This is a genomic window from Rhizobium esperanzae (assembly GCF_002204185.1).
Lineage (GTDB): Bacteria > Pseudomonadota > Alphaproteobacteria > Rhizobiales > Rhizobiaceae > Rhizobium > Rhizobium esperanzae.
In genome coordinates this window covers 1-46,184 of the sequence record NZ_MXPU01000028.1, presented here as the reverse complement: position 1 = coordinate 46,184, position 46,184 = coordinate 1, and the positions used below count along the sequence as shown (strand labels likewise).

Below are 46,184 nucleotides of genomic sequence, written 5' to 3'. Positions count from 1 at the left end.
GCGTATACCGGCGAAAGGCAACGATAACAGCCTCCTCCTCGACGGAGAGCACCGTCGATCTAGGCTCTTTCGGGCCGGTCGGAAGGTCCGCAACAGAGGACCGCTTCCGCCACTTGGCGACGGTCTTCTGATTGATCCCATAACGCTTCGAAAGCGTCCTCAGGCTCTCTTGACTATGTTGTATCGCTCGACGGACTGCCTCTGTCGTCGTGGCGCTCCCATGAAGAACCTGGCCCATAACGCATCCTTTGATTCGGAAGACAAGGATGCCCCATCAAAGCCTGGGATCAAACATCTAGCCTGGCGGCAAGGCTGCGATCGCCGCCTTGGTGAAGGCTGACAGCGGCTCAGGCAAATCGGTCAAGGGAAACCAGCTAAAATCCGAAAGCTTGTCCGGCTCGGTCAATTGCGGCTCGCCATCGACGTCGCGCGCGAGATAAAGGATGGAGATCCAGTGCTGGCGGTCGGCATCGATGATCTGTTCGGTCATGCCGATGCGCTCGATCCGGCCGATCGTGAGGCCGGTTTCTTCTTCGGCCTCGCGGCGCGCAGCTTCTTCAGCCGGCTCCATGTGATCGACCTTGCCGCCGACGATGTTCCAGTAGCCGGCTTCAGGCGGGCGCATGCGCTTGTAGAGAAGGATCCTGCCTTGGCGCAGGATCACCAAACCGACGCCAAGGCCCGGGAAGTCGACGCCAGGCCGGCCCATTGGATGCTCAGACCTTGGCGCTGCCGGCGATCAGCATGAAGGCGGGGATATCGTCGCCGAATCCGACCGGGGTCGGGCCGTCGTCGTGATCGCGATGACGGCGGCGGTCGCGGCTGTCGTCGTTCGCCGGATAAGGCCGATTGTTGCGCGCATTGTTTTGCGGCTTCTGCTCTGCTTTGCGCTCGTTCTTCACGACTTCGGCCTTTGCTGGTGCTGCTGCGATCACTTGGACGTCATTTTCCTGTATGTCGTTATCAGATTTATGACCTGCGGTGCTGCGATTGCCGCGCCCGCGACCTCGCTCGCCCCTTTCACCCTTCGCGCCACGCTCGCGGCTGTTGCGCCGCGGGCGATCGCTGTCGGCACTTTCTTCGGCCGGTGGGAGAGAATTCAGATCGCCGTTCAGCCATTCGACCTTTTCGCCGATCAGCTTCTCGATCGCATCGACAAATTTGGTGTCGCGCTTGGTGACGAGCGTGAAGGCGGCGCCCGAGCGGCCGGCGCGACCCGTGCGACCGATGCGGTGGACGTAGTCTTCCGAATGGATCGGCACGTCGAAATTGAAGACGTGGCTGACATCGGGAATGTCGAGACCGCGAGCGGCAACATCGGAGGCCACCAGCAGCTGGAGGTTACCGTCACGGAAGCTCTGCAACATCATCGTGCGGGAGCGCTGATCCATGTCGCCATGGAGCGCACCGACGTTGAAGCCGTGGCGTTCGAGCGAACGGAAGAGATCGGCGACATCCTTCTTGCGGTTGCAGAAGATGATGGCGTTCTTGAGTTCGGTCTGGGCGCGGACGAGTTCACGCAGAACCGCGCGCTTCTCGTAATCCTTGCTGTGCGAGGCGACGAAGCGCTGCGTCACGGTCTTTGCGGCCGAAGCGGGCTTTGCCACTTCGATGCGCTCCGGGTTCTGCAGGAACCGGTCGGCCAGCTTCTGAATTTCCGGCGGCATGGTGGCCGAGAAGAACAGCGTCTGGCGGGTGAAGGGAATGAGCTTGGCGATGCGCTCGATGTCGGGAATGAAGCCCATGTCGAGCATGCGGTCGGCTTCGTCGATGACGAGGATTTCGACGCCGCTCATCAAGAGCTTGCCTCGCTCGAAATGGTCGAGCAGGCGACCGGGCGTGCAGATCAGCACGTCGGCGCCACGCTCGAGCTTGCGATCCTGGTCCTCGAAGGAAACGCCGCCGATCAGGAGCGCGACGTTGAGGCGGTGGTTCTTACCGTATTTCTCGAAATTCTCGGCGACTTGGGCGGCGAGTTCGCGCGTCGGCTCCAGGATCAGCGTGCGGGGCATGCGGGCGCGGGCGCGGCCCTTTTCCAGAAGCGACAGCATCGGCAGGACAAAAGATGCCGTTTTGCCGGTGCCCGTCTGCGCGATGCCGCAAATGTCGCGACGCTCGAGCGCAAAGGGAATGGCCCCCGCCTGGATAGGTGTGGGGATCGTATAGCCCGCGTCTGTGACAGCGGATAGCACTTTTTGGCTCAAGCCAAGGTCAGCGAATGTCGTCAAAGGGAAAACAGTTTCCGTTCCGGTTCGGCCGAGCTCTGAACGAGTCGGCGGGATTGCATGCCGCAATGCAGCGCGACATAGCTCCGAATGGCCGGCAAGTCAAGAAATAGAGAGGCCGCACCCTGTGCAGAGTGAAGCTTTGGTTACCGGGTGGGTATTACTTAATATAGGTGGCGAGTTTAAGGCCGGCATTCATGAAATATACTGGGTCGACCGCACGGCCGTTCTGGCGCACTTCATAGTGCAGATGCGTGCCCGTCGAGCGACCGGTGCTGCCGGCAAGGCCGATGACGTCGTTGCGGTCCACAGTATCGCCGGCCGTGACCAGGACCTGGGACATGTGGCCGTAACGCGTCGAGATGCCGTTGCCGTGATCGATCTCGACCATATTTCCGTAGCCGCCTGTCCAGCCGGCTGATATCACCTTGCCGGGCGCCGTCGGCCGGATCTTTTCACCCGGCGAAAAGCGGAAGTCTATGCCTGAATGCAGCGCCAGGCGGCCGAGGAAAGGATCCCGGCGGTTGCCGAAGGGGCTGGTCATTTCCTTGCCGAGGGCGGGGTTGCGGAAGGGCAGGGATTCGGCGGTGCTGCGTACCGCTTCGAGCCGTGTCAGCGCGCCGTCGAGAGCGATCAGCGAATTGTTGAAGTCGTCATTGCTCTCCGGCTCGACATAGGGACCGCCGACGGCGCTGTCATCCCAGTCCTGCTTGGCAGCGGTCTCGGGCATGGGGATCTTGAACCGGGTCAGCACGCTCTCGATGGCGTTGGCGGCGTTGCCGGCGTCGCTCGTCAGCTGCTCGACGCGGTTGCGCTGGTCCTGTTCGACATCCTTCAGCGACAGCGTCACCTTGGAGAAGATGCGGTCGGCGCGATCGCCGACCGTCTCGGTGGCCGGCACGTAGGCGAGGGTCGTATTGTCGGGAGTGGCGTCGGCCGGTGCGCCGCCTGCCAGCTGTTTCTCGATCGCCTCAATGCCGCTTTCGCCGAGCGAAGCGCGCTTGTCCTTGATGGCGGGGGCATAGGATTGCGCAGGCGAAGACGGCGCGCTGTCCTTATCCGTGAGCCCGGAGCTTTCGGCGCGGTCGAGCAGGTTGTCGAGCTTGCCGTGGCGTGAGGTGAGCGCCATCTGCTGTTCCATCAGCTTGTCGACCTTGTCTTCCACCACCTGCTGGTCGAGAAGCTGACGGGAGGTGATGCGGTCGACCTGGGCGCGAAGGGCGGCGATACGGTCCTCATAGTCGTGCTGCATGCGGGCCTGGCGCGCCATGGTGGCGCCGATCAGGTCGTCGCGCAGCACGAGATAGGAGGTCGCCAGGAGATAGCCGATCGAAAAGACGCCGAGGAAGCAGAAGGCGAGGGCGGCCATCCAAGGCCGAACCGTCATATGGCGGACCTTGTCACCGCTTGCCAGGATCAGAATATGTTCCTGCGCCCGCCTGCCGAATACCCGGTGCTGATGTCCGCCGTTCACGCAGGCTCTCCCGATTGATGCTCTACGCCTCTTTCGGAAAATTAGACACGTTTATGGTTAATGAATGCTTTCGTCGGCGCCGTTTACGTCAGAAAATCAATCAGCTCAGGCATGGCTGATCGATGCCAATGAGCGGTAGAAGGATGGCGTCAACCCGGCTTCGGCGCGGGCGAGGTCGTTGAAAGGCGGCTTCAGCGGCCCGCGGAAATTGGCGCGCACCAGCTCCTGAAAGGCCTTTGCCGGATCGCGTTTCTCCCGCGCGCAGAGGAAACGGAACCATTTGGCGCCGACGGCGACGTGGCCTTTCTCGTCGTTGTAAATGACATCGAGCACCGCCGCGCTTTCGAGATCGCCGGTCTCACGCATCTTCGCCTGCAGCGACGGCGTGACGTCGAGACCACGGGCTTCGAGAATCAGCGGGACGACCGCCAGCCTTGCCGTCAGGTCGTTGCGCGTCGAATGGGCCGCCTGCCACAGGCCGTCATGGGCGGGAAGATCGCCGTAATCGGCGCCGAGATCGTTCAGGCGGGCGCGCACCATGCGAAAATGCTTCGCCTCCTCGAAGGCGACCTGCATCCAGCCGTCGAAGAAGGAATTCGGCACCGGCTCGGACGCGAATCGCGCGACGATGTCGAGTGCGAGATCGACGGCGTTGAGTTCGATATGGGCAATGGCATGGAGAAGGGCGATCCGGCCTTTCAGCGTGTGCAGCGAGCGCTTTTCCACCTGGGTCGGCGGCGTCAGCACCGGTTTCTCGGGACGGCCGGGCCTCTCGGGCAGAGCTGCGTCGAGCGGTGAGCGCAGCGACACCCGGCGGGCGAACCAGCGGGTGGCGCTTTCCTGCGCAAGGGCGGTCTTGCGGTCGAGGTCGGCCGAGCGGATGGCGTCGATAGCGCCGCCGCGCAGCGAGCTTATCGCGAGATCACCGGTCACGCGGCCAGATTCCTGACCGCCTCGAGCACGGTCTCGGCATGGCCCTGCACCTTCACCTTCTGCCAGATCGTCGCGATCGTGCCGTCCTGGCGGATGAGGAAAGTCGTGCGCTCCACGCCCATGAAGTTGCGGCCGTACATGCTCTTTTCCTTCCAGACGCCATAGGCCTGCAGCGTCGTCTTATCCTCATCCGAGGCGAGCGCGACCAAAAGACGGTGCTTTCTGATGAACTTGTCGTGGCAGGCGGCCGAATCGGGTGACATGCCGATTACGGCAGCACCTGCTGCTTCAAACTCCGGCGCCAGCGCAGTGAAAGCCAGCGATTCGGCGGTGCAGCCCGTCGTATCATCCTTGGGATAGAAGAAGATAACGAGCGGCCGGCCATGAAAATCGGATAGCGAGACACGGCCGCCGCCATCGCGGGGGAGGTTGAAGTCGGGGGCCAGGGCACCGATGCCGGGAACCGCCATTGGGAAAACCTTTCTTTTGCCGGGTTTGTGGATGACACTCTCTCTCCCCGAATTATATAGTGGACGGAAACCCGTCCAGCATGGCCGGGTTCAATTCTTCGATTTAAGGGAGAGCCCGAGGGCGCATGTCAGCCATCCGCGGCGAAAAGGTCACGTTTCGCAAGAAGGAAATCGTTGCGCTGGACCGCTTGCCGTCCGCTCAGGCCGAGGATCCGATCATCGTTCATTGCCCGCCGCCGCGTTCGCCGATGCGACGGACGGCGAAGCTGACGTCGGTTTTTCTCGGACTGATTCTCCTTATCCTTGCTGTCATCGTCTTCACCGTCGAAAGCGGCATGTTCGACAAGCCGCTGTCGCAACAGGCGCAGGCGGCGCTCGATGGCGTGGCCGGGCCGCGCTACCGTGCCGAAGTCGGCTCCACCGTCATCCGTTTCACCTCCGACTTCCGGCTGGCGCTGGAAGCGCGCAACGTCAACATGATCGACCAGAAGAGCGGCCAGCACCTGTCGACGACGGGTTCGGTGCGCCTGGGTCTCGATCCGCTGCAGCTTTTCCGCGGCCGTATCGCCGTTGCGGACATCGAAGCGGAGGATATCGCACTCGACACCGCGCTTCTGCCCTCCGGCAACCCGGTCAAGCTCGACGATCTGCGCATCGACGCCATGCCGGCGGCGATGGAGACGATCTTCGAGCAACTCGACATGTTCGACAGCATCGTGACGCGCGGCTCGACGAATTCCGTGCGCATCTCCGGCATCGACATCAAGCTTGCCGATACGGCGAACGGTCCGCTGTCGCTTGTCGTCGACAATCTGGTGTTCGCTCATGGCGGGCCATCCTCGCTGCAATTGAGAGGCGAGGTTGCGCTTAACGGCGAGGTGGCGGAACTCGACGTGCTCGCCGAGAAGGAAGACGGCCAGGTCTCGAAGGTGGTGGCGACGCTCAAGCACGCGAACCTCACGCCGTTTACGCTGAAACGCAACGATCAGGGCGTGATACGGCAGGGGCTTAACACTTTTGCCGACCTGACGGTGTCGGCCACGAGGACGCGCGATGGCGTCGAGCCGGCCCTCGCGGCGACGATCGACATCGATCCCGGTCTGATCTATGCCGATGGCGATCCGCAGGAGCTGTCGGGCGGGCAAATCAATCTGGCCTATGATTTCGTCAAGCAGACAGTCGAAATTGCTAAATCGAATCTCCGGTTCGGCGCGACCACGCTGCCCCTCAACGGCGCGCTGATCGATCTCGACAAACTCGACCCCAAAGCCGGCAAGGGCTTCGGCATCGATCTGCTCGTCAGCGGCGGCACCGCCGCCCCGAGCGGCTCCGGCGAACAGCCTGTTGCCTTCGACATCCAGGCGACCGGACGCTATATGGTCGCCGGCCGGGAATTCCTGTTCCCCAACATGACCGTCTCCAGCCCGCTCGGCGCGCTTTACGGGGCATTGCACATCAGGCTCGGTGACAAATCACCGGAAATCAGCTTCGCCGGCCAGTCCAGAGAGCTGCAGACGACGGCGATCAAGCAGCTCTGGCCGTTCTGGATGGCGCCCAAGGTGCGCACCTGGGTGCATGGCAATCTCTTCGGCGGCACCGTCACCGATGCTTCGATTTCAGTCTTCATTCCCTTCGGCCGGCTTGACGAGGCAGCCGGTGGTAAAGGATTGAAGCTCGACGCCAATCAGATCCGCATCGGCTTCGATATTGCCGGCGCGCGGATGAACGTCGCCGGCGACATTCCGCCGGTCCGTGATACGGCGGCGCATTTCGATCTGACCGGTCCCGTTGCGACAATTTCGATCAAGAGCGGCATGTCCTATTTCCCCTCCGGTCGGTCCGTCGGCCTCGGGCAGGGGACGTTCGTCATACCGTCCGCCTACGACAAACCGCTGATGGCCGATATCGATCTTGCGGTATCGGGTGCTGCGGACGCTATAGGCGAACTCCTCACCTATAAGCCGCTCCGGGTGCTGCAGCGCGCCGGCTTTATGCCCGACGATTTCAAGGGACATATCGACGCGAATGTGAAGGCGCATTTCGGACTGCTCTCTTCGCAAAACCCGCCGCCGGCCGAGTGGAAGGCCGCCCTGAAGCTCGCTGACGTCGATCTTGCCAAGCCGTTTTCCGGCCGCACGATCAGCAATGTCAGCGGCATGCTGAACGGCGATCCGAAGCAGATCACGCTCGATGCCAAAGGCGAGATCGACGGCATTCCCGCCAATATCGATCTGACCGAGCCGGTCGAGGCGTCGTCTGGCGTGCAGCGGCAGCGCGTAATCACGGCGACGCTCTCCGATGAGCAGCGCAGCAAGGTAATGCCCGGGCTTTCCGATATCGTCAGGGGCAACCTGAAGATGGTGCTGACGCGGATCGACGACGACCGGCAAAACGTTCAGCTCGACCTCACCAAAACGATGCTCGACCTGCCCTGGATCGGCTGGTCGAAAGGCAGCGGCATTGCCGCCTCCGCCGAATTCGAGATGTCCGGCCCGCCCGAGAATACCGAGATCAAGAATTTCCGGCTGAAGGGTGACGGCTTCGGCGCCAGCGGATCGCTTGTTGTCGGCAAGGCCGGCCTTATTTCGGCGGATTTCGACAGTGTCAGGCTCTCCTCGCTCGACGATTTCGCTCTGTCGGTCAAGCGCAGCAAGGGCAATTTCGACGTCTCCGTTTCCGGCGACAGCGCCGATGCGCGGCCGGTCATCGCCCGATTAAAATCGGGCTCGGAGGGCGGCGAGGACGGCGACGGCGATAACACCGGCGTATCGGTGCGCGCCAAGCTGAAAAACGTCGTGGGCTTCAACGACGAGAAGGTCGGCAATTTCCAGGCGCAGGTGTCGCTGCGCGGCGACAAGCTGCAGACGCTGAATTTTTCCGGCGTCACCGGCAGCGGCGAGGCCGTTGTCAGCCAGATGAAGGACGGAGGTGTCATCAATATCACCAGCGGCGATGCCGGTGCGGTATCGCGTTTTGCCGATCTCTATCAGCATATACAGGGCGGCCTGCTCAACTTGGCGATCCGGCTTTCGCCGCAGGGCGGATGGGACGGCTCGCTCGATGTGCGCCGCTTCTCGATCGTCAACGAACAGCGCCTGCATTCGATCGTCTCGACACCTGTCGGCAACGAGCAGCGCAGCCTCAACGAGGCGGTCAAACGCGACATTGACACCTCGTCGCAACGCTTCCAGCGCGGCTTTGCCCGCGTCATCTCGCGCAACGGCATGGTCGGTATCGAGAACGGCGTGCTGCGCGGCGACCAGATCGGCGCGACTTTCCAGGGCGTGGTGCGCGACCGCAAGGGCAATATGGATATGACGGGCACCTTCATGCCGGCCTACGGCCTTAATCGCCTCTTTGCCGAATTGCCGCTGATCGGCGTGATCCTCGGCAATGGCAGCGACCGCGGCCTGATCGGCATCACTTTCAAGCTCACCGGCAAGTTCGACCAGCCGAACCTGCAGATCAATCCGCTGTCGATCATCGCGCCTGGTGTTTTCCGGCAGATTTTCGAATTCCAGTGAGGGAAGCGAGACTTAGATTTCTTTCCGCCTGAGGAGATAGTCGAGGCCGCCGACCCGATACCAGCGGTAGCCATAGGCATCGAGCATGACCGTATGGCGCCCTTTGTCGTCGGCTTCACTACTTGCCCCATCGGCAATATCGATCAGCAATCGCCCGAGTTCACCAACATCAGGATCGAAGGTCACTTCCGTCGGGTGCGGATGCAGGTTGTGCAGGATCAGCACCGAATTGCCGCGCCAGTCATAACGCAGCGCCAATACGCCGTCGTCACCTGTGTCGACCGCTGAGAAATCGCCCCAGCCGATCTCGGGAGCCTCCTTGCGCATCCGGATCATCCGCTCGGTCCAGTTCAAGAGCGAATTCGGATCGCGCCGCTGGACGGCGACATTGATATGCTCGAAGCCGTAGGGGCCGTCCTTGATAACAGGCGAAACGGGCTTTGCGCTTTTGGTGAAACCGCCTTCCGGTTCCGTCGACCATTGCATCGGGGTGCGCGCGCAGTTGCGCTCTGGCAGGCACAAATCATCGCCCATGCCGATTTCATCGCCGTAGCGGATGACCGGCGTTCCGGGCAGCGAGAACAACAGGCTGTAGGCCAGCTCGATCCTGCGACGGTCGCCGCCGAGCATGGGCGCCAGGCGCCGGCGAATGCCCCTGTCATAAAGCTGCATGCTCTTCTCGGGTCCAAACGCGGCGAATACCGCGTCGCGCTGCTTATCCGTCAGGCGACCGAGATCCAGTTCATCGTGGTTGCGAAGAAACAGCCCCCATTGCGCGGTCGCCGGGCGCGGCTTCGTGGCCTCCATCGCCTTCTTCAGAGGTCGCGTGTCGGCCGTGGCGAGAGCATAAAACAGCGTCTGATTGACCTGGAAATTGAACATCATCTGCATGCGGTCGCCATCGTCGCCGAAATATTCGAAATTGTCCTTCGGCAGGATATTGGCCTCCGCCAGCACGATGGAATCTCCCAGGCGCCATTGCAGGAATTCGCGAAATTTCCTCAGCATGTCGAACTGCTCGACCGGCTTGGTGACCTCGGCGCCCTTGGTGGCGATGATGAAGGGGGCGGCGTCCATCCGGAAGCCCGAGACGCCGAGCTGGATCCAGAAGCCCATGATCTTAAGTATCTCCGCCTGCACCTCGGGATTGGACGTGTTGAGATCGGGCTGGTGATCGTAGAAGCGGTGGAAATAATAGGCCTTGGTTTTTTCGTCATAGGTCCAGGTCGTCTTCTGGACGCCCGGGAAGACCATGCCATGATCTGCATTTGCAGGCTTTTTGTCTGACCAGACGTACCAATCGCGATAGCGTGAATGCGGATCGCTCCTGGCATCTTCGAACCAGGGATGATTCTTCGAGGTGTGATTGATCACCAGATCGATCAACACCCGGATGCCCCGCTGTTTGGCACCATGGGTGAACTCGACGAAATCGCCGAGCGAGCCATAGCGCGGGTCGACATTATAGTAATCGGAGACGTCGTAGCCATCGTCGCGACCGGGCGAAGTCTGGAACGGCATGAGCCAGATTGCCGTCACGCCGAGGCCGGAGAGATAGTCGAGACGGCGCATCAGCCCCTGAAAATCACCAACACCATCGCCGTTCGCATCCATGAAGGTCTCGACGGACAGGCAGTAGATGACGGCGTTCTTATACCAGAGGTCGTTGATCATGCCGGCGCTCCCAATGCATCTGGTCGCAAATCCCGTCGGGCGGAAAAGGTTCCCGGAAGGCGATATCGTAGCGCGGCCAGTTGGATAATTCCGACCTATGGCGACAGGCTGGTCATTGATGCTTTGCTTGTTTTAGAGAATTCTGATGTAGTGTTGGGGCCAGCTGCGGCAGCGGCCGGCGCAATGTCGGAGGATGCCATGCAGTGCGCCCGGACAGTCTCTTTCCTATCGGCCACCGTGATGGCCGTGACAGTTGGCGAGGCCTCGAATTCTGCAGAAAAAGGCGGACGGCTGAAGCCGGTGAAGAGCCCCCCCTCCGAGCATGTCCTCCTGGTTCCGCTCGACGCAAAGATGTCGCCGCCGATCTTCTCGATCGGCTGGTGGTCGCGCGTACGACCTGCTTCGGAGGTCAATCCGCCCGGACCTCTCCTTCGAGAGACGAAACAAGACGAAGCGGAATACCGATCGCGGGCCGACTGATCCGCGCCAAAAGAAAAGCCGGCGCGGTGGGCGCCGGCTTCAAGATACGTTCAGTTGAAGCCACCTAGAGCTTTTCCGGGTTAGATTGAAGCATTCTGTTGGCTCAAACGGAGTCGGATGGTCGACCGGCCGGCGCGCGTCGTAGCCCAGCTCTACGGCCAAGCCGGCCGGTCGATCAGCCGGCCCGTTTCAGCCAACCCGGAGGGCCGGGCATCTTTCCGCCAGGATCAGAGGCGATCGGCTCGGACGTACCGAGGGGTATGTCCGTCGCCAATCGCCTCTGCCCTGACGAAAACCTGCTCCGGCAGAATGCTTCAATCTAACCCGGAAAAGCTCTAGGCCGCGCGGCGGATCAGGATGTGCTTCTTCTTGCCGAGCGAGAGCTTGATGACGCCGTCGGCGGTGATTTCGCCGCTGCCGATCAGGCGGCGTTCGTCGCTGACAGCCTTGTCATTGATGCGCACTGCGCCGCCCTGGATGTGGCGACGGGCTTCGCCGTTGGAGCCGGCCAGGCCGGCGCGGACCATCAGCGACAGCAGGCCGATGCCGCCGTCGAGTTCGGTGGCCGGGATCTCGACCGAAGGCAGGTTTTCGGCGACGCGGCCTTCCTCGAAGGTTGTGCGGGCCGTTTCGGCGGATGCTTCGGCCGCCACGCGACCGTGGACGATCGCGGTGGCTTCCGTGGCGAGGATCTTCTTCGCCTCGTTGATCTCAGCGCCGCCGAGGGCCTCGAGCCTGGCGATCTCGGAAAGCGGCAGGCGGGTGAAGATCTTCAGGAAGCGGCCGACATCGGCATCCTCGGTGTTGCGCCAGTACTGCCAGAAATCATAAGGGCTGAAGACGTCCTCGTTGAGCCAGACGGCGCCGGAGGCGCTCTTGCCCATCTTGGCACCCGAGCTCGTCGTCAGGAGCGGCGTCGTCAACGCATAGAGCTGCGGGGTTCCCATGCGGTGGCCGAGATCGACACCGTTGATGATGTTGCCCCACTGATCCGAGCCGCCCATCTGCAGGCGGCAGCCGTAGCGGCGGCTGAGTTCGACGAAGTCGTAGCCCTGCATGATCATGTAGTTGAATTCGAGGAAGGAGAGCGACTGCTCGCGATCGAGGCGCAGCTTGACGCTGTCGAAGGAAAGCATGCGGTTGACCGAGAAATGCCGGCCGACGTCGCGCAGGAATTCGACATAGTTGAGCTTCATCAGCCAATCGGCATTGTTGACCATGAAGGCATCGGTCGGACCATCGCCGAAGCGCAGGATGCGCGAGAAGATCTTCTTGATGCCCTCGATATTGGTAGAGATCGCCTCTGGCGTCAGAAGCTTGCGCTGCTCATCGCGGAAAGAGGGGTCGCCGACCATCGAGGTGCCGCCGCCCATCAGTGCGATCGGCCGGTGGCCGGTCTCCTGCAGCCAGTAGAGCATGGTGGCCGAGATCAAATTGCCGATATGCAGGCTGGTCGCGGTTGCGTCGTAGCCGACATAGGCGGTCACGACCTCCTTCGCGAACAGATCGTCGAGGCCGCTTTCATCGGAAACCTGGTGGATGAAGCCGCGCTCTTTCAGCGTGCGGAGGAAATCGGACTTGAACTCGGACATGGCTTTCGTCTCTTGGTGTCTGCGCTCGGTCCCGTGTGGCCTTACGCAACTTCGTTGTTGTTGATCTGTCGCGGCGCGTTTAGCACTGTTTTTATAAAAGTGCATCCGGGAATCGCATGGGAGGCAAGCCTCATGGACGTGATCAGAACCGCGATCGGGCTGATGAGCGGCACGTCGATGGATGGAATCGATGTCGCGCTGATCAGGACGGATGGCCGCGGCTTCATCGAGCGCGGGCCATTCCTCGGTGTGCCCTATGATGCCGATTTTCGCGGACGGCTCAAACGGGCGCTGGAACTGGCGCGGCCGCTCCGCGACAGGAACGAACGGCCGGGGGAACTTCGCGAGATCGAACTCGAATTGACCCTGCGGCATGCAACTGCCGTTACGGCATTCCTCGAGCGTTTCGGGTTGGCTGCCAATGGCGTCGACGTTCTCGGTTTCCATGGCCAGACGGTGCTCCACCGGCCGGACGAAGGGCTGACGATACAGATCGGCGACGGCTGGGAATTGGCGCGCCGGTCGGGCTTATCAGTGGTCTACGACATGCGTGCCAACGACATGGTGCATGGCGGGCAGGGTGCACCGCTGGTGCCGGCCTATCACGCAGCACTGGCGGGAAAATTCCAGCAGGCGGGAGAGGCGGTATGCTTCGTCAATGTCGGCGGCATCTCCAACCTCACCTATATCGGCGCTGACGGCCGGATCGCCGCCTTCGACAGCGGCCCTGGCAATACGTTGATCGACCAATGGATAGAGATGCAGACCGGCAGAACCTACGATGCCGGCGGCGAGATCGGCGGACGCGGCAAGGTGATCCCCGCTTTGGCGGAGCGGTATCTCGACAGCCCGTTCTTCCGCGGCAATGTTCGGCGCTCGCTCGATCGCGGCGATTTCGCGCCGCTTCGGCCTGATGAGGCGAGCCTCGAAGACGGTGCCCGGACGCTTGCGCATGTCGCCGCCGCATCGATCGTCAAATCCGCCGGATTTCTGCCCGAATGTCCCTCGGCCTATATCGTCTGCGGCGGCGGGCGTCTGAACGGCACCTTGATGGCCGAACTCTCGGCGATGGCCGAGGGATCGAGAGTGTTGAGCGCTGAGGCCGCGGGCTTCGACGGCGATGCGATGGAGGCCGAGGCCTGGGCCTATCTCGCCGTACGCTCGCTGGACGGGCTGCCGCTGACCTTTCCCGGCACGACGGGAGTTGCGGCTGCCGTCAGCGGCGGCGTGCTGGCAATGCCATGACAAGCGAAAGCCCGATATTGAAGACGCCGCGGCTGCGCTTTGTCATGTGGGACGAAGGCGACGCTGCCCTGTTGCAGCAACTGCATTCAACGCCGGCGACGACGCGCTACCTTCCGGGCAACGCTCCCTGGAGTCTCGATAAGGCCGAGGACCGGTTGCGCGGCTGGTTGGAGGAGCAGGCGCGCGACGGCACGACCAAATATAAGCTTCTCGCCGAGGACGGCGGCTTCGTTGGCCGCGCCGGCATTTCTCGGTTCGGGAGCGAAGAATTCGAACTCGGTTATTCTCTGCGCGAAGAGACGTGGGGAAAAGGCCTGGCGACGGAGGCGGCGAGCGCGCTGGCCGACTGGTTCTTCGCAAGGGAGTTCGCGTCGGGCTTCATTGCCTTCACGCATCCCGAAAACATTGCTTCGCAGCAGGTCCTCAGGAAGATCGGCATGCGCGAACGCGCGCCGATCTTGATCGATGGAGTGCTCGACACGGCTTACGAACTGACTGCCGGCATGCGGTCGGGGAAGCCCAGCGCGTTGTGACGATGGCGGTGGACAGACGCCGGGGTTATGCGGTCAGCGGATCCGCTTGGCCGCCGGTTCTGGCACCAACTCGCCGTTGAGGCGACGGTCGAGATAATCCTCGCATTCGCTCATCAGCGTCTCCACCTGACCATTGAAGAAGTGATTGGCGTTGGCGACGGTGCGATGGGTGATGAGGATGCCTTTCTGGGTCTTCAGTTTTTCTACAAGGCCGTTGACATCCTTTTCCGGCGCCACCTTGTCGGCCTCGCCGTTGATGATCAGGCCAGACGAGGGGCAGGGCGCCAGGAAGGAGAAGTCGTAGGTATTCGGCTGCGGGGCGATCGACATGAAGCCCTCGATCTCCGGCCGGCGCATTAGAAGCTGCATACCGATCCAGGCGCCGAAGGAATAGCCGGCGACCCAGCAGGTTTTGGAATCGGGATGCAGGCTCTGCACCCAGTCGAGCGCGGAGGCGGCGTCGGACAGTTCGCCGGCGCCGTGGTCGAATTCGCCCTGGCTGCGGCCGATGCCCCGGAAGTTGAAGCGCAGGGTCGTGAATCCGCGCTTCTGAAACATGTAGAAGAGCTGGTAGACGATCTGGTTGTTCATCGTGCCGCCGAACTGCGGATGCGGATGCAGGATGAGCGCGATGGGCGCGCTTTTTTCCTTGGAGGGCTGGTAGCGGCCTTCAAGACGGCCGGCTGGGCCGTTGAAAATAACTTCGGGCATTGGTACTCCGGGTTTTATTTCGCGTTCGCGCTGCGTTGGACGACAACATGACTTGACTAATGTTGTCAGCTTTTCTAAAACGCAGTTTAGAACAATTCGAAACTTGCATGGCGATCCACGCGTCGTGGAACGTGTCATAAGGCAAGCCCGGCGGAAATTTCAAGAAAAATGCACCGCGGCCGCTGAAGCAAGCTCGTCAAGCGCAGGACTGAAGATCATGGCGCCGCCACGCCTTTATCTCGACTGGAATGCCACAGCGCCGCTGCACCCCGCAGCACGCGAGGCGATCATGCGCGCCATCGACATATTCGGCAACCCGAACAGCGTGCATGGGGAGGGGCGTGCCGCCCGCGCCGCCATCGAAGGCGCACGGCGCAAGGTGGCCGCTCTTGCCGGCACCGATCCGGGCAACGTGATCTTCACCAGCGGCGCGACGGAAGCCGCCAATCTGGTGCTGACGCCGGATTTTCGTATGGGCCGCACGCCGCTTCAACTCGGGCACCTCTATTTTTCCGCCGTCGAGCACCTGGCTGTACGAGAGGGAGGTCGATTCCCGAAGGACCGCACGACCGAGATCCCGGTGACGGACGCCGGTATCGTCGATCTGCAAGCGCTGGCCGCATTGCTCGATGCCCATGACAAATCGACAGGTCTTCCGATGGTGGCGATTATGTTCGTCAACAACGAGACGGGCATCGTCCAGCCGGTCGAAGAAGCGGCCAAGATTGTGCGGGCGCACGGCGGTCTCTTTGTCGTCGACGCCGTGCAGGCGGCCGGTCGTCTGCCGATCGAGATCGAACGCGTCAGCGCGGATTTCATCATCGTCTCCTCTCACAAGATCGGTGGACCGAAGGGGGCGGGTGCACTGATCGCGCGCGGCGAGGCACTGATGCCGAAGGCGCTGATCCGGGGCGGCGGGCAGGAGAAAGGTCACCGCTCGGGAACGCAGAATTCGCTGGCGCTGATTGGCTTCGGAGCTGCAGCGGAAGCGGTGCTTCAGGATCTTGAGGAACGGAACGCTGCGATTGCTGCGCTGCGCGACAGGCTGGAAGCCGGCATGCACGCTGCCGCGCCCGATGTCATCATCCACGGCGCCGGTGGTCCGAGGGTCGCCAACACGATTTTTTTCACGCTCCCTGGCCTGAAGGCGGAGACTGGGCAGATCGCTTTCGATCTTGAAGGCGTCGCCCTTTCGGCGGGCTCCGCCTGCTCATCCGGCAAGGTCGGCGAAAGCCATGTGCTGACGGCGATGGGGCGTGACGCCAAGCTGGGGGCATTGCGTATCTCGCTCGGCTTTTCCACAGCGGAAGAGGATATCGATAGGGCGATTGCCGCCTTCGCGAAGATCGCCTGCCGGCGCAGGTCGGCGGGCGAGGCGGCCTGACCGCATCATAAACTTGCGGAAACGCAAATTTCTGCTTGCCAATCGGGCTGAAAAGTCCCTTTTGGCCTCTTACATCAGGGCAAAGAGATTTGCCCTTGCGCTACAAGCTGCCGGACCTTGTATCCGGCGAGATTGGAGAATGAAATGGCTGCCGTGCAGGAAACGATCGACCAGGTCCGCCTGATCGATGTGGACCAGTACAAATACGGTTTCGAGACCGTCATCGAAATGGACAAGGCGCCGAAGGGCCTGTCCGAGGATATCATCCGCTTCATTTCGGCCAAGAAGCAGGAGCCGGAGTGGATGCTGGAATGGCGTCTCGAGGCTTATCGGCGCTGGCTGACGCTGGAAGAGCCGACCTGGGCGCGCGTCAATTATCCGAAGATCGATTTCAACGACATCCACTATTACGCCGCGCCGAAGAGCGCGCCGGGTCCGAAGTCGCTCGACGAGGTCGATCCGGAGCTCTTGAAGGTCTATGAGAAGCTTGGCATCCCGCTGCGCGAGCAGGAAATCCTGGCCGGCGTCGAGAAGCCGAAGATCGCCGTCGACGCCGTTTTCGACAGCGTCTCGGTCGTCACCACCTTCAAGGCGGAGCTGAAGAAGGCAGGCGTGATCTTCATGTCGATCTCCGAAGCCATTCGCGAACATCCCGATCTGGTTCGCAAATATCTCGGCTCGGTCGTGCCGACGTCGGACAATTATTACGCGACGCTGAATTCGGCTGTTTTCACCGACGGCTCCTTCGTTTTCGTGCCGAAGGGCGTTCGCTGCCCGATGGAGCTTTCCACCTATTTCCGCATCAACGAGAAGGGCACCGGCCAGTTTGAACGCACGCTGATCATCGCCGAAGAGGGCGCCTACGTCTCTTACCTCGAAGGCTGTACGGCGCCGCAGCGCGATGAAAACCAGCTGCATGCGGCCGTGGTCGAGCTCGTGGCGCTCGACGATGCCGAGATCAAGTATTCCACCGTCCAGAACTGGTATCCGGGCGACAAGGAAGGCAAGGGCGGCATCTACAATTTCGTCACCAAGCGCGGCGATTGCCGCGGTCACCGCTCGAAAATCTCCTGGACGCAGGTCGAAACCGGCTCGGCGATCACCTGGAAATATCCGTCCTGCATTCTGCGCGGCGATGACTCCAGAGGCGAATTCTATTCGATCGCCGTCTCCAACGGCCATCAGCAGATCGACAGCGGCACCAAGATGATCCATCTCGGCAAGAACACCTCGAGCCGCATCGTCTCCAAGGGTATCGCCGCCGGTGTTTCCAACAATACCTACCGCGGTCAGGTCTCGGCCCACCGTAAGGCGTCGAACGCACGCAACTTCACCCAGTGCGATTCGCTCCTGATCGGCGACAAATGCGGCGCTCACACCGTGCCCTACATCGAGGCGAAGAACTCGACCGCGCAGTTCGAGCACGAAGCGACGACCTCGAAGATCTCCGAGGATCAGCTGTTCTACTGCCTGCAGCGCGGCATCCCGACCGAAGCGGCGATCGCCCTGATCGTCAACGGCTTCGTCAAGGAAGTCCTGCAGGAACTGCCGATGGAATTCGCCGTCGAGGCGCAGAAGCTGATCAGCATCTCGCTTGAAGGGAGTGTCGGCTAAGCGGTTTTCCGTCATCCTCGGGCTTGTCCCGAGGATCTAAGCACGTCTGCGGAGGATGGGATGAGCGGGTTTGTCTACATGATGGCCGACAAACCAAGAGGTGTAATCTACACCGGCGTCACCAGCGATCTGCAGGGACGCATTTGGGAACACCGCAGCGAAATCCATAAGGGTTTTACGGAGAAATACAGAGCGAAAAACCTCGTCTGGTTTGAGTATCATCCCAACATTGTGTTGGCGATCCAGCGGGAGAAGTCGCTGAAGCGCTATTTGCGCGAATGGAAAATTAAGCTCGTCGAGGAGCTCAATCCGACCTGGATGGACCTCTACGAGCGCATCGATGAAATTGAGAATGTCTATCGACCGCATCCGAATACGCGGGAGTGGAGTGATTACAATTGAGGGCTTAGATCCTCGGGACAAGCCCGAGGATGACGGATCGAGACCGGTGCGAACGGTCAATCAGGCGGCACTTGAACCCGCTTTATGAACAGGAAGAACGAAATGCTTGAAATCAGAAACCTTCATGCCCGCATTGCCGAAGACGGCACCGAGATTATCCGTGGTTTGAACCTGACGGTGAAGGCCGGGGAAGTGGCTGCGATCATGGGGCCGAACGGCTCCGGCAAGTCGACGCTTTCCTATGTGCTATCGGGCCGTGAAGACTATGAAGTGACCGAGGGCGATATTCTTTATAACGGCGAGAGCATTCTCGAACTCGATCCCTCCGAGCGCGCCGCCAAGGGCATTTTCCTCGCCTTCCAGTATCCGGTCGAAATCCCGGGTGTCGCCACCATGCAGTTCCTGAAGGTGGCGATGAACGAGCAGCGCAAGGCGCGCGGCGAAGACGAGCTGAGGACGCCGGATTTCATGCGCCGCGTCAAGGATGCCGCGGCCAAGCTGCAGATCAACACCGAGATGCTGAAGCGTCCGCTCAATGTCGGCTTCTCCGGCGGCGAGAAGAAGCGCGCCGAGATCCTGCAGATGGCGTTGCTTGAGCCGAAACTCTGCGTGCTCGACGAAACCGATTCCGGCCTCGACATCGACGCGCTGAAGATCGTCGCCGACGGCGTCAACGCGCTGCGTTCGCCCGATCGCGCCGTCGTCGTCATCACCCACTATCAGCGCCTGCTCGACTATATCGTGCCTGATACCGTTCACGTGCTCTACAAGGGCCAGGTGATCAAGTCGGGCGACAAGACGCTGGCGCATGAGCTCGAAGCCAACGGCTATGCCGATATCATCGGCGCGGCGGCCTGAGTTCGGGTGGAAAGGACGACCTCCATGAACATGCAGACGACGAGTCGCCTGACCGCGGCCGAAACGGCGCTGATCGAGGCCTTCAACCAGCAGATCGGTGACCTGCCGGGCAATGGCGCGGTGACGGCGCTGCGCGACCGGCTTCTCGATGACCTGAAGAAGGCCGGCCTGCCGACGCGCCGCATCGAAGCCTGGCATTACACTGACTTCAAAAACCTGCTGCGCGGCTTGCCGTCGCAGGCCGGCGACGCCGGTTCCGACCCGCTTGAGCCGCTCGTCGCGGGTTCCAGTGTGCTGGCGGTGATCCAGGGCCATGCCAATCAGAAGGCGGCCGCAGAGGGTCTCGGCGTGTCAGCCTATAGCGAAAGTCTGCGCGACGGCTCGGCCGCAGGCGGGCTCGATGCGCTCGGCGGCGACGATGCGGTCGGCCGCATCAATGGCAGTTTCGTGCGCGACGGTTATGTGGTCGACGTGCCTGATAATACCGATCTTGAAGATCCGCTCGAGATCCAGTTCATCCATGCCGGCGGGCAGACGCATACGCGCCTTCCCGTTTCATTCGGCGCCGGCGTCCAGGCAACCGTTATCGAACGTCACCGTTCGGTGACGGGTGACGCTGCCTTCGTGTCTCATATCAGTGACATTACCGTCGGCAAAGGCACGGAGCTGACCTGGATCATCCTGCAGCAGCAGGGCGCCGACGATACGCATCTCGGCCAGATCCGCGTCGATCTCGGCGCCGACGCCAAGCTCCGGCTGTTCGTCATTAATGCGGGCGGCAAGCTGGTACGCCAGGAACTGCACATCAAGGTGACGGGCGAGGGCGCCGATTTGACGCTGCGCGGCATCAACCTGCTCGGGGCCGAGAGCCATACGGACGTGACGATGGTGCTCGGCCACGACGTCCCGCATACCGGTTCGACCGAAGTGATTCGCAACGTCGTCTTCGACCGCGCCAAGGGTGTCTTCCAGGGCATGATCCGGGTGGCGCCCGATGCGCAGAAGACCGACGCCAAGATGGCTTGCAATACGCTGCTGATGTCCGACGATGCCGAGTTCTCGGTCAAGCCCGAGCTCGAGATCTTCGCCGACGACGTCCAGTGCGGCCATGGCGCGACCGTGACCGATATCGACGCCAACCATCTCTATTACATGATGGCGCGCGGCATTCCGGAGAACAAGGCGCGGGCGATGCTCGTCAACGCCTTCGTCGCCGAGATCGTCGAGGAACTGGAAGACGAAGCCCTGGTCGAGGCGCTGGAAGGCGTGATCTCGGCCTGGCTCGAGAAGCACGCCTGATCGGATATAACAATGGACAAGATCGTGCCGGCCACGCCATACGACGTCGAAGCCATCCGCCGGGATTTTCCGATCCTGGCGGAGAAGGTGCATGGCAAGCCGCTGGTCTATCTCGACAACGGCGCCTCGGCCCAGAAGCCACAGGTGGTGATCGACGCCATCTCGCATGCCTACGCCCATGAATATGCCAATGTGCATCGCGGCCTGCATTATCTCTCCAATGTCGCGACGGATGCCTACGAGGCTGCGCGCGAGAAGGTGCGCCGCTTCCTCAACGCCCCTTCGGTCAACGACATCGTCTTCACCAAGAATTCGACCGAAGCGATCAATACGGTCGCCTACGGCTGGGGCATGCCTCAGATCGGCGAAGGTGACGAGATCGTCCTGACGATCATGGAGCACCACTCCAACATCGTGCCCTGGCACTTCATCCGCGAGCGGCAGGGCGCGAAACTGGTCTGGGTGCCTGTTGACGACGAGGGCGCCTTCCATATCGAGGATTTCGAAAAGAGCCTGACGGAGCGCACCAAGCTCGTCGCCATCACCCATATGTCGAATGCGCTCGGCACGATCGTTCCGGTCAAGGAGGTCTGCCGCATCGCCCATGAGCGCGGCATTCCGGTCTTGATCGACGGCAGCCAGGGCGCCGTGCATCTGCCGGTCGACGTGCAGGATATCGATTGCGACTGGTATGTCATGACCGGCCACAAGCTCTACGGCCCATCCGGCATCGGTGTACTCTACGGCAAGAAGGAGCGGCTCTCGCAGATGCGCCCCTTCCAGGGCGGCGGCGAGATGATCTTCGAAGTCGCCGAGGACGCGGTCACCTACAACGATCCGCCGCATCGCTTCGAGGCAGGCACGCCGCCGATCGTGCAGGCGATCGGGCTCGGTTATGCGCTCGACTTTATGGAGAAGATCGGCCGCGAGGCGATCGCCCGGCATGAGGCCGATCTTGCAGCTTACGCAGCCGAGCGCCTCCGGTCGGTCAATTCGCTGCGGATGTTCGGGACGGCGGCCGGCAAGGGGAGCATTTTTTCCTTCGAGCTTGCCGGCCTCCACGCCCATGACGTCTCGATGGTGATCGACCGGCAGGGAATTGCCGTGCGGGCCGGCACGCATTGCGCCATGCCGCTCTTGAAACGCTTCGGCGTCACCTCCACATGCCGTGCATCGTTCGGCATGTACAATACCCGCGCCGAGGTCGATGCGCTGGCTGATGCGCTTGATTATGCGCGCAAGTTCTTTGCCTGAGGAGTGTCCGTGATGAGCCTGGACGAAAGCGAACAGAAGATCGACGTGCGCGAAGGCATCGTGCATTCCAGCATCCCGGCCGATGAACTGGCGCGGCTGAGCGATGACGTCATCGCCGCGCTGAAGACCGTCTACGACCCGGAAATCCCTGCCGACATCTTCGAACTCGGCCTGGTCTACAAGATCGACATCGAGGACAACAGGATGGTGAAGATCATGATGACGCTGACCGCGCCCGGCTGCCCGGTTGCCGGCGAGATGCCGGGCTGGGTGGAGAATGCCGTTGGCGCCGTCGAAGGTGTGTCGGGCGTCGAGGTCGAAATGACCTTCGATCCGCCATGGACGCCGGACCGCATGTCCGAGGAGGCGCAGGTCGCCGTCGGCTGGTACTGAACCGGTACTGAGCTGCGCTAGTACGCAGTACCGCGCGCGGTATTGATCCGTTTACCTCGGGCGACTACATTTGATTCACGAAGCACCGGATCTTGACCCCGGTTGTGGAAGGAGATGAAGCCGATGGGCTTTGCAGTGATGAGCATGACGGACGGGGCTGCCGCTCGCGTCAAGGCGATCGTCGAAAATTCCGGACCGGAAGCGAAAGGGGTTCGTGTCGGCATCAAGAAGGGCGGCTGCGCCGGGATGGAATATACCATCGACCTGGTGACCGAGCCGAATGCCAAGGACGATCTGATCGAGCGCGACGGCGCCAAGGTCTGGGTCGAACCCTCAGCCGTACTTTACCTGCTCGGCACCGAAATGGGTTTCGAGCAGACGACGCTCCGCTCCGGCTTCACCTTCACCAACCCCAACCAGACATCGGCCTGCGGCTGCGGTGAATCCGTAGAACTGAAACCCGCCGATCTCGCTGCCCTTGCTGCACAGCGCCAAAACGAGCCGGCGCATTCCTGACATCGCTCTCACACGCTGAAATTAGCCGCTATCCGTTCCTGATGAAGCCGGTTTGGCTCCGTTAAGATCGCGGCTTTCTATTTTATGGATGAGCAAAACGAGGCGCTGCACCACAGGCTGCGTCTTGTTCGGCGGTGCCTGTCGCGAAAAACGATGGCGATTGGGATCGGGTCTCGATTTGCATGAGAGAAACGACGCGGCAGTCCGAAGGATTTTTCTCGGCTAACCGAACACCCAGGTTGGTGGAAAATATGGGGTCCGGGTTCCACCGCTCGTAGCGCCCAGTGCCGAGGAGTACATCTCGCTCGGCAAGAAATGCCGTCCTCAGTTGGTTTTCTTCGCCTGCCGAGATCGGCTTTGCTCCCTGAGCGAGTTCGAGTTTGCACGCACGTCGCGATTTGCCATGATCGGGTGGATACTCGATTTCCACGACAACGAATCGAGCTCCGGGAACCTCCCAGCGCTGTTCAGCCATTTTGTACCCATGCAGAAGCGGAAAGGGTACCCCATGTGCGGTCACCGGGGCCGCCGTTCTAACGTCACGCCCAAGGTCGCGTAGTCCTGTTGCATCAAAGTCTTTGCCCGTCTCCATGGCAATTCGACAGCGTGTGAACAGGTCACGCCAAACACCGAAAAGGTCTTCGTTAGCGCCAGCACTGGTTATCAGGGCCAAATTCAGAAGAATTGATAAGGTGGTGCGGCGCAAACGGAATTCTTTCCTGAGATGATGTGTAAGCGCGTAACGGGCAATTCCGCTAACAGAGCGGCTGATTTCGCGACGGCCGGCGCAATCGGCAGATCGACATAGGTCCGATGCAAAGCAGATTTATAACAGCACGACGAGTTTGAGAGTCGCATTCAGTCGCGCTTAATGCTCATCAGCATTTCCCACATGTCCGCGCCGGTCTCGAAGACCACTGCGTTCGCCTTGTTGGCCTGTTCGGCTTCGATGAGATCGGTTAGTTCGGTGGCCGGGTCGACATCCGACCCCGTCGGGCTGACTGTCGCCTGGACGCCGCCTGATGCAGCGGCGGTGAGGCTGGTGTTCAGCCTTGCGTAGTCAGGCGTGCTGCTATTTGCGACGTTGTTGGCGATCGCGCCGATCCGCATCGTCTGCGCCCGCATTCCCGAAAGAGCAGTGTTGGTAATCCCGGATATGCTCATCAGCCGTTTCCCCAGAACTGGATGATCGTCTTTTACCTGCAAGCATTTAGGGAATGCTGAAGGCATTGCGTTAGCAAAGACCTAGCGGATACGCGTTCGGTCGTTTCGCCTGTTCCGGAGTGGCACGGCGGGCCATCGCTATCGCGACGCCACCCAATCGTGCCAGTCGCTTTCGCTGCCGTTGAAGACGTTGAGGTCGATCTTGCCGTCGACGCCGTCGGATAGGCCGGAGCCGGAATATTGCCAGAACAGCCACTTGCGGCCGGGATAGACCTTGGAGGGGTGAGCGGCGACCGAGCGCAGCCAGAAGGGATAGTCGAGCATCTGGCCCTTCAAATTGTCGCGGTAGAAGTCCGGTGCCGTGTAGATGATCGGGCGCTGGCCATAATGACGCTCCAGCTTGTCCATGAAGACCTGCATCTTTTCCCGGACGCGGGCGGGGGAAATGCGCCGCTTGCAGCTCGATTCGCCGTTCCATTCGACGTCGATGACCGGCGGAAGCGCGTTGGCTTCCTTCGGAACGTTGCGGATGAACCAGTCGGCCTGTTCGCCGGCCGTCCGGCACCAGTAGAAGAAGTGATAGGCGCCGTGTTTCAGGCCGGCTTCCTTGGCGCGGCGCCAGTTCTTCCTGAACATCGGATCGAGGTGATCGCCGCCATCCGTCGCCTTGATGTAGACGAAGTTGGCCCCCTGCTGCCTGAGAGTTTCCCAATCGATCTCGCCCTGCCAGCGCGAGACGTCGACGCCATGCACGGCAAGTTTTCTCGGTGACGTCCTGCCGAAGTTGATCGGCTTGGCGTCGCGGAAGCGGTGGCTATAAATCCGCGAGCGCGTCGGTGATTTCGAGCCTGGATCCGGGTCGATCCCCGGATTGGCTGGCATCAACATCGCAACCGGCCTTTCCGTCGGCATCGGCATGCCAACCGGTCTTTCCGCCGGCACCAGCGCCTGCGGTTCCGGAACCGGTCCCGTCCAGCTCAATGCTTCCTGCGGCGGGCTTGCCTGTGGGGCGGCTTCGCCAACGGCGGCGGCCGGTATCGGACCGCTCGGCTTCGCGATGGCGTTTGTGGTTTCCTTGGACGGTACAGGGGTGAGCACGTCTTCGGCGCCAGAGCTCGTGGAGCATCCCGACAGGATCACGGCGGCGAGGAGAATTGCTGATACAGCCGATGAACGCATAAGAACCTGCACGCAAACCAAGATCGACGGTGACGTTTTCGGCAAGGAAAATTGCCCATTTTGAATTGCTAACAGAGACTTGCTAAGAAAGGTTAAATTTGAATCCAATGCCGCGAAAGGTACATTTGGTTCATTGCGCCGGTTGCAACCTGCGCAAGGCGGCGTGTTAGCCCTCCCGAACGGCGCGGGAGGGCCTGTGCAATTGCTGTTATTCCGCAGCCTCTGCGTAGCTTTCCACCGGCGGGCAGGTGCAGATCAGGTTGCGGTCACCGTAGACATTGTCGACGCGGTTGACCGGGGACCAGTATTTGTCGACGCGGAAGGCGCCGGGCGGGAAGCAGGCCTGTTCCCGGCTGTAAGGCCGATCCCATTCGCCGACGAGGTCTTCCACCGTGTGCGGGGCGTTCTTCAGCGGGTTGTTGGCCTTGTCCATGCGGCCGTCCTCGATGGCACGGGCTTCCTCGCGGATCGCCAGCATCGCCTCGCAGAAGCGGTCGAGCTCGGCCTTGGTCTCGCTTTCCGTCGGCTCGATCATCAGCGTGCCGGCGACCGGCCAACTCATGGTCGGCGCATGGAAGCCGCAGTCGATCAGGCGCTTGGCGACGTCGTCGACGGTCACGCCTGAACTGTCGACCAGCGGGCGGGTGTCGATGATGCATTCATGCGCGACACGGCCGGTTTTCGACTTGTAGAGCACATCGTAAGCGCCCTTCAGCCGGGCGGCGATATAGTTGGCGTTGAGGATCGCCACCTTGGTCGCCTGCGTCAGACCTTCGCCACCCATCATCAGGCAATAGCTCCAGGAGATCGGCAGGATCGACGCCGAGCCGAAGGCTGCGGCCGAAACGGCACCCGGCCGGCCGTCGGTCTCCGGGTGGCCCGGCAGGTGCGGCGCCAGATGCGCCTTGACGCCGATCGGGCCCATGCCGGGGCCGCCGCCGCCGTGCGGGATGCAGAAGGTCTTGTGCAGGTTGAGGTGGGAAACGTCGGAGCCGATGTCACCGGGGCGTGACAGGCCGACCATGGCGTTCATGTTGGCGCCGTCGAGATAGACCTGGCCGCCGTGCTGATGCACCAGTTCGCAGATTTGCTTGACCGTCTCTTCGAACACGCCGTGCGTCGAGGGATAGGTGATCATGCAGCAGGAGAGATTGGCCGCGTGCTCCTCGGCCTTGGCGCGGAAATCCTCCATGTCGATGTCGCCGTTTTCGCGCACCTTGATGACGACGACCTTCATGCCGGCCATCTGCGCTGAGGCAGGGTTGGTGCCGTGTGCCGAAGTCGGGATCAGGCAGACGTCGCGATGGCCTTCGCCATTGGCGATGTGATAGTTGCGGATCGTCAATAGGCCCGCATATTCGCCTTGCGCGCCGGAATTAGGCTGCATCGAGAAGGCGTCGTAGCCGGTGACCGCGCAGAGTTTTTCGGTGAGATCATCAAGCATCTCGCGGTAGCCGAGCGCCTGGTCTGCCGGCACGAAGGGATGGATATCGGAAAATTCCGGCCAGGTGATCGGCAGCATTTCCGCCGTGGCATTGAGCTTCATCGTGCAGGAGCCGAGCGGGATCATCGCACGATCGAGCGCGAGGTCGCGATCGGACAGCCGGCGGATGTAGCGCGTCATTTCGCTTTCGGCCCGGTTCATGTGGAAGATCGGATGAGTGAGATACTCGCTGGTCCTGAGCAGGCCCTTCGGCAGGCGGTAGGACGGCTCGAAATCGGCGATCTTGAAATTGCCGCCGAAGGCGCGCCAGACGGCTTCGAGCGTCGCGGGGCGCGTGCGCTCGTCGAGGCTGATGCCGATTCCGGTTTCGCCGACCTTGCGCAGATTGACGCCCTCGGCGACGGCGGCGCGCAGGATCAGGCCCTGCATGTGGCCGACATCGACGGTGATCGTGTCGAAGAAGCTTTCGGGCTCCACCTTGTAGCCGAGCTTTTCCAGGCCCTTGGCCATCAGCACGGCTTTCTGGTGCACCTGCTGGGCGATCGCCTTGATGCCCTTCGGACCGTGGAAGACGGCGTACATCGAGGCCATGACGGCGAGCAGTACCTGGGCAGTGCAGATGTTCGATGTCGCCTTTTCGCGGCGGATATGCTGCTCGCGGGTCTGCAGCGATAAGCGGTAGGCGCGGTTGCCGCGGGCATCGACGGACACACCCACGAGGCGGCCGGGCATGGAACGCTTAATGGCGTCCTTGACCGCCATATAGGCGGCATGCGGACCGCCGTAGCCGACGGGAACGCCGAAGCGCTGCGAGGAGCCGATGGCGATATCGGCGCCCATTTCGCCGGGCGATTTCAAGAGCGTCAGCGCCAGGATATCGGCCGCGACCACAGCGATGGCGCCGGCCTGGTGCAGGCGTGCGATCAGGCCAGTGAAATCATGCACGTGACCATGGGTGCCGGGATACTGGAAGATCGCCCCGAAGACGTCGACGGGATCGAGATCGGTGAAGGGATTGCCGACGATGACCTGCCAGCCGAGCGGCTCGGCGCGGGTGCGGATGAGGGCGATGGTCTGCGGATGGCAGTCGGCATCGACGAAGAAGGCCTTCGCCTTCGACTTGGAGACGCGCTCGGCCATCGCCATCCCTTCGGCGGCGGCGGTCGCCTCGTCGAGCAGCGAGGCGTTGGCGACATCGAGGCCGGTCAAGTCGCAGACCATCGTCTGGTAGTTCAGGAGCGCCTCGAGACGGCCCTGGCTGATCTCGGGCTGATAGGGCGTATAGGCTGTATACCAAGCAGGATTTTCCAGGATGTTGCGCTGGATGACCGGCGGCGTGATTGTGCCGTAGTAACCCTGGCCGATCAGCGAAACCAGCACCTTGTTCTTGTTGGCCGTCTCGCGCAGCTTGTCGAGCGCCTCACGCTCGGTCATCGGCGCGCCCCAGACGAGCGGCGCCTGCTGACGGATGGCGGACGGCAGCGTCGCGTCGATCAAGCCGTCGAGGCTGCTATAGCCGATCACCTTCAGCATGTCGGTCATTTCGGCCGGCGAGGGGCCGATGTGACGGCGATTGGCGAAATCGTAGGGCTGATAGTCGGTGAACTGGAATTCGGTCGGCGTCGTCATTACGCGGTGAGCTCCTTGTAGGCGGCCTCGTCGAGCAGGCCGTCGGCATCGGCGGGGTTCTTGAGCTTGAGCTTGAAGAACCAGCCGGCGCCTTGAGGATCGGAGTTGATGAGCGAGGGATCGGCAACGATCGCTTCGTTGACCGCGGTGATCTCGCCGTCGAGCGGACAATAGACCTCTGAGGCTGCCTTGACGGATTCGACGGTTGCCGCATCGTCGTTCTTCGCAAAGCTCTTGCCGACTTCGGGCAGTTCGACGAAGACGAGATCGCCGAGCTGTTCGACGGCGTAGGTGGTGATGCCGACGGTTGCGACATCGCCGTCGAGTTCGAGCCATTCATGTTCAGCGGTAAATTTCAGCATGGAAAAATCCTTTCGGAAAACAGGGTTTCAGCGTTTGTAGGTCGGCGTCACGAAGGGCAGGGCGGAGACAACGACGGGCAGGAACTTGCCGCGCACTTCGGCATAGACCTGGGTGCCTGCCGCCGCATGCGAGACCGGCAGATAGCCCATGGCGACGGGACCTTCGACGCTGGGGCCGAAGCCGCCCGAGGTGACTTCGCCGATTTCGGTCTGGCCCTCGGCATCGGCATAAAGCCTGGCATGGCCGCGCACCGGCGCCTTGCCTTTCGGCTTCAGGCCGACACGGCGGCGGGCGGCGCCGTTTTCGAGTTCGGAGAGGATGCGGCCGGAGCCCGGAAAACCGCCGGCGCGTGCGCCGCCGGCGCGGCGCGCCTTCTGGATCGCCCATTCGAGTGCAGCCTCGACCGGCGAGGTGGTGGTATCGATGTCGTTGCCATAAAGGCAGAGGCCGGCTTCCAGTCGCAGGGAGTCACGGGCGCCGAGGCCGATCGCCTGGACGTCCGGATGTTCAAGCAACCGCATCGCGACATCTTCGGCCTTGTCAGCTGGGACCGAGATTTCGAAGCCGTCCTCGCCGCTATAGCCGGAGCGTGAGACAAGGCAGGAAACGTCATGCAGGCGGCAGTGGCGCACATCCATGAATTTCATCGCCGCGACGTCGGCCCAGAGTTCGGCGAGAACCTCGACCGCACGCGGTCCCTGCAGCGCGATCAGCGCGCGGTTCAAAGGGGTGATGTCGCACTGGTCGGCGATATGGGCCTGCAGATGGGCGAGATCGGCCTCCTTGCAGGACGCGTTGACGACGACGAAAAGGTGATCATCGAGATGGGTGATCATCAGATCGTCGAGAATGCCGCCGGTATCGTCGGTGAAGAAGCCGTAGCGCTGGCGGCCTTCCGGGAGCCCGAGAATATCGACAGGCACCAGGCTTTCGAGCGCCAACGCCGCATCCTCGTAGCTGCCCGACTTCGCCTTCACGATGACCTGGCCCATGTGGGAGACGTCGAAGAGGCCAGCCTCGGCGCGGGTATGAAGATGTTCCTTCATGACGCCCGCCGGATATTGCACCGGCATGTCGTAACCCGCAAACGGCAGCATGCGGGCGCCGAGCTGGAGATGCAGGGCATGCAGCGGGGTTTTCTTCAGGGCAGCAGTATCGTCCAAACGACGCCTCCGGGGTTTGCGCCTTTTGCTAAGGCGCGGGCTCAAATCTGAAGGCGCGGCTGCGCGCTTCTCTCCTGAGCCCCCTCTGTCCCTTTGCCTGAGATTGTTATCCCTTCGGCGAGCGTTTCGAGAACGCTTCTCTCCAGAGTTCCGTCTGCCCCCTTGCTGGTCCTTTGGCCTGAGAGTTTCCGGGGCGGTTGCTCCTTCGGCACCGGTGGCACAAGCACCGGATTCTCCCAACAGGGTTGGCCGCAATTATCCGGCGGGCGCAGCGCTTGGCAAGGCCAAATGTCGTGACCTGACAAATTTTTGTCGCCATAGTCAGGGGAGGGCGCGATCTGCGGCAAATCTGCTTTTGCATTCGGCTGGGAAAACGGCTATCGCGACATGCTGTTGAAGGGGATCTCATGCGGCGGACAGGACTGAAAGCGACGCTCTTCCTGCGCATGCTTTGCGCCTTGGGCCTGCTTTTGCTCGGATTCGCCCATCAAGCGCCGCAGGCTATCGCTTCCGATGGTTATGATGCCGCGGCCTACATGCTGCCGGATGGCACCTTTGCCTCGCTCTGCGTCACCGTGAAGGAGGCCGAAGGCAAGACTGTCGGTTTCAAGCCGAATTGCGAAGCCTGCCGGCTGTCTGCCTCGGTGATTCTGCCGACACCGGATGCGTGTTCGTGGCTCGAGCGCAAGCTCGCCTCGCTCGTCAATGCCCCGATCGAGGCCGCAGCCGTTGCCGGCGTCAGCGCCGTCAGCCGGGCAAATTCGCGTGCGCCTCCTTCCCTCATCTGATCTGCCTCCGCAAACTAAGATGCAGAATGCCGGTTCGCCCAAAAGAAGATCGCGGCCGGCGAGGAGATATCCGATGAAAACAATCAAGACTTTCGCGCTTGCCGCGCTTCTTTCCGCAACCGCCTTCGCCGGCGCCGAGGCGCATGTCAGCTTCCTCGACCGCGAGGTGCCGCTGGACACCACGATTCTCGCCACGCTGCAGGTGCCGCATGGCTGCGATGGCAAGGCGACCACGGAAGTGCGGGTGAAACTGCCGGAAGGTTTCGTCTTCGCCAAACCGCAGCCAAAGGCTGGCTGGGAGCTCGAAGTGATCAAGGGCGACTACCAGAAGACCTACGACAATCATGGCGACAAGGTGAAGGCAGGCGCCATCGAGATCCGCTGGAAGAACGGCAATCTTTCTGATGATTTCTACGATACCTTCGTCATCCAGGGGAAGGTTTCGGGCGTCGAAGCCGGCAGCTCGCTCGCCTTTCCGGTGACGCAGCTGTGCGGCGATGTGGTCACGGCCTGGGATCAGGTAGCAACGGCCGGCGGCGATGCGCATGAGCTGAAAAGTCCGGCGCCGCTGCTGAAAGTGGTTGCCGGCGAAGATCATGGCCACGACCATGATGACATGGCTGGGATGAGCATGCCCGGCATGGACACGACCGGCAAAGCCGGCATGGACATGTCCGCCATGGCGGCTGGGGCGCAGGCCGGAGAAACGGTCAAGGCCGGCGACCTTGAAATCTCCGGCGCCTTCGCCAAGGCGATGCTGCCCGGCCAGCCGGTCGGCGGCGGCTTTTTCACGGTGAAGAACAACGGCAAGACGGATGATCGCCTGGTATCGGTGTCTTCCCCGGTGGCCGGCGAGGTTCAGATTCACGAGATGGCGACGAAGGACAATGTCATGCGGATGCGCCAGCTGAAGGATGGCGTCGCCATTGCCGCGGGCGAGACCCTAAAGCTCGAGCCCGGCAACCTGCATCTGATGTTCCAGAAGGTGAAGACCCCGTTCAAGCAGGGCGATACGGTGCCGGTGACGCTGAGCTTCGAGAAAGCCGGCAAGATTGACTTGGTGTTGCAGGTACTTTCGGCGCAAGGCAAGTGAGTACAGGCCGGTTAAGACAGAAAAGCCCGCGACGCGGGCTTTTCGCTGGAAAGGCGGTTTTCTTAGACGTCTTCGTAGGACTGCAGCGCCTGCTTGAGGCCGGCCTGCGGCTGGCGATTGCCCTTCTCCATCAGATCGAGCGCCACTTCGGTCGACTGGATGATGCTGGCGGGATCGTCGATTCCCTCGGTGCCTTCGACCTTCGACTGCCGGTCGGCGAGACGGCGCGCATCGCGGGCGGCGGTGCTCGTGGCGACGCGCTGCGGTATTCTCAGCGTTTCCAGGGCAATGGCGGCGGTGCTTGCCGAAATGGACAGGAGCTGGGTCATGCCGGCACAGTATCGACAGGATCTTGGCGCCGGCATAAGAAAGTCGCTGGCATTTTACTGAATTGAAAGAATTTTAGTCCGTCACGTTCGGATGCGTCTCAAACTCGGATATCCCGCCCATGATCCAGGCTCTCCTCGTCGCCGTCGGCGGCGCCATCGGTTCCGTCCTCAGATATTTTGTCGGCCAATGGGCGCTGAGGCTGATGGGGCCGGCCTTTCCCTGGGGGACTCTCGCCGTCAATGTCGTCGGCTGTTTCGCCATCGGTGTCTTCGCCGAACTGGTCGCGCGGAAGTTCAACGCATCGGTGGAACTGCGCCTGCTGCTGATCACCGGTTTTCTCGGCGGCTTCACCACCTTCTCGGCTTTCTCGCTCGACGCCATCTCGCTCTTCGAACGCGGCGAGACGGTCGCCGGCGGCATCTACATAGCAGCCAGCGTCGGCCTTTCGATGGCGGCAGTGTTCGCGGGCCTCGCTATCATGCGTGCTTTGGTCTGATTCCGATTTCCGTTTTGCATGAAAATGCTCTAAGGCTGCGGCCAGAACGCCGGCTTGGCCCGCGCTGCAATTTCCGAAAGACTATTCATGGCTGGCATAGAACATATCAAGGTTGAACTCGACGAGGCGGGCATGCGGCTCGATCGCTGGTTCAAGGTGCATTTTCCCGGGCTCGGCTTCGGTCCGCTGCAGAAGCTGCTGCGCTCCGGCCAGATACGCGTCGACGGCGGACGCGTGAAATCGGATGCACGCGTGCAGCCCGGCCAGACGGTGCGCGTGCCGCCGCTCGACGTCGATGCAAAGCTGAAATCCGGTCCGATCGCCGGCAAGGATCTCAAGCATTCCAGCGATTTCGAACTCCTGTCGCGCATGGTGCTGCATGAGGACGAAAAGGTGATCGTCCTCAACAAGCCGCCCGGCCTTGCCGTGCAGGGCGGCTCCGGCGTCGCCAGACATATCGACCAGATGCTCGATGCCTGGACCAGCCCGAAGGGCGAGAAGCCGCGCCTCGTCCATCGCCTCGACCGCGACACGTCAGGCGTGCTCGTCATCGCCCGCACCCGGGGTGCGGCACAGAAGCTGACGGCCGCCTTCCGCGAGCGCGATACGAAGAAGACCTATTGGTCTCTGGTGAAAGGGGTGCCGCGCAAGCGTGAGGACAAGATTTCGACCTGGCTCGTCAAGGAGCCGACGGCCGACGGCGACCGCATGCGCATCGCCAAGCATGGCGAAGAGGGCGCCGATCATGCCGTGTCCTACTACCGCATCGTCGAGACGGCGGCGCAACGTCTCGCCTGGCTGGAGATGGAGCCCTATACGGGGCGCACCCACCAGCTTCGTGTCCATGCCTTGCACATCGGCCATCCGATCATCGGCGATCCCAAATATTTCGACGACGATCCGAACTGGGATTTTCCCGGCGGTATCCAGAAGCGGCTGCATCTCCACGCCCGCCATATCGACATTCCGCATCCCTCGGGCGGCCGGCTGCGCGTCACCGCGCCTTTGCCGCCGCACATGGTGCAGAGCTGGAACCTGCTCGGCTTCGATGAAAATTCGGCCCCTATCCTGGACGACGAAGCATGAAACTTGCGCTCTTTGATTGCGACGGCACGTTGGTCGACAGTGCCGGGCTCATCCACGAAACCATGCGCCGCACTTTCGAGAAGTTCGGCAAGGCGGAGCCTCGATTTGTCGACACCAAGGCCATTATCGGCCTGTCGCTGGATATCGCTATCGCCCGCATGCAGGGCAGGCCGCATGTCGAGCAGGAAGACATCGACATAACGGCGCATTACAAATCGCTGTTTACGATCGTGCGTAGGGATCTCGACCACAGAGAGCCGCTGTTTGCCGGCATCCGCGAGATGATCGACGCGATCAGCGGCCGCGAGGATCTGCTGATCGGGGCGGTGACCGGCAAATCGCGGCGCGGGCTGAAGCTGGTGATGGAGACGCACGGCTTCGACAAGCATTTTATCGTTGCGCGCACCGCCGACGACTGCCCCTCCAAGCCGCATCCGGCCATGGTGACGGAATGTTGCGACGAAACCGGGATGAATGCCGCCGATACCATTGTCATTGGCGATGCGGTTTACGATATGCAGATGGCAAAGGCTGCCGGCGCCAAGGCGATCGGTGTTGCCTGGGGCTATGCCAGCGTGGATGAGCTGATCGCCAACGGCGCCGATGCGATCGCCTACCATCCGAACGAGATATTGCGCCATTTTTCCTGAGGTGAGCCCATGCGCGATCTGCTGAACGATCTTTCCGAGGGCCTGAGCCATCCCGATCCCATCCGCCGGGCCCAGATCCAGATGAAGAAGCCGCTGCCGAAGCGTTTCTATACCGACGTGGCGGTCAGCGAGGACGAGGGCAGCTTCGCGATCACGCTCGACGGCAAGTCGGTGCGCACGCCGGCACGGCAGGTTCTTGCCGTTCCCACAGAGGCGCTCGCACGGCTTGTCGCCGCCGAATGGCGGGAGCAGGGCGAGGAAATCGATCCGACCACCATGCCGGTGACCCGGCTGGTCAACACTGCGCTCGACGGCGTGGCAACCAATACGCAGGCGATCTTCGAAGATATTCTCCGCTTTTCCTCGAGCGACCTCATCTGCTACCGCGCTGACGGGCCGGAGCTGCTGGTCGAGCGCCAGAGGCAACGTTGGGACCCGATTATCGACTGGGCGGCCAGCGATCTCGGCGCCCGTTTCATTCTCGTCGAGGGGGTGATGCATCACGAACAGCCGCGTGAGGCGACCGCGGCCTTTGCCGTGACGCTGGCGCGGCATCAGAGTCCGATGGCGCTCGCCGCCCTCCATACGGTCACGACGCTGACCGGCTCGGCGATCCTGGCGGTTGCCTTGGCCGAGGGCCGGGTGACGGTGGGGGAGGCGTGGTCGCTTGCTCATCTCGACGAAGACTGGACGATCGAGCATTGGGGGCGCGACGAAGAAGCCGAGGAGCGAAGAGCCAAGCGCTTTGCCGAGTTCAAGGCGGCAGCGGATGTTTTTTTCGCCCTAAGCGCCTGAAACATATTGCCTTCTCAGACATTATGGCGAAATCTGCGACTCCAACGGGGTGGTGCGGGATTTTGCGATGGATTGGCTGAGGTCGTGTTTTTGCCGGACCGTGCTCGTCTGTATTGCGCTGACGGCCTGCGGCAGCCTCTCGGCCAACAAGCCGAAGGCGCCGCTCTATGATGTGCGCAGCGCCGTCGTTCTCTCCGGCCCGAACATCCCGGCCGAGTTGCTTGCCGGAATCAACGACCGCGTCAATGCCGCGATCAATGCAACGATGCGCGACACCGTGCTGCCGCGGGTGGTGCTGACAATTCGCGTGGTTTCGATTCAAAAGGGACTCGGTTTCCAAAAGGACCGCAACGTCGCCAAAATCAGCGTCGACGCGGCTTCGGTCGAGGATGGCTCGGTGATCGCCGTCAGCGCCTTCGACGTAACCAGTATCGCCGCCGATCCGAAACTTGCCGACGACATCATGGCCGAGGACGTCGCTGCGCGGATTCGCTCGGTTTTCTCACTTAGCGGACGCAACCGCTAGCGCATTCGACCGCGAGAGCGGCGAGGAGAGATCGCATGAAGGAAATTCTCGAGGAACTGGAACGCCGCCGCGGCATCGCCCGCCTCGGCGGCGGGAAGGAGCGCATCGATGCTCAGCACAAGCGCGGCAAGCTGACGGCGCGTGAGCGCATCGACCTCTTTCTCGACGAGGGCTCCTTCGAAGAGTTCGACATGTTCGTGGAGCACCGCTCCACCGATTTCGGCATGGATAAGAGCCGTATCGCCGGCGACGGCGTCGTCACCGGGTGGGGCACGGTCAACGGCCGCACGGTCTTCGTCTTCGCCAAGGACTTCACCGTCTTCGGTGGCTCGCTTTCGGAAGCGCATGCGGAGAAGATCATGAAGGTGCAGGACATGGCGCTGAAGAACCGCGCGCCGATCGTCGGCATCTACGATGCCGGCGGCGCCCGAATCCAGGAAGGTGTGGCGGCCCTCGGTGGCTACGCCGAAGTCTTCCAGCGCAACGTGCTGGCCTCCGGCGTCATCCCGCAGATATCGGTGATCATGGGTCCCTGTGCCGGTGGTGACGTCTATTCGCCTGCCATGACCGATTTCATCTTCATGGTGCGCGATACCTCCTACATGTTCGTCACCGGCCCCGACGTGGTGAAAACTGTGACCAACGAGACGGTGACGGCCGAAGAGCTCGGCGGCGCCGTGGTGCATACGGTGCGCTCGTCGATTGCCGACGGCGCCTATGAGAATGATGTCGATACGCTGTTGCAGGTGCGCCGGCTGATCGATTTCCTGCCGCTTTCGAACACTTCGCCGTTGCCGGAGATCGAATGTTACCAGTCGGTGACCGAGACCGATGCGTCGCTCGACACCCTGGTGCCGGCGAGCGCCAACAAGCCCTACGATATCAAGGAACTCATCCGGAAGGTGGCGGACGAGGGGGATTTCTTCGAGATCCAGGAGAGCTTTGCCAAAAACATTGTCTGCGGCTTCGGCCGCGTCGAAGGCTCCACCGTCGGTTTCGTCGCCAACCAGCCGATGGTGCTGGCCGGCGTGCTCGACAGCGACGCCTCGCGCAAAGCGGCGCGCTTCGTGCGCTTCTGCGACTGCTTCAACATTCCGATCGTCACCTTCGTCGACGTGCCGGGATTTCTGCCGGGTACGGCGCAGGAATATGGCGGCCTGATCAAGCATGGCGCCAAGCTGCTCTTCGCCTATGCCGAGGCGACGGTGCCGAAGCTCACCGTCATCACCAGGAAAGCCTTTGGTGGCGCCTACGACGTGATGGCGTCAAAACATCTGCGGGGCGACCTGAACTATGCCTGGCCGACGGCGCAGATCGCGGTGATGGGCGCCAAGGGCGCGGTCGAGATCATCTTCCGCAAGGATATTGCCGATCCGGAGAAGATCGCCGCCCATACGAAAATGTACGAGGACAGGTTCCTCTCGCCCTTCGTCGCTGCAGAGCGCGGTTATATCGACGAGGTGATCATGCCGCATTCGACCCGGCGGCGGCTGGCGCGCGGACTGAAGATGCTGCGCAACAAGGATCTCGCCAATCCCTGGAAGAAACACGACAACATCCCGCTCTGACATTTGGCCGCGTGTTGCTTGCTGTCGAAAAAGTGAACGGCCGTCAGCGATCCGTGTGTTCAATCAGGGCCGGGGACGGGCTAACGCTCGGCTGCAATTTCTTTAATGGAGAGGTTTAATGTCAACTTTCGAGCGTCTTTCCGCCTATCGCCCCTATGGGCTGGCCGCTCTCAGAATCATCACCGCGCTGCTGTTTATCGAGCACGGCACCATGAAGCTTTTCGCTTTCCCGGCTGAACAGATGGCGGGCTCGCTGCCGCCGCTGATGCTTTTCGCGGCTCTTCTGGAGCTTGTCGGCGGGCTCCTTATTCTCATTGGCCTGCTGACGCGGCCCGTGGCCTTCCTGCTGGCCGGCGAAATGGCGGTCGCCTATTTCATGGCGCATGCGCCGAAAAGCTTCTTCCCGGCCCTCAACCAGGGCGACGCGGCAATTCTGTTCTGCTTCGTCTTCCTCTACCTGTTCTTCTCGGGTGCCGGCGCTTTCTCCGTCGACAACCGCAAGGCAGCTTGAGCGATTGCAGAGGGGCGTCGACGACGCCCCTCAAACTTATTTCAGGCTGTCAGCTTGAGACCGGCGATGCCGCCGACGATCAGCATGATGCAGGCAAGGCGGGAGACGCTTGCCTGATCGCCGAGCAGCCAGATACCGAGGAGCACGGTGCCGACCGTGCCGATGCCGGTCCAGACCGCATAGGCGGTGCCGATCGGGAGGTGCTTCACTGCCAAGCCGAGCAGCACGACGCTCACCACCATGGAAATGACGGTCAGCGTCGTCGGCAGCGGCCGCGTGAAACCCTCGGTGTATTTAAGGCCGATCGCCCAGCCACATTCGAAAAGACCAGCGAGAAAAAGCAGAAACCAGGCCATACGCCTCTCCGTATTCAAGAGCGAGGCCGTCCCCGCGACGGTTGCATCCTTGGGATGCCGCAGTCGTCTGCGATGGAATCTATATGCGTGAGGAAGCGGCCGGCTTCAAGATAAGAATCGGCATGGCGGCCATGCCACCCGTTTCTTGCCGGCCCTATGACCTGCCACCGGCCTCACCGGAAAGGTTCTTGGCGCGGCGACAGAGGCGATCGAACGTCTCGAGAAAACGCGAGCGGTCCTTCGGGCTGAAGGCGGCATTATAACCTTTGCTTTCCCCGGTTTCCCGCAAATGCGCACCGAGATCGCGCATGGCGCTCGCCATGCCGATATTGGTCTCGTCGAAGACACGTCCGGTCGGACCACTGACGAAGGCGCCAGTCGCGACGCAGCGCACGGCGAGCGGCACGTCGGCAGTAACGACGACGTCGCCCGTGCCGGCGCGCTCGGCGATCCAGTTGTCGGCGGCATCGAAAGCGTTGGAAACGATGACGTTGTGGACCATCGGATCGCGGGACGGGCGCAGGCCGGAATTGGCGACGAAGGTGACCTCGAGGCCGTGGCGTTCGGCAACCTTCAGAACTTCCGGCTTCACCGGGCAGGCATCGGCGTCGACATAGATCATGGCAGTGTCCTCATACCGGCTGACTGGCCGGCTGTCTGACCATATCGATATGGGGAATGCCGTCTTCCAGATATTCCTGCGACGTCCCGACAAAACCGAAGGATTCGTAGAAGCGGCGCAGATGGGCCTGCGCCGACAAGGCGATCGGATTTGCCGGATAAAGCCGCTCACAGGCGGCGATTGATTCGCGCATCAATGCATCGCCCAGACGTTTGCCGCGATGGGCAGGCGAGACGACGACGCGGCCGATCTTTGACGGGTCCTGCGGCTCATGCGGTTTCAGGATCCGCACCGCCGCCAGGAGGTCACCGCCCTCCAACAGTCTAAGATGCACGGCATCGATGTCCTTGCCGTCGAGTTCCGGATAGGGACAGTTCTGCTCGACGACGAAGACATCGACGCGCATTCGAAGGAGATCGTAGAGCTCCCGCGCGGGGAGCTCATCGAAATGCCTGAGATCGACTTGGTAGTTGGCTGCCGCCATCAGTAGACCACCACGCCACGGATGCTCTCGCCCTTGTGCATCAGCTCGAAGCCCTTGTTGATGTCTTCGAGCGGCATGGTGTGGGTGATCATCGGATCGATCTGGATCTTGCCCTGCATGTACCAGTCGACGATCTTCGGCACATCGGTGCGGCCGCGGGCGCCGCCGAAGGCGGTGCCCATCCAGTTGCGGCCGGTCACCAGCTGGAACGGCCGCGTCGAGATTTCCTGGCCGGCGCCGGCCACGCCGATGATGACCGATTTGCCCCAGCCGCGATGCGAAGCTTCCAGCGCCTGGCGCATCACCTTGGTGTTGCCGGTGCAGTCGAAGGTGTAATCGGCGCCGCCGATCAGGTCGCCATTCCGCTTGGTCATGTTGACCAGATAGGGCACGATGTCGTCGCCGACCTCCTTCGGATTGACGAAATGCGTCATGCCGAACTTCTCGCCCCAGGCCTTGCGATCCGGGTTGATATCGACGCCGATGATCATGTCGGCGCCGGCAAGCCGCAGGCCCTGCAGCACGTTCAGGCCGATGCCGCCGAGCCCGAAGACGATCGCCGTCGAACCGATCTCGACCTTGGCGGTGTTGATCACCGCGCCGATGCCTGTGGTGACGCCGCAGCCGATGTAGCAGACCTTGTCGAAGGGGGCGTCGGGATTGATCTTGGCCAGCGCGATCTCCGGCAGCACCGTGTAATTGGCAAAGGTCGAGCAGCCCATATAGTGATGGATCTTGTCCTTGCCGATCGAAAAGCGCGAGGTGCCGTCCGGCATCACGCCCTGACCCTGGGTGGCGCGGATGGCGGTGCAGAGATTGGTCTTGCGCGACGTGCAGGAATAACATTCGCGGCATTCGGGCGTATAAAGCGGAATGACGTGGTCGCCCTTCTTGACCGAGGTCACACCCGGACCGACATCGACGACGATGCCGGCGCCCTCATGGCCGAGAATGGCCGGGAACAGGCCTTCCGGATCTGCTCCCGACAGGGTGAAATCGTCGGTGTGGCAGATGCCGGTCGCCTTGACCTCCACCAGCACTTCGCCGGCATTCGGCCCTTCCAGCTGCACGGTCATCACTTCAAGCGGTTTTCCGGCCTGAACGGCTACGGCGGCGCGAACGTCCATCTTCCTATCTCCTACTGACCTGTCGGTTCCCAACTGCTTGTATCGGCCAAGCTTGACATGGCCGGCGAGCCGGGCTCAAGCGAATTCCATGATGACAGCGTCGACGGCCAGGCTTTCGCCGGCGGCGGCATTGATCTTCGAGACGACGAGATCGCGGTCGGCGCGCAAGACGTTTTCCATCTTCATCGCCTCGATGATTGCAAGCGTCTCACCGGCCTTGACCTCCTGACCCTCGGCGACCGCGATGGACACGACGAGGCCGGGCATCGGGCAGAGCAGGAGCCTGGAGGTATCCGGCGGCAGCTTCACCGGCATCAGCCTGTCGAGTTCCGCATGGCGCGGCGAAAAGACCTTGGCGGTCACCGACAGTCCCTGCCAATCGACGCGCAGGCCGTTGAGGACGGGACGGATCTGCGCGGCAATATCCTGGTCGCCGACCCTGCCGCTCCAGACCGGATCACCCGGTCTCCAATCGGTGACAACGCTCCGGCTTTCGCCCTCGATCTCCATCTCCATATCGAAAGGAATGGTGACGAGGCCATCGAGCAATCTGACAGCGACGTAGTTCCCAGCTGTTTTGACCACCCAATGCTCCCGCAGCGTGGCCGATGCGGCGCGCAGGCGATCGGCGAAACGTTCGCGGCGGTTCGCTTCGATGAGCGAGGCAGACAGCGCGATTGCGGCAAGCGTGGCTTCCTCCTGCCGGTCCGGCTTCATCGGCGCGAAACCGTCAGGATATTCCTCGGCAATAAAGCCGGTCGACAGCCGGCCCTCGCGCCAGCGCGGATGTTTCATCAGCGCCGACAGGAAGGGAACATTGTGCTCGATGCCGTCGACGACGAAGCCGTCCAGGGCCTGGCCCATGGCCTCGATCGCTTCACTGCGCGTCGGCGCCCAGGTGCAGAGCTTGGCGATCATCGGATCGTAATACATCGAAATCTCGGCGCCCTCGAAAACGCCGGTATCGTTGCGAACGACAATGTTGCCGGTCCTGCCTTCCGCCGGCGGGCGGTAGCGCGTTAGGCGGCCGATCGAAGGCAGGAAGTTGCGGTATGGATCTTCGGCATAAAGCCGGCTTTCGATCGCCCAGCCATTGAGCCTGATAGCCTCCTGGCTGAAGCTCAGCGGCTCTCCCGCGGCGATGCGGATCATCTGTTCGACGAGATCAATGCCGGTGACGAGTTCGGTCACGGGATGCTCGACCTGCAGGCGGGTGTTCATTTCTAGGAAGTAGAAATTGCGGTCGCGGTCGACGATGAATTCGACCGTGCCGGCGCTCTGGTAGTCGACGGCCTTCGCCAGCGCCACCGATTGTTCGCCCATGGCCTCGCGAGTTTTTTCATCGAGGAAAGGTGAGGGTGCCTCTTCCGCCACTTTCTGGTTCCGACGCTGGATCGAGCATTCCCGCTCGCCGAGATAGACGACGTTGCCATGCGCATCGGCCAGCACCTGGATCTCGATATGGCGCGGCTCAACGACGAATTTCTCGATGAAGACGCGGTCGTCGCCGAAGGAGCTCTTCGCCTCGGAGCGGGCGCGCTCGAAGCCGTCGCGCACCTCGGCCTCGTTCCAGGCAATGCGCATGCCCTTGCCGCCGCCGCCGGCAGACGCCTTGATCATGACCGGATAGCCAATCCCGCCGGCGATCGTTTCCGCATGCGCGGCATCCTCGATGACACCGAGATGGCCCGGCACGGTGGAGACGCCGGCCGCATTGGCGAACTTCTTCGATTCGATCTTGTCGCCCATCGCCATGATGGCCTTCGGCTTCGGGCCGATGAAAACGATGCCCTGCTTTTCCAGCTCGGCGCAGAAAGAGGCGCGCTCGGAGAGAAATCCGTAACCAGGATGCACCGCCTCGGCGCCGGTCGCCTTGCAGGCGGCGATGATCTTTTCGGCAACCAGATAGCTTTCCGACGCTGCGGCGGGGCCGATATGGACGGCCTCGTCGGCCATTTCGACATGCAGCGCATCCCGATCCGCATCCGAATAGACCGCAACGGTCGAAATGCCCATGCGGCGCGCCGTCTTGATCACGCGGCAGGCGATCTCGCCGCGATTCGCGATCAGGATTTTCTTGAACATCGAGACTCCACCCAGAAATGCGTCCCGGAGTTTTACGCATAAAACACCGGAACGCACAATCGGGCTTGGAGCCGGCAGGCGGGAGACGTGAATTGCGCCGCCGAGTGTCAGGCGACGGCGGCTTCCGCGACGGATTCCTCGTCGACGATGCGCAGCCAGCGGCTGCGCCGCGGTTCCGGTCGATCGCGCAGGGTGACGGCAGCCATGATCCCAGCCCAGTGAGGATGGTTGGCGCCCGGCAGCGTTGCCTGCTCGATCTGATGGAGGACACCATATTCAGCCGGCGATACGGCGATGACGCCGCCTGCGGCGATGCTTCTGAAGATGCGCATCGCAAAATCGACGTCCTGGCGTGTGATGTTCTTGCGGTCGACAGCGCGCGACAGCTTGTAGCCGCCGATGCCGTCGGTGATCGCCAGCCGAAGCTGGTCGAGGGCAAGCGCTCTCAATTCACCCGGCACATCGGCCGAAATCTCCATGACGTGGAGAATGAGCTCGAGCTCCAGCGCCGAGTTGACGACGCCGTCGGTCGTGAACATGCGCATGATCCAGGCAACGTTGATTTCGTCAAGCGAGCCCTGTGGATAGGTGTAATGGACGATGAAACCGGCGATCTGCTCCACGAAGAAAGCGTTCCACTCGGCACATTTTTCGGGACAGGAATTGTTGAGCGCCAACATTGCGACGACATCCTGAGACGTCCGGATCCCCTCGGGGAAAGCATGTTTGCGCAGCAGCACGATATCTTCGGCCGTCAGCCGATGCTTGCCGGCCACGACGCAGGCCGGAAAAGCGAGACGGAATTCGCTCATGTTTTAACTCCAGGCTTCATCATGAAGCCGGAAACCGTTTTAGCGGCTGCGAATTGACGATCCCTCAAGAAGAGGAGTTAACCCGCTGTTGCGGATATCAGGACGATTTTAGCGACTGTGCCTGCAGCCGCTCGCGCCAGATGATGAAGAGGCCGGATGTGACGATGATTAAAATGCCGATCCATTTGGAGAAATTCGGGAAATCATTGAACAGCGCATAGCCGAGCACGGTGGCCGAGATGATCTCGAAATATTGAAACGGGGCAAGCAGCGACAGTGGTGCAAGCCGGAAAGCCCGCACCACCAACATATGCGCATACCCCGAGATCGAGCCGAGGGCGACAAGCAGCGCAAGGCCGAGGCCGGAGGAGGGCAGGGAAATGGCGAAATCCCCATTGCCGGCGCTGCTGCCGACGAGCAGGGCGGCCGCCATGAAGATCGTTCCGCCGATGCCGGCCATCGTCTGCATGGTGAGCGGTGAATCAGCCTCGCCGATCGCGCGATTGAGGAAAAGATAGAGCGAGAAGAGAAAGGCGCAAGCTACCGGCAGCAGCGCCTTCAGGCCGAAAATCTCGTAACTCGGCTGGATGACGATCATCGCGCCGCCGAAACCGACGACGATCGCCATCCAGCGCCGCCAGCCGACCTTCTCTCCGAGGAACAGGGCCGACATGGCGGTCAACATGAAGGGCTCGACGAAATAGATGGCGAAGACATCGGCAAGCGGCATATATTTGACGGCGACGAAAAATAGCAGGCTCGCCGCCCCATGCAGTACGCCGCGCAGCAGATTCATCCACGGCCGCTTGGCGGAAAGCGCCTTGCGTCCAAAAACGACAAAGAGAATCGGCAGGGTGCAGGCGATCTGGAAGAAGAAGCGGTAGAAGGTGACCTGACCCGGCGACATCGATTCAAAGGTCGCCATGTATTTGGCGATGGCATCCATGATCGGCAGGATGAACATAGCGCCGGACATGATGGCCATGCCCTGCAGGGAATCTTGATGGGGCTTTGACATGGCTGCCGATTCTTGTGGGAACGGCGTCCATCAATCACGGGAAAGCCGGGCAAATCAAGCCCGTGAAACCGCTCAAGCAGTCAGAGATCATTCGCCGTTTCACCGAAAACCGTCTCGAACGCGGCGCGCAGCCGGATGTCGACATCCGCTATCATGACGGGAAGGCCGAGATCGACGAGGCTGGTGACGCCATAGGCCGATATCCCGCAGGGCACGATGCCGCTGAAATGATCGAGATCGGGATCGACGTTGAGCGACAGGCCGTGGAAGGTCACCCATTTACGCAGCCGGATGCCGAGGGCGGCAATCTTGTCTTCAGCCATCGTGCCGTCCGGCAGCAACGGCTTTTCCGGGCGGCGGACCCAGACGCCGACGCGATCCTCGCGCCGCTCGCCGCGCACGTTCATCATGTCGAGCGTGCGGATGACGACCTCCTCGAGAGCGGCGACAAAGGCGCGTACGTCCTGGCGCCTGCGCTTCAGGTCGAGCATGACATAGGCGACGCGCTGACCGGGTCCGTGATAGGTATATTCACCGCCACGTCCCGTCGCAAAGACCGGAAAGCGATCCGGCTGGACGAGGTCGCCCGCATTGGCGCTGGTGCCGGCGGTATAGAGCGGCGGATGCTCGACGAGCCAGACAAGTTCGTCGCCGCCTTCTCCGATCGCCGCCACCTCGCGCTCCATCGTCTCCACCGCCGCCTCATAGGCAATGAGTCCATCGGCGATACGCCAGCGCACCGGCCGAGTGCCGAGTTTCGGGAGCATCGAGAATTCGAGATCGGTGCGAAGCATGGCCATTCCTTGCCGCCTGTCCGAAATGCCTGACGATATAGGGCGGCAGGAGACCTATATGGACCCGTTTTCCGGCCAATTCAAATGCCGTGAGAGGTTTTCAAAAAAACTGTGATATCGCCCTTGTGCACCCCAAATGCTTTTGCTACATGCTGCCCCGCCGACGCAAATCGGCACCTACCACGATGCGGTCGTGGCGGAATTGGTAGACGCGCAGCGTTGAGGTCGCTGTGGGGCAACCCGTGGAAGTTCGAGTCTTCTCGACCGCACCATCCCTTTCAGGGAAACGCTCGCCGAGCGATAATTTCCGTATCCCTTGATCAGCCTGTGACCAGCCCGTGGCCATGATCGCTGCCATTTCTGCAAAGGATCGGCAGAGCATAGCGCATCGAGCGAACCATGCGAAAAACGATTCGGCTCATCGGGCGATGCGCTCGAACTGCGAGATGTCGGGCGGTGGTTTAACCCATTATTAGTTTTGCCGAATACATAAGACGGTACAATTTCATAGCTGCGGAAGTCTTGGGGATGATGGAAAAGAAAGAGGCGGCAAGCTGGTCATTCCTCGATCCATATTTCATTCTCGACATTATCGAGAAGGTGCTCTTGGGCTATCTCTTCGTTGCGATCGTCATGCGCGTCGTGCCCCAGATGCAGGACGATCGGGCGGTCATCGACTGTCTGCTGTTGATTTCGGAAGGAGCCGCCGCCTTTCTGATCCTGACGCGCCGGCCGACTCGGAACGCATCTTTGCGCCTCTTCGACTGGGCGGTCACCGCGGTCGGGACGCTCTTCCCGCTGCTGGTCACGCCTTCGGCAGTGCTGCCGCTCGCACCGCTCTGGTTCTGTTTTCTGGCAATGTTGCTCGGTTTCCTGCTGCAGATATCGGCAAAGCTGGTACTGCGGCGAAGCTTCGGCCTGGTGCCGGCAAATCGCGGCGTGAAGATCGGCGGGCCCTACAGGTTGATCCGCCATCCGATGTACGCAGGTTATCTGCTGACGCATGTCGGCTTCTTCCTGGCCCATCCGAGCTTTTGGAATTTTGCCATTTATGCCACGGCACTTGCGGCACAGTGTCTACGCCTTCTTGCGGAAGAGCGCCTGCTCAGGGAGGATCCTGTTTACGCTGCCTTCATGGCTACGACCCGTTACCGGCTCGTTCCATTCGTGTTCTGAGGCCAGACAGATCCTGTTTAGAATGAAAGGGGCCGATTTTCCGGCCCCTCAGGCTGCTGACAAACCCCGTCATTTTTTGGCGGGGTTTTGTTTTGTATTGATATTGGTGGCTTGAACGACTTGCGATGGCGGGCTTTCGGAGGCGTCATCGCCTCATGCGGGCGTTGGTTTTGGTGCCGTTGTGAGGGCCATCGCGATCTTCTTGATGTTCTGCGCTGCGGCTGCCAGCAGGCACTGGCATGCGACGCGGATTTGACTTCGGAAGCGGGCATAGCGATGTCCGTGAAGCTGTTTGGCATCCGCGAAGGAGCGTTCGACCGTCTCCTTTCGCCGCTTGTAGATTG

Annotated in this window: 46 protein-coding genes, 1 tRNA gene, 1 pseudogene and 2 riboswitches; of the genes and pseudogenes, 23 read left to right on the top strand and 25 right to left on the bottom strand. The window is 61.6% G+C overall.

The genetic code is table 11. The features are described 5' to 3' along the window. The 6 genes and pseudogenes from B5E41_RS28430 to B5E41_RS28405 all read right to left on the bottom strand — a co-directional run. Positions 1–238 (bottom strand): annotated as a pseudogene (locus B5E41_RS28430) (IS481 family transposase); the annotation flags it as partial. A gap of 57 nt (positions 239–295) precedes the next feature. Then, the gene (locus tag B5E41_RS28425) at positions 296–709 is read right to left on the bottom strand and encodes an NUDIX domain-containing protein (RefSeq protein ID WP_088397005.1); all 414 of its coding nucleotides are present in this window, start codon (positions 707–709) and stop codon (positions 296–298) included. A gap of 7 nt (positions 710–716) precedes the next feature. Further along, a complete protein-coding gene (locus tag B5E41_RS28420) occupies positions 717–2,228 on the bottom strand; it encodes a DEAD/DEAH box helicase (RefSeq protein ID WP_088397004.1) in 1,512 nt (503 codons plus the stop codon). 157 nt (positions 2,229–2,385) lie between these two features. Beyond that, positions 2,386–3,699, bottom strand: a complete 1,314-nt coding sequence (locus B5E41_RS28415; protein ID WP_088397003.1) for a peptidoglycan DD-metalloendopeptidase family protein — start codon at positions 3,697–3,699, stop codon at positions 2,386–2,388. A gap of 105 nt (positions 3,700–3,804) precedes the next feature. Next, a complete protein-coding gene (locus B5E41_RS28410) occupies positions 3,805–4,632 on the bottom strand; it encodes a ferritin-like domain-containing protein (protein ID WP_064802840.1) in 828 nt (275 codons plus the stop codon). Then, positions 4,629–5,102: a peroxiredoxin gene (locus B5E41_RS28405; RefSeq protein WP_088397002.1), complete on the bottom strand. Its 474-nt coding sequence runs from the start codon at positions 5,100–5,102 to the stop codon at positions 4,629–4,631. Before B5E41_RS28405 ends, B5E41_RS28410 begins: the two co-directional genes overlap by 4 nt. A gap of 125 nt (positions 5,103–5,227) precedes the next feature. On the opposite strand from B5E41_RS28405, the gene B5E41_RS28400 reads away from it, so the two are divergent. After that, on the top strand, positions 5,228–8,626 hold the full coding sequence (locus B5E41_RS28400) for a YhdP family protein (RefSeq protein ID WP_088397001.1): 3,399 nt from the start codon (positions 5,228–5,230) through the stop codon (positions 8,624–8,626). A gap of 12 nt (positions 8,627–8,638) precedes the next feature. Here B5E41_RS28400 and B5E41_RS28395 read toward each other — a convergent pair whose 3' ends face one another. Continuing rightward, complete coding sequence (locus B5E41_RS28395) at positions 8,639–10,300, bottom strand: alpha-amylase family protein (protein ID WP_088397000.1); 1,662 nt, start codon at positions 10,298–10,300, stop codon at positions 8,639–8,641. A 198-nt stretch (positions 10,301–10,498) separates the two neighbouring features. On the opposite strand from B5E41_RS28395, the gene B5E41_RS28390 reads away from it, so the two are divergent. Continuing rightward, complete coding sequence (locus B5E41_RS28390; RefSeq protein ID WP_088396999.1) at positions 10,499–10,780, top strand: hypothetical protein; 282 nt, start codon at positions 10,499–10,501, stop codon at positions 10,778–10,780. Between the two features lie 335 nt (positions 10,781–11,115). Here the strand turns inward: B5E41_RS28390 and tyrS are convergent, their stop codons facing one another. Continuing rightward, positions 11,116–12,372, bottom strand: a complete 1,257-nt coding sequence (tyrS, locus tag B5E41_RS28375; protein ID WP_088396998.1) for a tyrosine--tRNA ligase — start codon at positions 12,370–12,372, stop codon at positions 11,116–11,118. Between the two features lie 132 nt (positions 12,373–12,504). Between tyrS and B5E41_RS28370 the strand changes: the two genes are divergently transcribed. After that, a complete protein-coding gene (locus tag B5E41_RS28370; RefSeq protein WP_088396997.1) occupies positions 12,505–13,617 on the top strand; it encodes an anhydro-N-acetylmuramic acid kinase in 1,113 nt (370 codons plus the stop codon). Further along, on the top strand, positions 13,614–14,150 hold the full coding sequence (locus B5E41_RS28365; protein ID WP_088396996.1) for a GNAT family N-acetyltransferase: 537 nt from the start codon (positions 13,614–13,616) through the stop codon (positions 14,148–14,150). Before B5E41_RS28370 ends, B5E41_RS28365 begins: the two co-directional genes overlap by 4 nt. Positions 14,151–14,183: 33 nt before the next feature. On the opposite strand, the gene B5E41_RS28360 is transcribed toward B5E41_RS28365, so the two are convergent. Continuing rightward, entirely contained in the window at positions 14,184–14,861 is a 678-nt protein-coding gene (locus B5E41_RS28360; protein WP_064705075.1) for an alpha/beta hydrolase, read from the bottom strand. Between the two features lie 217 nt (positions 14,862–15,078). Here B5E41_RS28360 and B5E41_RS28355 point away from each other — a divergent pair, with 217 nt between their 5' ends. The 8 genes from B5E41_RS28355 to sufA all read left to right on the top strand — a co-directional run bounded on the left by B5E41_RS28355 (position 15,079) and on the right by sufA (position 22,581). Beyond that, positions 15,079–16,245, top strand: a complete 1,167-nt coding sequence (locus tag B5E41_RS28355; RefSeq protein WP_088396995.1) for a cysteine desulfurase family protein — start codon at positions 15,079–15,081, stop codon at positions 16,243–16,245. Positions 16,246–16,389: 144 nt separating this feature from the next. Beyond that, entirely contained in the window at positions 16,390–17,859 is a 1,470-nt protein-coding gene (gene sufB / locus B5E41_RS28350; protein WP_064802824.1) for a Fe-S cluster assembly protein SufB, read from the top strand. Between the two features lie 60 nt (positions 17,860–17,919). After that, positions 17,920–18,261, top strand: coding sequence for a GIY-YIG nuclease family protein (locus B5E41_RS28345; protein ID WP_088396994.1), 342 nt, complete (start codon positions 17,920–17,922; stop codon positions 18,259–18,261). 102 nt (positions 18,262–18,363) lie between these two features. Then, complete coding sequence (gene sufC, locus B5E41_RS28340) at positions 18,364–19,119, top strand: Fe-S cluster assembly ATPase SufC (protein WP_088396993.1); 756 nt, start codon at positions 18,364–18,366, stop codon at positions 19,117–19,119. A 24-nt stretch (positions 19,120–19,143) separates the two neighbouring features. After that, positions 19,144–20,418, top strand: a complete 1,275-nt coding sequence (sufD, locus tag B5E41_RS28335) for a Fe-S cluster assembly protein SufD (RefSeq protein ID WP_088396992.1) — start codon at positions 19,144–19,146, stop codon at positions 20,416–20,418. A gap of 12 nt (positions 20,419–20,430) precedes the next feature. Further along, the gene (locus B5E41_RS28330; protein WP_088396991.1) at positions 20,431–21,672 is read left to right on the top strand and encodes a cysteine desulfurase; all 1,242 of its coding nucleotides are present in this window, start codon (positions 20,431–20,433) and stop codon (positions 21,670–21,672) included. Positions 21,673–21,684: 12 nt separating this feature from the next. Beyond that, positions 21,685–22,065 (top strand): SUF system Fe-S cluster assembly protein, encoded by a 381-nt coding sequence (locus B5E41_RS28325; protein WP_064802814.1) that lies wholly within the window; start codon positions 21,685–21,687, stop codon positions 22,063–22,065. A 123-nt stretch (positions 22,066–22,188) separates the two neighbouring features. Beyond that, positions 22,189–22,581 carry a Fe-S cluster assembly scaffold SufA gene (sufA, locus tag B5E41_RS28320; protein ID WP_064802812.1) on the top strand — a complete coding sequence of 131 codons (393 nt, stop codon included), beginning with the start codon at positions 22,189–22,191 and terminating at the stop codon, positions 22,579–22,581. Positions 22,582–22,663: 82 nt separating this feature from the next. Here sufA and B5E41_RS28315 read toward each other — a convergent pair whose 3' ends face one another. The 6 genes from B5E41_RS28315 to gcvT form a co-directional block, all read right to left on the bottom strand. Further along, on the bottom strand, positions 22,664–23,287 hold the full coding sequence (locus B5E41_RS28315) for a hypothetical protein (protein ID WP_088396990.1): 624 nt from the start codon (positions 23,285–23,287) through the stop codon (positions 22,664–22,666). A gap of 152 nt (positions 23,288–23,439) precedes the next feature. Next, positions 23,440–23,745, bottom strand: coding sequence for a flagellar basal body rod C-terminal domain-containing protein (locus tag B5E41_RS28310; RefSeq protein WP_088396989.1), 306 nt, complete (start codon positions 23,743–23,745; stop codon positions 23,440–23,442). A gap of 138 nt (positions 23,746–23,883) precedes the next feature. After that, a complete protein-coding gene (locus B5E41_RS28305; protein ID WP_088396988.1) occupies positions 23,884–24,924 on the bottom strand; it encodes a GH25 family lysozyme in 1,041 nt (346 codons plus the stop codon). 208 nt (positions 24,925–25,132) lie between these two features. Beyond that, a complete protein-coding gene (gcvP, locus tag B5E41_RS28300) occupies positions 25,133–27,997 on the bottom strand; it encodes an aminomethyl-transferring glycine dehydrogenase (protein ID WP_088396987.1) in 2,865 nt (954 codons plus the stop codon). Next, complete coding sequence (gene gcvH / locus B5E41_RS28295) at positions 27,997–28,359, bottom strand: glycine cleavage system protein GcvH (protein WP_064802805.1); 363 nt, start codon at positions 28,357–28,359, stop codon at positions 27,997–27,999. The genes gcvP and gcvH overlap by 1 nt, the downstream gene beginning before the upstream one ends. 27 nt (positions 28,360–28,386) lie before the next feature. Further along, entirely contained in the window at positions 28,387–29,523 is a 1,137-nt protein-coding gene (gene gcvT, locus B5E41_RS28290) for a glycine cleavage system aminomethyltransferase GcvT (RefSeq protein WP_088396986.1), read from the bottom strand. A 75-nt stretch (positions 29,524–29,598) separates the two neighbouring features. After that, positions 29,599–29,679, bottom strand: a riboswitch (glycine riboswitch). Beyond that, positions 29,680–29,772, bottom strand: a riboswitch (glycine riboswitch). It abuts the riboswitch before it with no gap. A gap of 158 nt (positions 29,773–29,930) precedes the next feature. Between gcvT and B5E41_RS28285 the strand changes: the two genes are divergently transcribed. Both B5E41_RS28285 and B5E41_RS28280 read left to right on the top strand, forming a co-directional pair. Then, the gene (locus B5E41_RS28285) at positions 29,931–30,311 is read left to right on the top strand and encodes a hypothetical protein (protein ID WP_064802801.1); all 381 of its coding nucleotides are present in this window, start codon (positions 29,931–29,933) and stop codon (positions 30,309–30,311) included. Between the two features lie 73 nt (positions 30,312–30,384). Further along, positions 30,385–31,404: a copper chaperone PCu(A)C domain-containing protein gene (locus tag B5E41_RS28280; RefSeq protein ID WP_088396985.1), complete on the top strand. Its 1,020-nt coding sequence runs from the start codon at positions 30,385–30,387 to the stop codon at positions 31,402–31,404. 62 nt (positions 31,405–31,466) lie between these two features. Here B5E41_RS28280 and B5E41_RS28275 read toward each other — a convergent pair whose 3' ends face one another. After that, positions 31,467–31,733 (bottom strand): hypothetical protein, encoded by a 267-nt coding sequence (locus B5E41_RS28275; protein ID WP_088396984.1) that lies wholly within the window; start codon positions 31,731–31,733, stop codon positions 31,467–31,469. A 119-nt stretch (positions 31,734–31,852) separates the two neighbouring features. On the opposite strand from B5E41_RS28275, the gene crcB reads away from it, so the two are divergent. The 7 genes from crcB (at position 31,853) to B5E41_RS28240 (ending at position 37,366) form a co-directional block, all read left to right on the top strand. Continuing rightward, positions 31,853–32,230, top strand: a complete 378-nt coding sequence (gene crcB, locus B5E41_RS28270) for a fluoride efflux transporter CrcB (protein WP_088396983.1) — start codon at positions 31,853–31,855, stop codon at positions 32,228–32,230. Positions 32,231–32,317: 87 nt separating this feature from the next. After that, positions 32,318–33,316 (top strand): RluA family pseudouridine synthase, encoded by a 999-nt coding sequence (locus B5E41_RS28265; protein WP_088396982.1) that lies wholly within the window; start codon positions 32,318–32,320, stop codon positions 33,314–33,316. Continuing rightward, the gene (locus tag B5E41_RS28260) at positions 33,313–33,966 is read left to right on the top strand and encodes an HAD-IA family hydrolase (protein WP_088396981.1); all 654 of its coding nucleotides are present in this window, start codon (positions 33,313–33,315) and stop codon (positions 33,964–33,966) included. The genes B5E41_RS28265 and B5E41_RS28260 overlap by 4 nt, the downstream gene beginning before the upstream one ends. A gap of 9 nt (positions 33,967–33,975) precedes the next feature. Continuing rightward, the gene (locus B5E41_RS28255) at positions 33,976–34,761 is read left to right on the top strand and encodes an ATP12 family chaperone protein (protein ID WP_088396980.1); all 786 of its coding nucleotides are present in this window, start codon (positions 33,976–33,978) and stop codon (positions 34,759–34,761) included. A gap of 67 nt (positions 34,762–34,828) precedes the next feature. Beyond that, a complete protein-coding gene (locus B5E41_RS28250; protein ID WP_088396979.1) occupies positions 34,829–35,287 on the top strand; it encodes a calponin homology domain-containing protein in 459 nt (152 codons plus the stop codon). A gap of 35 nt (positions 35,288–35,322) precedes the next feature. Beyond that, positions 35,323–36,855: an acyl-CoA carboxylase subunit beta gene (locus B5E41_RS28245; protein WP_085859574.1), complete on the top strand. Its 1,533-nt coding sequence runs from the start codon at positions 35,323–35,325 to the stop codon at positions 36,853–36,855. Between the two features lie 118 nt (positions 36,856–36,973). Then, positions 36,974–37,366 carry a DoxX family protein gene (locus tag B5E41_RS28240; protein ID WP_064802783.1) on the top strand — a complete coding sequence of 131 codons (393 nt, stop codon included), beginning with the start codon at positions 36,974–36,976 and terminating at the stop codon, positions 37,364–37,366. 41 nt (positions 37,367–37,407) lie between these two features. Here B5E41_RS28240 and sugE read toward each other — a convergent pair whose 3' ends face one another. The 8 genes from sugE to lipB form a co-directional block, all read right to left on the bottom strand. Further along, on the bottom strand, positions 37,408–37,722 hold the full coding sequence (sugE, locus tag B5E41_RS28235) for a quaternary ammonium compound efflux SMR transporter SugE (RefSeq protein WP_064802781.1): 315 nt from the start codon (positions 37,720–37,722) through the stop codon (positions 37,408–37,410). 154 nt (positions 37,723–37,876) lie between these two features. Next, a complete protein-coding gene (locus B5E41_RS28230; protein WP_064802779.1) occupies positions 37,877–38,344 on the bottom strand; it encodes a YaiI/YqxD family protein in 468 nt (155 codons plus the stop codon). 10 nt (positions 38,345–38,354) lie between these two features. Continuing rightward, positions 38,355–38,828 (bottom strand): GNAT family N-acetyltransferase, encoded by a 474-nt coding sequence (locus tag B5E41_RS28225; RefSeq protein WP_088396978.1) that lies wholly within the window; start codon positions 38,826–38,828, stop codon positions 38,355–38,357. Further along, entirely contained in the window at positions 38,828–39,955 is a 1,128-nt protein-coding gene (locus B5E41_RS28220; protein ID WP_088396977.1) for an S-(hydroxymethyl)glutathione dehydrogenase/class III alcohol dehydrogenase, read from the bottom strand. Before B5E41_RS28220 ends, B5E41_RS28225 begins: the two co-directional genes overlap by 1 nt. A 75-nt stretch (positions 39,956–40,030) precedes the next feature. Further along, positions 40,031–42,040 carry an acetyl-CoA carboxylase biotin carboxylase subunit gene (locus B5E41_RS28215; RefSeq protein ID WP_088396976.1) on the bottom strand — a complete coding sequence of 670 codons (2,010 nt, stop codon included), beginning with the start codon at positions 42,038–42,040 and terminating at the stop codon, positions 40,031–40,033. A gap of 107 nt (positions 42,041–42,147) precedes the next feature. Continuing rightward, positions 42,148–42,852, bottom strand: a complete 705-nt coding sequence (locus B5E41_RS28210) for a hypothetical protein (RefSeq protein WP_064802771.1) — start codon at positions 42,850–42,852, stop codon at positions 42,148–42,150. A gap of 97 nt (positions 42,853–42,949) precedes the next feature. Continuing rightward, a complete protein-coding gene (locus B5E41_RS28205; protein WP_088396975.1) occupies positions 42,950–43,870 on the bottom strand; it encodes a DMT family transporter in 921 nt (306 codons plus the stop codon). A gap of 80 nt (positions 43,871–43,950) precedes the next feature. Further along, positions 43,951–44,670 (bottom strand): lipoyl(octanoyl) transferase LipB, encoded by a 720-nt coding sequence (lipB, locus tag B5E41_RS28200; RefSeq protein ID WP_088396974.1) that lies wholly within the window; start codon positions 44,668–44,670, stop codon positions 43,951–43,953. Between the two features lie 181 nt (positions 44,671–44,851). Between lipB and B5E41_RS28195 the strand changes: the two genes are divergently transcribed. Continuing rightward, positions 44,852–44,936 (top strand) — tRNA-Leu (locus B5E41_RS28195). 259 nt (positions 44,937–45,195) lie between these two features. After that, positions 45,196–45,840: a methyltransferase family protein gene (locus tag B5E41_RS28190; RefSeq protein WP_088397006.1), complete on the top strand. Its 645-nt coding sequence runs from the start codon at positions 45,196–45,198 to the stop codon at positions 45,838–45,840. A gap of 153 nt (positions 45,841–45,993) precedes the next feature. On the opposite strand, the gene B5E41_RS28185 is transcribed toward B5E41_RS28190, so the two are convergent. Then, positions 45,994–46,184, bottom strand: a 191-nt coding sequence (locus B5E41_RS28185) for a transposase (RefSeq protein WP_176439443.1), incomplete at its 5' end; no start/stop codon positions are given.

What these genes read in the sequence shown, in the direction of transcription:
- B5E41_RS28425 (WP_088397005.1), bottom strand. Translation starts at nt 709, where the DNA reads ATGGGCCGGCCTGGCGTCGACTTCCCGGGCCTTGGCGTCGGTTTGGTG.
- B5E41_RS28405 (WP_088397002.1), bottom strand. Translation starts at nt 5,102, where the DNA reads ATGGCGGTTCCCGGCATCGGTGCCCTGGCCCCCGACTTCAACCTCCCC.
- B5E41_RS28400 (WP_088397001.1), top strand. Translation starts at nt 5,228, where the DNA reads ATGTCAGCCATCCGCGGCGAAAAGGTCACGTTTCGCAAGAAGGAAATC.
- B5E41_RS28395 (WP_088397000.1), bottom strand. Translation starts at nt 10,300, where the DNA reads ATGATCAACGACCTCTGGTATAAGAACGCCGTCATCTACTGCCTGTCC.
- B5E41_RS28390 (WP_088396999.1), top strand. Translation starts at nt 10,499, where the DNA reads ATGCAGTGCGCCCGGACAGTCTCTTTCCTATCGGCCACCGTGATGGCC.
- tyrS (WP_088396998.1), bottom strand. Translation starts at nt 12,372, where the DNA reads ATGTCCGAGTTCAAGTCCGATTTCCTCCGCACGCTGAAAGAGCGCGGC.
- B5E41_RS28370 (WP_088396997.1), top strand. Translation starts at nt 12,505, where the DNA reads ATGGACGTGATCAGAACCGCGATCGGGCTGATGAGCGGCACGTCGATG.
- B5E41_RS28365 (WP_088396996.1), top strand. Translation starts at nt 13,614, where the DNA reads ATGACAAGCGAAAGCCCGATATTGAAGACGCCGCGGCTGCGCTTTGTC.
- B5E41_RS28360 (WP_064705075.1), bottom strand. Translation starts at nt 14,861, where the DNA reads ATGCCCGAAGTTATTTTCAACGGCCCAGCCGGCCGTCTTGAAGGCCGC.
- B5E41_RS28355 (WP_088396995.1), top strand. Translation starts at nt 15,079, where the DNA reads ATGGCGCCGCCACGCCTTTATCTCGACTGGAATGCCACAGCGCCGCTG.
- sufB (WP_064802824.1), top strand. Translation starts at nt 16,390, where the DNA reads ATGGCTGCCGTGCAGGAAACGATCGACCAGGTCCGCCTGATCGATGTG.
- B5E41_RS28345 (WP_088396994.1), top strand. Translation starts at nt 17,920, where the DNA reads ATGAGCGGGTTTGTCTACATGATGGCCGACAAACCAAGAGGTGTAATC.
- sufC (WP_088396993.1), top strand. Translation starts at nt 18,364, where the DNA reads ATGCTTGAAATCAGAAACCTTCATGCCCGCATTGCCGAAGACGGCACC.
- sufD (WP_088396992.1), top strand. Translation starts at nt 19,144, where the DNA reads ATGAACATGCAGACGACGAGTCGCCTGACCGCGGCCGAAACGGCGCTG.
- B5E41_RS28330 (WP_088396991.1), top strand. Translation starts at nt 20,431, where the DNA reads ATGGACAAGATCGTGCCGGCCACGCCATACGACGTCGAAGCCATCCGC.
- B5E41_RS28325 (WP_064802814.1), top strand. Translation starts at nt 21,685, where the DNA reads ATGAGCCTGGACGAAAGCGAACAGAAGATCGACGTGCGCGAAGGCATC.
- sufA (WP_064802812.1), top strand. Translation starts at nt 22,189, where the DNA reads ATGGGCTTTGCAGTGATGAGCATGACGGACGGGGCTGCCGCTCGCGTC.
- B5E41_RS28310 (WP_088396989.1), bottom strand. Translation starts at nt 23,745, where the DNA reads ATGAGCATATCCGGGATTACCAACACTGCTCTTTCGGGAATGCGGGCG.
- B5E41_RS28305 (WP_088396988.1), bottom strand. Translation starts at nt 24,924, where the DNA reads ATGCGTTCATCGGCTGTATCAGCAATTCTCCTCGCCGCCGTGATCCTG.
- gcvP (WP_088396987.1), bottom strand. Translation starts at nt 27,997, where the DNA reads ATGACGACGCCGACCGAATTCCAGTTCACCGACTATCAGCCCTACGAT.
- gcvH (WP_064802805.1), bottom strand. Translation starts at nt 28,359, where the DNA reads ATGCTGAAATTTACCGCTGAACATGAATGGCTCGAACTCGACGGCGAT.
- B5E41_RS28285 (WP_064802801.1), top strand. Translation starts at nt 29,931, where the DNA reads ATGCGGCGGACAGGACTGAAAGCGACGCTCTTCCTGCGCATGCTTTGC.
- B5E41_RS28280 (WP_088396985.1), top strand. Translation starts at nt 30,385, where the DNA reads ATGAAAACAATCAAGACTTTCGCGCTTGCCGCGCTTCTTTCCGCAACC.
- B5E41_RS28275 (WP_088396984.1), bottom strand. Translation starts at nt 31,733, where the DNA reads ATGACCCAGCTCCTGTCCATTTCGGCAAGCACCGCCGCCATTGCCCTG.
- crcB (WP_088396983.1), top strand. Translation starts at nt 31,853, where the DNA reads ATGATCCAGGCTCTCCTCGTCGCCGTCGGCGGCGCCATCGGTTCCGTC.
- B5E41_RS28265 (WP_088396982.1), top strand. Translation starts at nt 32,318, where the DNA reads ATGGCTGGCATAGAACATATCAAGGTTGAACTCGACGAGGCGGGCATG.
- B5E41_RS28260 (WP_088396981.1), top strand. Translation starts at nt 33,313, where the DNA reads ATGAAACTTGCGCTCTTTGATTGCGACGGCACGTTGGTCGACAGTGCC.
- B5E41_RS28255 (WP_088396980.1), top strand. Translation starts at nt 33,976, where the DNA reads ATGCGCGATCTGCTGAACGATCTTTCCGAGGGCCTGAGCCATCCCGAT.
- B5E41_RS28250 (WP_088396979.1), top strand. Translation starts at nt 34,829, where the DNA reads ATGGATTGGCTGAGGTCGTGTTTTTGCCGGACCGTGCTCGTCTGTATT.
- B5E41_RS28245 (WP_085859574.1), top strand. Translation starts at nt 35,323, where the DNA reads ATGAAGGAAATTCTCGAGGAACTGGAACGCCGCCGCGGCATCGCCCGC.
- B5E41_RS28240 (WP_064802783.1), top strand. Translation starts at nt 36,974, where the DNA reads ATGTCAACTTTCGAGCGTCTTTCCGCCTATCGCCCCTATGGGCTGGCC.
- sugE (WP_064802781.1), bottom strand. Translation starts at nt 37,722, where the DNA reads ATGGCCTGGTTTCTGCTTTTTCTCGCTGGTCTTTTCGAATGTGGCTGG.
- B5E41_RS28230 (WP_064802779.1), bottom strand. Translation starts at nt 38,344, where the DNA reads ATGATCTATGTCGACGCCGATGCCTGCCCGGTGAAGCCGGAAGTTCTG.
- B5E41_RS28225 (WP_088396978.1), bottom strand. Translation starts at nt 38,828, where the DNA reads ATGGCGGCAGCCAACTACCAAGTCGATCTCAGGCATTTCGATGAGCTC.
- B5E41_RS28220 (WP_088396977.1), bottom strand. Translation starts at nt 39,955, where the DNA reads ATGGACGTTCGCGCCGCCGTAGCCGTTCAGGCCGGAAAACCGCTTGAA.
- B5E41_RS28215 (WP_088396976.1), bottom strand. Translation starts at nt 42,040, where the DNA reads ATGTTCAAGAAAATCCTGATCGCGAATCGCGGCGAGATCGCCTGCCGC.
- B5E41_RS28210 (WP_064802771.1), bottom strand. Translation starts at nt 42,852, where the DNA reads ATGAGCGAATTCCGTCTCGCTTTTCCGGCCTGCGTCGTGGCCGGCAAG.
- B5E41_RS28205 (WP_088396975.1), bottom strand. Translation starts at nt 43,870, where the DNA reads ATGTCAAAGCCCCATCAAGATTCCCTGCAGGGCATGGCCATCATGTCC.
- lipB (WP_088396974.1), bottom strand. Translation starts at nt 44,670, where the DNA reads ATGGCCATGCTTCGCACCGATCTCGAATTCTCGATGCTCCCGAAACTC.
- B5E41_RS28190 (WP_088397006.1), top strand. Translation starts at nt 45,196, where the DNA reads ATGGAAAAGAAAGAGGCGGCAAGCTGGTCATTCCTCGATCCATATTTC.